Annotated in this window: 40 protein-coding genes and 1 tRNA gene; 29 read left to right on the plus strand and 12 right to left on the minus strand. The window is 68.1% G+C overall.

What is annotated here, in order from left to right:
• Positions 1-428 precede the first annotated feature (428 nt).
• The gene (locus AC1ROD_RS18695; RefSeq protein ID WP_492949764.1) at positions 429-2,489 is read left to right on the plus strand and encodes a TonB-dependent receptor; all 2,061 of its coding nucleotides are present in this window, start codon (positions 429-431) and stop codon (positions 2,487-2,489) included.
• 154 nt (positions 2,490-2,643) lie between these two features.
• On the opposite strand, the gene AC1ROD_RS18700 is transcribed toward AC1ROD_RS18695, so the two are convergent.
• Positions 2,644-3,996, minus strand: a complete 1,353-nt coding sequence (locus AC1ROD_RS18700; protein WP_492949765.1) for a GH1 family beta-glucosidase — start codon at positions 3,994-3,996, stop codon at positions 2,644-2,646.
• 255 nt (positions 3,997-4,251) lie between these two features.
• Here AC1ROD_RS18700 and AC1ROD_RS18705 point away from each other — a divergent pair, with 255 nt between their 5' ends.
• The 7 genes from AC1ROD_RS18705 to AC1ROD_RS18735 all read left to right on the plus strand — a co-directional run bounded on the left by AC1ROD_RS18705 (position 4,252) and on the right by AC1ROD_RS18735 (position 16,179).
• The gene (locus AC1ROD_RS18705) at positions 4,252-5,325 is read left to right on the plus strand and encodes a LacI family DNA-binding transcriptional regulator (protein ID WP_492949766.1); all 1,074 of its coding nucleotides are present in this window, start codon (positions 4,252-4,254) and stop codon (positions 5,323-5,325) included.
• 1 nt (position 5,326) lies between these two features.
• Positions 5,327-8,350, plus strand: coding sequence for a TonB-dependent receptor (locus AC1ROD_RS18710; protein WP_492949767.1), 3,024 nt, complete (start codon positions 5,327-5,329; stop codon positions 8,348-8,350).
• A 93-nt stretch (positions 8,351-8,443) separates the two neighbouring features.
• The gene (locus AC1ROD_RS18715) at positions 8,444-9,877 is read left to right on the plus strand and encodes a glucoamylase family protein (RefSeq protein ID WP_492949768.1); all 1,434 of its coding nucleotides are present in this window, start codon (positions 8,444-8,446) and stop codon (positions 9,875-9,877) included.
• Positions 9,874-11,148 carry an extracellular solute-binding protein gene (locus AC1ROD_RS18720; protein ID WP_492949769.1) on the plus strand — a complete coding sequence of 425 codons (1,275 nt, stop codon included), beginning with the start codon at positions 9,874-9,876 and terminating at the stop codon, positions 11,146-11,148. Before AC1ROD_RS18715 ends, AC1ROD_RS18720 begins: the two co-directional genes overlap by 4 nt.
• Positions 11,145-12,044 carry a carbohydrate ABC transporter permease gene (locus tag AC1ROD_RS18725; protein WP_492949770.1) on the plus strand — a complete coding sequence of 300 codons (900 nt, stop codon included), beginning with the start codon at positions 11,145-11,147 and terminating at the stop codon, positions 12,042-12,044. The genes AC1ROD_RS18720 and AC1ROD_RS18725 overlap by 4 nt, the downstream gene beginning before the upstream one ends.
• On the plus strand, positions 12,041-12,856 hold the full coding sequence (locus AC1ROD_RS18730) for a carbohydrate ABC transporter permease (protein ID WP_492949771.1): 816 nt from the start codon (positions 12,041-12,043) through the stop codon (positions 12,854-12,856). Before AC1ROD_RS18725 ends, AC1ROD_RS18730 begins: the two co-directional genes overlap by 4 nt.
• A gap of 11 nt (positions 12,857-12,867) precedes the next feature.
• Positions 12,868-16,179 (plus strand): discoidin domain-containing protein, encoded by a 3,312-nt coding sequence (locus tag AC1ROD_RS18735; RefSeq protein ID WP_492949772.1) that lies wholly within the window; start codon positions 12,868-12,870, stop codon positions 16,177-16,179.
• 173 nt (positions 16,180-16,352) lie between these two features.
• On the opposite strand, the gene AC1ROD_RS18740 is transcribed toward AC1ROD_RS18735, so the two are convergent.
• Positions 16,353-17,444 carry an ABC transporter ATP-binding protein gene (locus AC1ROD_RS18740; RefSeq protein WP_492949773.1) on the minus strand — a complete coding sequence of 364 codons (1,092 nt, stop codon included), beginning with the start codon at positions 17,442-17,444 and terminating at the stop codon, positions 16,353-16,355.
• A gap of 129 nt (positions 17,445-17,573) precedes the next feature.
• Positions 17,574-18,803, minus strand: a complete 1,230-nt coding sequence (locus AC1ROD_RS18745) for a TetR/AcrR family transcriptional regulator (RefSeq protein WP_492949774.1) — start codon at positions 18,801-18,803, stop codon at positions 17,574-17,576.
• 264 nt (positions 18,804-19,067) lie between these two features.
• Between AC1ROD_RS18745 and moaA the strand changes: the two genes are divergently transcribed.
• The 10 genes from moaA to AC1ROD_RS18795 are packed head-to-tail and all read left to right on the plus strand — an operon-like array spanning position 19,068 to position 25,694.
• The gene (gene moaA, locus AC1ROD_RS18750) at positions 19,068-20,111 is read left to right on the plus strand and encodes a GTP 3',8-cyclase MoaA (RefSeq protein WP_492949775.1); all 1,044 of its coding nucleotides are present in this window, start codon (positions 19,068-19,070) and stop codon (positions 20,109-20,111) included.
• 2 nt (positions 20,112-20,113) lie between these two features.
• Complete coding sequence (locus AC1ROD_RS18755) at positions 20,114-20,368, plus strand: MoaD/ThiS family protein (RefSeq protein ID WP_492949776.1); 255 nt, start codon at positions 20,114-20,116, stop codon at positions 20,366-20,368.
• Between the two features lies 1 nt (position 20,369).
• Entirely contained in the window at positions 20,370-20,813 is a 444-nt protein-coding gene (locus AC1ROD_RS18760; protein WP_492949777.1) for a molybdenum cofactor biosynthesis protein MoaE, read from the plus strand.
• Positions 20,810-21,370 carry a molybdenum cofactor biosynthesis protein B gene (gene moaB / locus AC1ROD_RS18765; protein WP_492949778.1) on the plus strand — a complete coding sequence of 187 codons (561 nt, stop codon included), beginning with the start codon at positions 20,810-20,812 and terminating at the stop codon, positions 21,368-21,370. Before AC1ROD_RS18760 ends, moaB begins: the two co-directional genes overlap by 4 nt.
• Complete coding sequence (gene moaC, locus AC1ROD_RS18770) at positions 21,370-21,858, plus strand: cyclic pyranopterin monophosphate synthase MoaC (RefSeq protein WP_492949779.1); 489 nt, start codon at positions 21,370-21,372, stop codon at positions 21,856-21,858. The genes moaB and moaC overlap by 1 nt, the downstream gene beginning before the upstream one ends.
• The gene (locus tag AC1ROD_RS18775; protein ID WP_492949780.1) at positions 21,855-23,054 is read left to right on the plus strand and encodes a molybdopterin molybdotransferase MoeA; all 1,200 of its coding nucleotides are present in this window, start codon (positions 21,855-21,857) and stop codon (positions 23,052-23,054) included. The genes moaC and AC1ROD_RS18775 overlap by 4 nt, the downstream gene beginning before the upstream one ends.
• A 10-nt stretch (positions 23,055-23,064) precedes the next feature.
• Positions 23,065-23,580, plus strand: a complete 516-nt coding sequence (locus tag AC1ROD_RS18780) for a molybdopterin-binding oxidoreductase (RefSeq protein ID WP_492949781.1) — start codon at positions 23,065-23,067, stop codon at positions 23,578-23,580.
• On the plus strand, positions 23,577-24,362 hold the full coding sequence (gene modA, locus AC1ROD_RS18785; RefSeq protein WP_492949782.1) for a molybdate ABC transporter substrate-binding protein: 786 nt from the start codon (positions 23,577-23,579) through the stop codon (positions 24,360-24,362). The genes AC1ROD_RS18780 and modA overlap by 4 nt, the downstream gene beginning before the upstream one ends.
• A 10-nt stretch (positions 24,363-24,372) precedes the next feature.
• Positions 24,373-25,068, plus strand: a complete 696-nt coding sequence (gene modB / locus AC1ROD_RS18790) for a molybdate ABC transporter permease subunit (protein WP_492949783.1) — start codon at positions 24,373-24,375, stop codon at positions 25,066-25,068.
• Positions 25,065-25,694: an ATP-binding cassette domain-containing protein gene (locus AC1ROD_RS18795; protein WP_492949784.1), complete on the plus strand. Its 630-nt coding sequence runs from the start codon at positions 25,065-25,067 to the stop codon at positions 25,692-25,694. The genes modB and AC1ROD_RS18795 overlap by 4 nt, the downstream gene beginning before the upstream one ends.
• A 70-nt stretch (positions 25,695-25,764) precedes the next feature.
• Here the strand turns inward: AC1ROD_RS18795 and AC1ROD_RS18800 are convergent.
• Positions 25,765-25,840 (minus strand) — tRNA-Ala (locus tag AC1ROD_RS18800).
• Positions 25,841-26,014: 174 nt separating this feature from the next.
• Positions 26,015-26,473, minus strand: a complete 459-nt coding sequence (locus AC1ROD_RS18805) for a TIGR02300 family protein (RefSeq protein ID WP_492949785.1) — start codon at positions 26,471-26,473, stop codon at positions 26,015-26,017.
• A gap of 158 nt (positions 26,474-26,631) precedes the next feature.
• On the opposite strand from AC1ROD_RS18805, the gene aroA reads away from it, so the two are divergent.
• From aroA to mscL, 5 genes are all read left to right on the plus strand, one after another.
• Positions 26,632-27,945, plus strand: a complete 1,314-nt coding sequence (gene aroA / locus AC1ROD_RS18810) for a 3-phosphoshikimate 1-carboxyvinyltransferase (RefSeq protein WP_492949786.1) — start codon at positions 26,632-26,634, stop codon at positions 27,943-27,945.
• Between the two features lie 2 nt (positions 27,946-27,947).
• Positions 27,948-28,592 (plus strand): (d)CMP kinase, encoded by a 645-nt coding sequence (gene cmk, locus AC1ROD_RS18815; RefSeq protein ID WP_492949787.1) that lies wholly within the window; start codon positions 27,948-27,950, stop codon positions 28,590-28,592.
• A gap of 165 nt (positions 28,593-28,757) precedes the next feature.
• Complete coding sequence (rpsA, locus tag AC1ROD_RS18820) at positions 28,758-30,461, plus strand: 30S ribosomal protein S1 (protein WP_492949788.1); 1,704 nt, start codon at positions 28,758-28,760, stop codon at positions 30,459-30,461.
• Positions 30,462-30,704: 243 nt separating this feature from the next.
• Positions 30,705-30,995 (plus strand): integration host factor subunit beta, encoded by a 291-nt coding sequence (locus AC1ROD_RS18825; protein ID WP_492034294.1) that lies wholly within the window; start codon positions 30,705-30,707, stop codon positions 30,993-30,995.
• A gap of 99 nt (positions 30,996-31,094) precedes the next feature.
• Positions 31,095-31,514 (plus strand): large-conductance mechanosensitive channel protein MscL, encoded by a 420-nt coding sequence (gene mscL / locus AC1ROD_RS18830; protein ID WP_492949789.1) that lies wholly within the window; start codon positions 31,095-31,097, stop codon positions 31,512-31,514.
• On the opposite strand, the gene AC1ROD_RS18835 is transcribed toward mscL, so the two are convergent.
• Positions 31,511-32,650: an N-acetyltransferase gene (locus AC1ROD_RS18835; RefSeq protein ID WP_492949790.1), complete on the minus strand. Its 1,140-nt coding sequence runs from the start codon at positions 32,648-32,650 to the stop codon at positions 31,511-31,513. The genes mscL and AC1ROD_RS18835 overlap by 4 nt on opposite strands.
• Before the next feature lie 190 nt (positions 32,651-32,840).
• On the opposite strand from AC1ROD_RS18835, the gene AC1ROD_RS18840 reads away from it, so the two are divergent.
• From AC1ROD_RS18840 to AC1ROD_RS18855, 4 genes are all read left to right on the plus strand, one after another.
• Positions 32,841-33,515, plus strand: coding sequence for an ImuA family protein (locus AC1ROD_RS18840; RefSeq protein ID WP_492949791.1), 675 nt, complete (start codon positions 32,841-32,843; stop codon positions 33,513-33,515).
• The gene (locus tag AC1ROD_RS18845; protein ID WP_492949792.1) at positions 33,433-35,043 is read left to right on the plus strand and encodes a Y-family DNA polymerase; all 1,611 of its coding nucleotides are present in this window, start codon (positions 33,433-33,435) and stop codon (positions 35,041-35,043) included. The genes AC1ROD_RS18840 and AC1ROD_RS18845 overlap by 83 nt, the downstream gene beginning before the upstream one ends.
• Positions 35,040-38,432, plus strand: coding sequence for an error-prone DNA polymerase (locus AC1ROD_RS18850; protein ID WP_492949793.1), 3,393 nt, complete (start codon positions 35,040-35,042; stop codon positions 38,430-38,432). Before AC1ROD_RS18845 ends, AC1ROD_RS18850 begins: the two co-directional genes overlap by 4 nt.
• 182 nt (positions 38,433-38,614) lie before the next feature.
• A complete protein-coding gene (locus AC1ROD_RS18855; protein ID WP_492949794.1) occupies positions 38,615-40,558 on the plus strand; it encodes a peptide MFS transporter in 1,944 nt (647 codons plus the stop codon).
• 123 nt (positions 40,559-40,681) lie between these two features.
• Here AC1ROD_RS18855 and AC1ROD_RS18860 read toward each other — a convergent pair whose 3' ends face one another.
• On the minus strand, positions 40,682-42,763 hold the full coding sequence (locus AC1ROD_RS18860) for a TonB-dependent receptor plug domain-containing protein (RefSeq protein WP_492949795.1): 2,082 nt from the start codon (positions 42,761-42,763) through the stop codon (positions 40,682-40,684).
• Between the two features lie 175 nt (positions 42,764-42,938).
• Between AC1ROD_RS18860 and AC1ROD_RS18865 the strand changes: the two genes are divergently transcribed.
• Positions 42,939-43,880, plus strand: a complete 942-nt coding sequence (locus AC1ROD_RS18865; protein ID WP_492949802.1) for a TraB/GumN family protein — start codon at positions 42,939-42,941, stop codon at positions 43,878-43,880.
• Here the strand turns inward: AC1ROD_RS18865 and AC1ROD_RS18870 are convergent.
• From AC1ROD_RS18870 to AC1ROD_RS18890, 5 genes are all read right to left on the minus strand, one after another.
• Complete coding sequence (locus tag AC1ROD_RS18870; RefSeq protein ID WP_492949796.1) at positions 43,877-44,335, minus strand: hypothetical protein; 459 nt, start codon at positions 44,333-44,335, stop codon at positions 43,877-43,879. The genes AC1ROD_RS18865 and AC1ROD_RS18870 overlap by 4 nt on opposite strands.
• Positions 44,336-44,428: 93 nt before the next feature.
• Positions 44,429-45,859 carry a metalloprotease TldD gene (gene tldD, locus AC1ROD_RS18875; RefSeq protein WP_492949797.1) on the minus strand — a complete coding sequence of 477 codons (1,431 nt, stop codon included), beginning with the start codon at positions 45,857-45,859 and terminating at the stop codon, positions 44,429-44,431.
• 121 nt (positions 45,860-45,980) lie between these two features.
• A complete protein-coding gene (locus AC1ROD_RS18880) occupies positions 45,981-46,766 on the minus strand; it encodes a GIN domain-containing protein (RefSeq protein ID WP_492949798.1) in 786 nt (261 codons plus the stop codon).
• The gene (locus AC1ROD_RS18885; RefSeq protein ID WP_492949799.1) at positions 46,763-47,356 is read right to left on the minus strand and encodes a DUF1700 domain-containing protein; all 594 of its coding nucleotides are present in this window, start codon (positions 47,354-47,356) and stop codon (positions 46,763-46,765) included. Before AC1ROD_RS18885 ends, AC1ROD_RS18880 begins: the two co-directional genes overlap by 4 nt.
• Complete coding sequence (locus AC1ROD_RS18890) at positions 47,353-47,724, minus strand: PadR family transcriptional regulator (protein ID WP_492949800.1); 372 nt, start codon at positions 47,722-47,724, stop codon at positions 47,353-47,355. The genes AC1ROD_RS18885 and AC1ROD_RS18890 overlap by 4 nt, the downstream gene beginning before the upstream one ends.
• 279 nt (positions 47,725-48,003) lie before the next feature.
• On the opposite strand from AC1ROD_RS18890, the gene coxB reads away from it, so the two are divergent.
• On the plus strand, positions 48,004-48,905 hold a 902-nt coding region (coxB, locus tag AC1ROD_RS18895; RefSeq protein WP_492949801.1), incomplete at its 3' end, for a cytochrome c oxidase subunit II.

Genomic DNA, 48,905 nt, shown 5'->3' on the forward strand with positions numbered 1-48,905 from the left:
GCTCCCGCACCCAAACATCAACAAAACGCCCCCTGGCCAAAAGCCCGGGGGCGTTTTGCGTTCTGGCCAACCCGACGCCGATGTCCTGGAGCGCTGCGTGGATGAACTCCGGTGCCGGCAGACCTCTGAGGTCCGACGGCATTGGGGCGATCGTTACAGGCCCGCGACGAACGTGGGGTCCGATCTGGAGGGGCCGCACGGCTTCAGCGGCAGTCTGGCTTGGCGTCTCAATCCCCGGGAGATTTACAGAAGGAAAATCAACGACTTGTGAATCTGCATGTCGGTTGTCCCGGCGGCGTACGGGTGCGTGATCGCCTGTGTTGGCACTGACGCGGAGGCCACATTTCCACCCGCCCCGGCGAGGCGCTCTTGACGGTGTGTGATGTTATCTCATAACAGTCGCGCTCTCCCCCCGACTTGAGGTCTTCATGCGTACTCCGATCTCCGCCTCCACCCGTCTGTTCCTGCTGTCAGCAGTTTCGACCGTCGCCCTCGCCTCGACGGGTTGGGCGGGCGCCGCTTACGCCCAGTCCGCGGGTCCGGACCAGGCCGACACGGTCGACGACGTGGTCGTCACCGCCTCGCCCTACGGCGTCAGCCAGCGCGCCTCGACCATCGCCACCGAGGTGCTGGACGAACAGGCCCTGGCCACGGCCCCGGCCCAGTCGCTGGGCGACATGCTGGCCGGCCAGCCGGGCCTGCGCTCGACCGGCTTCGCCCCCGGCGCCAGCCGTCCGGTGATCCGGGGTCTGTCGGGCCCGCGCGTTCAGGTCCTGACCAACGGCATCGGGATGATCGACGCCTCCTCGGTCTCGCCCGACCACGCCGTCGCCACCGACCCGGCCGAAGCCAGCCGTATCGAGGTGGTGCGCGGCCCCTCGACCCTGATGTACGGCGGCTCGGCCATCGGCGGGGTGGTCAACATCATCGACAGCCGCATCCCGACCGAGGTCCCGGAAGGCGGCCTGTCGGGCGTGATCTCGACCCAGGCCTCGACCGTCGACGACGGCAAGTCGATCTTCACCCGCCTGACCGCCGGGACCGGCCATTTCGCCTTCAACATCGACGGGGTGCGCCGCACGACCGACGACTATGACATCCCCTCGCCCGCCCGTTCGGCCCGTCTGGCGGCCGAGGACGGCGAGCCGCGCGGTCCGGGTGGCACCCAGCCCAACTCCTATACCGATCTGAAGGCCTGGGGCGTCGGCGGGGCGTACATCGCCGACAAGGGCTATTTCGGCGTCTCCTACAAGGACACCGACAGCGAATACGGCACCGTCGCCGAGCCGACCGTCTTCATCCAGCTGCACCAGACCCGCGAGGACGTCCGCGGCGAGTATAATTTCGACGCCGGCCCGTTCAAGACGATCCGCGCCAACTACGGCCACGCTGAATACACCCACACCGAGTTTGAGGACGCCGACACCCCCGGCACCATCTTCAACTCCGACGGTCAGGAAGGCCGCGTGGATCTGGTCCAGCGCCCCCGCTCGCTGGGCGGCGGCACCTGGAACGGCGCGATCGGCGCCCAGGGCCTGTCGCGCACCTTCGAGGCCATCGGCGAGGAAGCCTTCGTCCCGACCACGGACATCCAGGAGGGCGGGATCTACACCGTCCAGCGTCTGGACCTCGGCCAGTTCGGTTTCGAGGGCGGGCTGCGCTACGACCGCCACACGGTCTCGGCCGTTCCGCTGGGCGACACGACCGAGCTGGAGCGCGACTTCAACAACGTCTCGGCCTCGATCGCCGGCTTCCTGCGTCCGACCAAGGGCCTGTTCCTCGGCCTGAGCCTGGCCCACAACGAGCGGGCGCCGTCCGAGGTCGAGCTGTTTGCCGACGGCCTGCACGTCGCCACCGCCGCCTATGAGACTGGCGACCGGACCCTGGACACCGAGAAGGTCAACACCCTCGAAGGCACCGTCCACTACGACGCCGGCAAAATCTCGGGCGACCTGCACGTCTATGGTTCGAAATACGACGGCTTCATCGACGAGCGGCCGACGGGCGCGACCTATACCGCCGACGGCGAGGACTTCCCGGTCTTCCGGTTCGTCCAGACCGACGCGACCTTCTATGGCTTCGAGGCCGAGGGCTCCTACGCCCTGTGGGAGACCGGCTCGCGCAAGCTGGCTCTGGAAGGTTCGGCCGACTACGTCCACGCCGAGACGGACCTGGGGCCGGCGGCCCGCATCCCGCCGTGGTCGGTGACCGGTCGTCTGGCCTGGACCTCGACCCCGTTCGACGCCTCGGTCGAGGTGCGCCACGTCGCCGAACAGGACCGGGTCGCCGATCTGGAGCTGCCGACGGATGAGTACACCCTGCTCAACCTGGCCGCCGCCTGGCGTCCGCTAACCGACCGCAACGTCACCATCTTCGCCGAGGCGAAGAACCTGACCGACGAAGAGGCGCGCGAGCACGCCTCCTTCCTTAAGGACATCGCCCCGATGCCGGGCCGAAACTTCCGCATCGGCGTCGCCTACCGCTTCTGACACCATCCCCCCGACCCCCCGGCGCGCCTTTCCAGAGGCGTGTCGGGGAATGCCGTTGGCGAATCTGGTGACGCCCTGCGCCAAAGGGCTGGCGCCACACGGCTGCGAAAGCCTTCGGTAGCGTCAGGCTGAAGCGGCGCCCATCGGTTGGGTCTTACCCCAGCACTCCCCCGTTGGTGCGGATCACCTCGGCGTACAGCAGGCCGCTGTCCTTGATGGTGCGTTCCTGGGTCGCGTAGTTGACGTGGGTGATGCCGAAGCGCTTGGCGTAGCCCAGCGACCATTCGAGATTGTCGAGCAGGGACCAGGCCATATAGCCGCGCACGTCGACGCCCTTTGAAATGGCGTCGTGCAGGGCCTTGAGGTGGTTCTGGAGGTAGTCGACGCGCATCGGGTCGTGGATGCGGCCGTCGATGGCGTGGGGCGGGTCGTACCAGGCCGAGCCGTTCTCGGTGACCATCAGGGGCAGCTTGCCGCCGGTCTGTTCATGCAGCCACACCAGGGTGTCGGTGAAGGACGGCGGATAGACCTCCCAGCCGGTCTCGGTGTGGGCGTGCTGGACCTGTTTCACCGGGCGGGCGCGAACGGGCCAGGCGTCCGGGGCGTTTTCGGGGACGGCGCGGGTGTACCAGTTGAGGCCCATCCAGTCGGTCGGTTCGGCGATCAGGTCGAAGTCTTCGGCGGGGAAGTCGCGCATGGCATCGCCGTAGACCTCCTTCAGCTCTTCCGGATAACCGCGGCCCATCAGGGGATCGAGGAACCAGCGGTTCATCTGGGCCTCGGCGCGGCGGCGGGCGGCCTCGTCCTCGGGGCGGTCGGAGGCCGGATATTTGGGCTCGATATTGAGGATGATGCCGATGTCGTGCTGGCCGACCTGGCGGTAGCGGCGAACGGCGGCGCCGTGGGCGCGCAGGACGTTGTGGCCGGCGATCACGGCCTCATAGGCCGAGCGGTGGCCGGGGGCGAGGACGCCGTGCAGATAGCCGCCGTCGACGATGACCCAGGGCTCGTTGATCGTGCCCCAGGTCTTCACCCGGCCGTCGAACTTCTCGAACAGGACCTGGCCGTAGTCGGCGAACCAGTCGGCGATGTCGGGGTTCAGCCAGCCGCCGCGATCGTCGAGCGCGGCGGGCAGATCCCAGTGATAGAGGGTGCACAGGGGTTCGATCCCCTTCTCCAGCAGGCCGTCGATCAGGCGGTCGTAGAAGTCGAGGCCGGCGGGGTTAATCCGTCCGCGCCCCTCGGGCATGACCCGGCTCCAGGCGACGGAGAATCGGTAGGCCTGAAGGTTCAGCCGGGTCATCAGATCGATGTCCGACCGCCAGCGGTTGTAGTGGTCGCAGGCTGTGTCGCCGGTGTCGCCATTGGCCATCATTCCGGGCGTGTGGACAAAGCGGTCCCAGATGGATTCCCCGGCGCCGTCGGCCATGGAAGAGCCTTCGATCTGATAGGCGGCGGTCGCCGCGCCCCACAGAAAATTGTCTGGAAACAGGTATTTGGAGGTCATCGGGGGAGGGGCCTGCAAAGCTGGGGGACACAGTGACGCACGGTACGGAACCGAACCCTGTGGCGCCGCATTACTGCGACGGTTGGGGTTGTGACCAAACTACGGCACTTGCGGGGCCGATAGCTAGTGTGCCATGTAACCGCTTACATCGTTTTTATCGACGGACCTTCGATAAGTGGGCCGGTGCGATCGTCGCGACAGGGAAACGCAGTTGGGACAACCGGGCGTCATGCCTTCAGCCTTCGGACTCGCGGCGTGAAGCCGGCGACGATCCGCGACGTGGCGCGCCACGCGGACGTGTCCGTGGCCTCGGTGTCGCGCGTGCTGAACGGCGTGGGCGTGGTCAATGAACCGACCCGCCAGCGCGTCCTCCAGGCCATCGACGTCCTGAAATACGTGCCCCATTCCGGCGCGCGCAGCCTGTCGACCAGCCGCACCGACACGGTCGGGGTGATCCTGCCCGACCTGTTCGGGGAGTTCTTCTCGGAGCTGATCCGCGGCATGGATGTGGCGGCGCGGGCGCACGGCCTGCACCTGATCGTCTCCAGCTCGCACGACGACGCCGACGAGGTCTCGGCCGCCGTGCGCTCGATGCGCGGCCGCGTCGACGGGCTGATCGTCCTGTCGCCCTATCTGAACGCCGCCAGCCTGACAGCCAGCCTCGCCGGGCGGATGCCGGTGCTGCTGATGAACGGCGGGGCGATGGACGCGGCCCGGCCCTCGATCGTCATCGACAACCGCGCCGGCGCCATGACGGCGGTCGAGCATCTGCTGGGCCTGGGCCGGCGCCGCATCGCCCATATCTCGGGCCCTTCGGGCAACCTGGAGGCCGAGGCGCGGCTGGCGGGCTATGCCGAGGCCCTCGCCGGATCGGGCGTCGTGGCCCAGGTGCTGGACGGCGATTTCACCCAGGGCTCCGGCCACCGCGCCGTGACGCGTATGCTGGCCGCGGGCGATCGGCCCGACGCCATCTTCGCCGCCAACGACATGATGGCCGTGGGCGCGCTGCTGGCCCTGCAGGAAGCGGGCGTCCGCTGTCCCGAGGAGGTCGCCGTGGTCGGGTTCGACGACGTGCCGATCGCCGAACTGGTGCGACCCGCCCTGACCACCCTGCGCATCGACATCGCGGGTCTGGGCAAGCGCGCCGTTGAGCGGCTGGTCGGCCTGATCCAGTCGCCCGAGAGCGAAGAAGCCAACAACGAAATCCTCCGCCCGACCCTGGTCGTGCGCGGATCAAGCACGGCCGATGCGTCGGCCCAATCATCCCCGGCGGAGGCAAAACCCACCGCGCCGGGCGAAATTCTCATGGGGGAGATCCAGGATGTCTAGGATGAACACTCGCTCTCGCAACCGCGCGCTCGTCATGGGCGCCTCGGCGATGGCCTTCGCAGCCCTGCTCGGTTCCGCCGGCATGGCCTCGGCCCAGAACGCCACCTCGACCGTCCGGGGTTCGGTCACCGACGGCGCCGCCGCCGAGCCGGGCGCGACCATCGTCGCCCGGGAGGTCTCCACCGGCTTCACCAGCCGCACCACGGCCAACGCCAACGGCGGCTATACCCTGTCGGGTCTGCGGCCCGGCACCTATGAGGTGACCGCCACCACCGCCCAGGGCGAGACCGGTTCGGACACCGTCAGCATCGGCGTTGGCCAGGTCGGCAGCCTGGACCTGACCGTCGCGACGGAAACCGCCGCGGCGTCGTCGGACGCCGTCTCGGTCGGCGATGTGGTCGTCACCGGCCGCCGTCTGGTCGAGGTGCGGACGCCCGAAAGCGCCACCAACGTCACGACGCAGCAGATCCAGGTCCTGCCGCAGATCAACCGCAACTTCCTGAACTTCGCCGCCCTGGCCCCCGGGGTGCGGGTGTCCACCAACGAGTCCGAGGTCACGATTACGGCCGGCGGCCAGCGCGCGGAGGCGGTCAACGCCTTCATCGACGGCGCCAGCCTGAAGTCCAACGTCATCTCGGGCGGCATCGTCGGCCAGGACGACAGCCGCGGCAATCCGTTCCCGCAGGCGGCGATCTCGGAGTTCCGCGTCGTCAGCCAGAACTTCAAGGCCGAGTACGAACAGGCCTCTGCGGCCATCATCACCGCCGTGACCAAGTCGGGCACCAACGACTTCCACGGCGAGATCTTCGGCACCTACCGCGACCAGGATATGATCGCCCAGGACCAGTTCTCGCGCGGCCGGGGCGATCCCAAGCCCGATCTGCGTGTCGAGCAATACGGTCTCGCCCTCGGCGGTCCGATTATCCGCGACCGACTGCATTTCTTCACCAGCTATGAGCACAAGGAAGAGAACCGCGCTGCGGTCGTGAACCTGGGGCGTCAGACGCCGGCCTACCAGACGCAGTTCGCCCAGTATCTCGGCACCTTCGCTACGCCGTTCGAGGAAGACCTCGTCTTCGGCAAGTTGAGCTTCCAGCCGGTCGAGGGCCATCAGTTTGACTTCAGCGTCACCTATCGCGACGAGGGCGACACCACGGGCGTCGGCGGGGCCAATTCCTTCGATCGCGCCACCGGCCTGCAACAGACGACCAAGAGCGCCAACTTCCGCTACCAATGGCAGGGGCAGGGCTTCCTGAACGAGTTCGCGGTCGACTACCGGGACTACAACTACAACCCCACGGCGGCCAATTTCGACACGCCCGGGGCCAGCTACCGCATCTTCGAAAGCGGCTATGATCCGTTCGGCGGCGTGGCGATCATCAACCTGGGCGGCGCCAATACGCGCCAGAATATCACCGACGAAGCGATCACGGTTCGCGACGATCTGACCTTCAACGAGGTCGAGTTCCACGGCTTCCATACCATCAAGCTGGGCGCCAAATTCTCGAACCAGAACTACACCGTCGACAAGGAGTTCGGCCGCAATCCGGAGTTCTTCTTCGACCTGAACGGCACGGCCAGCGGCAACGCCGCGATTCCGTACCGGGTCCAACTGGGCAACGCCTTCCCGACCGTGGACCTGACCAACAAGGTGTACGGCCTGTATCTGCAGGACGATTGGCGTCTGACCGACAAGCTGGAGCTGAACCTCGGCATCCGCTGGGACTATGAGGACAACGCCAACAACAACAACTACGTCACGCCGGCCTCGGTCGTGGCGGGTCTGAACCAGTGGATCGCCTCCACCGACGGCGGCAAGCCCGCCGGCTATGCGCCGAGCTGGTTCAACATCAATGACTACATCTCGACCGGCAACAACCGCTCGCCGTTCAAGGACGCCTTCCAGCCGCGGATCGGCTTCTCGTACGACATCTTCGGCGACCGCTCGACGGTGATCTTCGGCGGCGCGGGCCGCTACTATGACCGCGTCAACTTCAACTTCTCGTTCGACGAGATCGCCAAGCCGTTCGACAACACCAAGAACGCCTTCTTCGCGGCCTCGGTGCCGGCCGGGGCCGTTCAGAACGGCAGCGCGGCCAACCCGTTCCTGTGGAATCCGTCCTATGCGACGGGCGCGGGCCTGGACGCGCTCCTGGCCGGTATTCCGGCCAAGGGCGAGGCCTTCCTGCTCAGGAACGACTTCGAGCCGCCGCGCACCGACCAGTTCAATCTGGGCGTTCGCCAGCGCTTCGGCGACTGGCAGGCCGAGTTCACCCTGGCCTATGGCAAGACCGAGAACGAGTTCACCTGGCAGTATCTGAACCGCTGCCGCGAGGCGACCACGGGCGCCCAGGGCAATGGCTTCGGCGACAACGGCGGCTTCTGCTCGCCGGGCGCGGCGAACCCGTACCGCACCTATCTGGTGTCGGACCACAACAAGGAGCGCACCTTCAAGGCGCTCTACGTCAAGCTGGACAAGAACTATACGCGGGACTCGGGTTGGGGCCTGAACATCGCCTACACCCTGTCCAGCTCCAAGCAGAACGGCGGCAACGACAACTTCTGCTTCGACTGCTTCAGCGTCGAGACCTCGCCGGAACGGTCGTCGGCCAATGATGAGCGTCATCGCATCGTGGCCAACGGCATCGTCGACCTGCCCTTCGACTTCCAGCTGTCGGGCATCCTGACCCTCGGTTCGGGCACGCCGTTCGACGTGTTCGACGGCACGGGTCCGGCCTTCGTCTACCGCCCGTACGGCGCCTATCCGGAGAAGGAGCAGTTCTTCATTCCGAACGCCTTCGCCTACCGCAATCTGGACCTGCGCCTGGCCAAGAACCTGCCGGTCTGGGGCGGCGGACAGGTTCAGGTCTACGTCGACGCCATCAATGTGTTCAACTTCAAGAACTACAGCGGCTTCGACGGCGGCACCGGCTCGGCGACCAGCCCGAACGCCAACTTCGGCAACCCGAGCTCGGTCCTGTTCCCGACGCGGTCGTTCCAGATCGGGGCGCGCTACAGCTTCTGATACTCCCCTGAGACTGCGCCGCCCCCTGTTCGCAGGGGGCGGTTTTTTCTTTTCCGTCCCCCGTTCGTGCCTGATTTCGCGTAGGAGTCCCCCATGGATCGTCGTCTGTTTCTGATGGGCTCCGTCGCCGCCACCGCTTCGGTCGCGGCGCTTCCCGCGTTCGCGGCCCAGCGTGTGCGACTGCCGGCCGTCAAGCGGCTGGATCCCGAGATCGACGAACTGCAACGACGGACCTTCCAGTGGTTCGTCGACGTCACCGACCGGCGCACAGGGCTGACCCCCGACCGCTGGCCGACCAAATCCTTCTGCTCCATCGCCGCGGTGGGCTTCGCCCTGAGCTGCTGGCCGACGGGCGTCGAGCGCGGCTGGATGAGCCGGGCCGAGGCGCGCGAGCGGACCCTGATCACGGTCCGCTATTTCTGGGAGCTGCCGCAGGGGCCGGGCGAGCAGGGCACGGCGGGCTACAAGGGCTTCTTCTACCACTTCCTCGACATGGAGAGCGGGCTGCGCTTCGGACGCACCGAGCTGTCGACGGTCGACACGGCCCTGCTGGTCGCCGGCATGCTGTTCGCCGCCCGCTACTTCGACCGCGACACGGCGGAGGAGCGCGAGATCCGCGACCGGGTCCAGGCCATCTATGAGCGCATCGAATGGCCCTGGGCCGTGGTGCGGCCCAACCGGATCACCATGGGCTGGCATCCGGACACCGGCTTCATCCCGTCGGACTGGTATGTCTACAACGAGGGGATGCTGATCCTGCTCATGGCCATGGGCAGCCCGACCCACCCGGTGGACGCCGGGGTCTGGTCGGAGTGGGTGACCAGCTACGACCGCAGCTTCGTCGAGCGCGAGACCGACCGTTACCTGGAATTCGCCCCGCTGTTCGGGCACCAGTACAGCCATATGTTCGTGGACTTCCGCGGCATCCGCGACGCCTGGATGCGCGGCCAGTCGGCCATGCGCGGCGACACCCTGGACTATTTCGAGAACAGCCGCCGGGCCGTCTACGCCCAGAAGCAGTATGCGACCGACAACGTCGGGAACTGGGGCTATTCGTCCGAGATCTGGGGCCTGACGGCCTGCGACGGGCCGGGCGATTTCAAACAGACGATCGACGGCGTCGAGCGCGAGTTCTTCAGCTATTCCGCGCGCGGGCCGGGCGACCGGGACGACGGCACCATCGCCCCGACGGCGGCGGCGGCCTCCATCGCCTTCGCGCCCGAGATCGTCGTGCCCTGCATCAAGGCGATGAAGGCCAAGTACGGCTCGGCGATCTATACCCAGTACGGCTTCCTCGACAGCTTCAACCCGACCCTGAATGTGCTGGAGCATCCGTTGCAGCATGGGCGGATCGAGACGGGTCTGTGCTGGGTCGACGGCGACTATCTGGGCATCGATCAGGGGCCGATCGTGATGATGATCGAGAACCATCGCTCGGAGCTGATCTGGCGGCACATGCACGGCGAGCCCAATCTGAGGCGCGGGCTGGAGAAGGCCGGGTTCACCGGCGGCTGGCTGGCGTCATGAGAGAATTCGCGCCCGACCGGCGGATGGCGCTCGGCCTGCTCGCGGGCGGGGCTGCGGCGCTGAGCGGGTGCGGGCGGAATGACGGGCGGACGGTCCTGCAGTTCTGGGCCATGGGCAATGAGGCGACCAATGTCGGCCAGATCCTGCCCGAGTTCGAGCGGCGCAACCCGGACATCAAGGTGGTGGTGCAGGCCCAGCCCTGGACCTCGGCGCACCAGAAGCTGCTCACCGCCTATGCCGGGGCGTCGCTGCCGGACATCAGTCAGGTGGGAAATACCTGGATCGGCGAGCTGACGGCCATCGGCGCCCTGTCACCGGTTCCGGCCGAGGCGGCGGACCTGCAGACCGACCAGTTCGGCGCCGTGCTGGGCACGATGATGATCGACGGCAAGGCGATGGCCACGCCCTGGTATGTCGATACGCGGCTGCTCTTCTATCGCTCCGATATTCTGGCCAAGGCCGGGTATGAGGCCGTGCCCGAGGACTGGGCCGAATGGAAAAAGTCCATGCACGCCGTCAAGCGCGCGGCGGGGGAGGGCAACTACGCCATCCTGTTGCCCGTGAACGAGTTCGAGCAGTTGCAGACCCTGGGCCTGCAGGGCGACGATCCGCTGCTGCGGGACAATGAGACGCGCGGGAATTTCGCCAGTCCGTCGTTCGTGGAGGCCCTGGCCTTCTACAAGAGCCTGTTCGACGAGGGGTTGGCGCCGCTGGCGTCCTCGACGCAGATCTCGAATGTCTGGACCGAGTTCGGACGGGGGTATTTCAGCTATTATTTCAGCGGCCCGTGGACCATCGGGGACATGAAGGCCAAGCTTCAGCCGGCGATCCAGCCGCACTGGACCACGGCGGGGGTGCCGGGGCCGCGCGGGCCGGGCGCCTCGGCGCCGGGCGGATCGTCGCTGGCGGTGTTCAAGAGCTCGGACAAGCAGGCGGCGGCGTGGAAGCTGATCCGCTATCTGTCGGAGCCCGCGGTGCAGGCGCGGTTCAACGTCATCACCGGCGATCTGCCGGCGCGGCAGTCGGGCTGGAATGCGCCCCAGGTGGCCAACGACCCCTATATCGCCGCCTTCAAGGGCCAGCTGAGTCGCGCCAAGCCCCTTCCCAAGGTGCCCGAGTGGGAGCGGATCTCGGCCGAGATGCAGATCGTCGCCGAACGGATGGTGCGCGGCGAATATACGCCCGCCGCGGCAGGCGCCGAGATCAACCGCCGCGCCGACCGGCTGCTGGAAAAGCGCCGCTGGATGATCGAACAGGGGAGGGCGGTATGAGCACGACCATCACCGCCCGCGAGCGCGCGGCCTGGGGCTTTGTGGCGCCGGCGCTGATCGCCATCGCCGTCTTCTTCGCCATTCCGGTGATCGCGGCCCTGCTGCTGAGCCTGACCGACTTCGATATCTACGCCCTGGCCGATCTGAAGAACCTGCGCTTCGTGGGGCTGCAGAACTATGAGCGGCTGCTGACCAATCCGCTGTTCTGGGGGGCGATGAAGAACACCCTGTGGTTCAGCGTGCTGGGCGTGCCCCTGGCCATCGCGGCGTCGCTGTTCGCGGCGGTGATCCTGAACGCGCGGACGGTGAGGTGGCGGCCGATCTGGCGCGTGGTGTTCTTCGCCCCCTATGTGACCACGCTCGTCGCGACGGCGGTGCTGTGGAACTACATGCTCCATACCAAGTACGGGGTGATCAACTGGATCCTGACCTCGGTCGGCCTGCCGGCCGTGGACTGGCTGGGGAGCCCGGCGACCTCGGTGCCGGCCATCCTGATGTTCGTGGTGTGGAAGATCTTCGGCTACAATATGCTGATCTTCCTGGCCGTGCTGCAGACCGTGCCCGACGACCTCTATGAGGCGGCGCGGATCGATGGGGCGGGGCCGTGGAAACAGTTCCGGCACGTGACCCTGCCGGCCATCGCGCCGACGCTTCTGCTGGTCTCGATCATCTCGGTGGCGGGCTTCTTCCAACTGTTCGCCGAGCCCTATGTGATGACGCAGGGCGGACCGGCCCAGTCGACCGTGACGGTGCTCTACTTCATGTACGAAGAGGGCTTCAAATGGTGGAACCTGGGGTCCGCCTCGGCCGTGGCCTTCATCCTGTTCCTGTGCATCTTCGCGGTGACGATGGTGCAGCTGTGGGCGTCGCGGAAGCTGGGGGGAGACCACACGTGAAGCTGCGGGTTCTTCTTCTCAATGTCGCCGTCGCCCTGATCGGGCTGGTGGTCCTGTTCCCGCTCGCCTGGATGGTCTCGGTCAGCTTCATGTCGACCGGGGAGGCGGCGACCTTCCCGCCGCCGCTGCTGCCCAGGGTCTGGACCCTGTCGCATTACCGCGAGCTGTTCGTCGATCAGGGCATGGGCCGATACATGGGAAACAGCCTGGCGCTGGCGACGCTGGCGACCCTGCTGGCTCTGGGGTTCACGGTGCCGGCGGGCTACGCCTTCGCCAAGCTGAGGTTCCGGGGGCGGGACCGGATCTTCCAGATGCTGATCGGGGCGCTGGTCATCCCGGCGCAGATCGGCACCCTGCCGCTGTTCCTGATGCTGAAGTCGGTGGGGCTGGTGAACACCTATGCCGGGGCGCTGGTGCCGTGGCTGGCCTCGATCTTCGGCATCTTCCTGGTGCGTCAGTATGCGCTGTCGATCCCGGAGGAGATGCTGGAGGCGGCGAGGATCGACGGGGCGTCGGAGGGGCGGATCTTCCGCTCGGTGGTGCTGCCGACCCTGACGCCCATTCTGGTGACCCTGGCGCTGTTCGTCTTCCTCGGCAGCTGGAACGACTTCCTGTGGCCGCTGATCATCCTGACGGACCAGTCGAACTACACCCTGCCGGTGGCGCTGGCGGCCCTGTCGCGCGAGCATGTGCAGGACGCCGAGATGATGATGGCCGGGGCGGTGATCACGGTGGCGCCGGTGCTGGTGCTCTTCCTGGCGCTGCAACGCTACTACATCCGCGGCATGCTGGCGGGGAGCGTGAAGGGTTGAGCGGAGTGGGTATGCGTAAGACGGCGATGGTCCTTGGAGTTCTGGCGCTGCTGGCCGGGCCGTCGCTCGCGCAAAGCCCTGAAACCCAGACGCCGATCGTGTCGGTGCAGGACATTCCGGCCGCGGTCGAGGCGCCGCCGACCACGCCCGCGCCCGTGGTGCTGGACGATTTCGAGGATCTGACGCCGTGGAAGGCCGACGCCTCGACGGATGTGTCGTCGGCGATCTCGTCCGTCGAGGGCCATGGCGGCGGCAAGGCCATGCGGCTGGACTACGACTTCAACGGCAAGTCGGGTTACGCCTTCGCGGCGCGCCCCTTAAGTTTCACCGCGCCCGCCAACTATGAGATCCGTTTCCGGGTGCGGGGCGCCGGGCCGTCGAACACCTTCGAGGTCAAGTTCACCGACGCGAGCGCCGAGAACGTCCACTGGCGCCAGACGACGCGCTACACCTTCCCCGACGGCTGGACCGAGTTCGTGATCAAGAAGCGGCAGGTGTCGTGGGCCTGGGGGCCGAACCCGGACCATGCCTTCAGGGGCGCCGAGCGGATCGAGTTCGTGGTCACGGCGGGCGAGGGGGGCAAGGGCTTCATCGAGGTCGACGATCTGACACTGCGTGAGCTGCCGCCCGAGCCGGCGGTCCCGCCGCGGCCTCTGGCGACGGCGACGAGTGAAGATGGAAACTCAATTGCGTCCGGCAGTGTGGATGGTGACCCACAGACCGTGTGGCGTTCGACCGCCGAGGGCGAGCAGAGCCTGACGCTGGACCTCGGCTATGAGCGCGAGTTCGGCGGGCTGACGCTGAAGTGGGCCGAGCGGTCGTCGGCGGCGAAATACCGGGTCATGGCGTCTTCGGATGGCGAGGTCTGGACGGCCCTGGCCCAGGTCGATCAGGGCGACGGCGGGACGGATTGGTTGCGCACGCCCGAGGCCTCGGCGCGTTTCCTGCGGTTCGACCTTCTGGCGCCGCCCGCCATTCAGGCGCGGACCGGTGCCCAGATGGGGGCCGGGCAGGGGCGTGATGCGGCGCAGACGTCGTATGCCTTGTCGGAAGTGACCGTTGACCCGCTGGCGTTCGGCAAGGACGAGACGGCGTTCCTGAGTGCGGTGGCGCGGCAGAGCCGGCGCGGCCTCTATCCGCGCGGCTTCGTCGGGGAACAGCCCTACTGGACGCTGGTCGGCGTCGACGGGGGCGGCGAGAGCGGGCTGATCTCGGAAGACGGCGCCATCGAGCTGAGGCGCGGCGGGCCGTCGGTCGAGCCCTTTGTGCTGGACAACGGCCGTCTGGTCACCTGGGCCGACGTGCGGATCGAACAGGGGCTTGTGGACGGCTATCTGCCGATCCCGACGGTGACCTGGACCCATGAGGGCTGGACGCTGAAGGTGACGGCGATCGCCCAAGGCGACCCGGGCCACAGCGCGCTGATCGGGCGATACGACCTGACCAACACCTCGGGCCGGGAACAGGTGCTGCAGTTCGCCCTGATGGCGCGGCCGACGCAGGTCAATGGCCCGAGCCAGTTCCTGACCACGCCGGGCGGGGCCAGCCCGGTCCACGAGATTTTGTATTCCGGCGTCTCGGCGCTTCTGGACCAGACCCCCGGCGTGCCCGAAGGCAGTAGCGAGGTCGTTTTCGCGGCTCAGCCGGATCGGGTGGCGATGGCGCCGTTCGAGGCCGGGTCCGATCCCCAGAGCCTGCTGACCCGGGCCCCGACCTCGACCCGGACGGTGACGGATCCGTCGGGCCTGGCGGCGGTGGCCGCGATCTATGACGTTCGCCTGAAGCCGGGCGAGACGCGGACCCTGTCTTTCTACACCAACCTCGACCCGATGGGCGGCGTTCCGTCCGTGCCGATTTCGAACCCCGATCCGACCGCCTCAGTCGACTATTTCCAGGCGTCAGTGGCGGCCAGCTGGCGCGAGAAGCTGAACCGGTTCGATCTGATCACCCCGCCCGAGGGGCAGCGGATCGCGGAGACGATGAAGACCTCGCTGGCCCATATGCTGATGTCGCGGCAGGGGCCGAGGCTGCAGCCGGGGACGCGGTCGTATAACCGCAGCTGGATCCGCGACGGGGCCATGATGGCCGAGGGGCTGGACCGGCTGGGCCATGCCGATCTGTCGGCCGACTATCTGCGCTTCTATGCGCCCTATGTGTTCAGTGACGGCAAGGTGCCGTGCTGCGTCGATCAGCGCGGCGCCGATCCGGTGCCGGAGAACGACAGCCATGGGGAGTTCATCTTCCTGGCCGCCGAGACCTATCGCTACACCCATGACGAGGCCCTGCTGCGTTCGGTCTGGCCGCAGGTGCAGGCGGCGATCGCCTATATGGACGGGCTGCGCGCCTCGACCCGGGTTCCGGCCAACCGGACGCGGGAGACGCGGCATCTGTACGGCCTGCTGCCGCCGACGATCAGCCATGAGGGCTATTCGGACAAGGCGGCCTTCAGCTTCTGGGACGATTTCTGGGGTCTGCTGGGCTACAAGGACGCGGTCTTCATCGCCGAGACGCTCGGTGACACGGCGGCCGCCCAGCGCTTCGCGGCGGCGCGCGACGAGTTCCAGACCGATATCCGCAACGCCATCACCGGCACGGCCATCCGCCACCACATCGACTTCATCGCCGGGGCGGCCGACCGGGGCGACTTCGACGCCACCTCGACCAGTATCGCCCTGTCGCCGGCGGGCGCGCAGGCGGACCTGCCGCAGGGGCTGATGAAGCGGACGTTCGAGAAATACTGGGAGAATTTCACGGCGCGGCAGGAGAACCGCAACGCCTGGAAGGACTACACCCCCTATGAGCTGAGGAACGTCGGGGTCTTCGTGCGGCTGGGTCAGAGGGACCGGGCCATGCGGGCGCTGGACTTCTTCTTCGCCGACCGCAGGCCCCAGGCCTGGAACGGCTGGGCCGAGGTGGTGGGGCGCGATCTGCGCGAGCCGCGCTTCATCGGCGACATGCCGCACGCCTGGATCAGCTCGGACTACATCCGCTCGGCGCTCGATCTGTTCGTCTATGAGCGGGACGCCGACCACGCCCTGGTGCTGGCGGCGGGCCTGCCGCTGGACTGGGTGGATGCGCCGACGGGGGTGGGGGTGCGTGAGGTGCGCACGGCCTATGGATCGCTGACCTACGACTTCAAAAAGGAAGGGACCGTCAGGGTGCTGACGATCGCGCCGGGCGTGACGCCGCCGGGCGGCTTCGTGGTGCAGTGGCCGGACGGGGTGGACCTGCCGCCGCGTCCACGCATCGACGGTCGACGCGGCGAGTGGAAGGGCCGCGAGGTGGTGATCCCGGCCGGGGCGAGACGGGTGGAGTTTCGGTAGCGTCTCTCCTCACCACGCGTAGCGTGGGGAGGGGGACCGCCCGCCGCTTGGCGGGTGGTGGAGGGGGTTCTCCATCTGACTCAGTCGCGGGGGTCGAGAGGCCTGAAAGAACCCCCTCCGTCTCTTCGCTTCGCTACGAGCCACCTCCCCATCGCAAAGCGATGGTGAGGAGATTAGCCGAGCCGCTGAAACGCCTTGCCGTCCCCATCGAACAGGTGGGCCTGATCGGCGGCGACATGCAGTTTGATCGCGTCGCCCATGGCCGGGCGGATGTCGCCGGGGAGCTGGACGGTCAACGTTTCCGAGGCGCCGGCCAGGTTCACATAGGCATAGGTGGCGTGGCCCAGGGTCTCGACGAAGGCGGCCTTCGTGGAAAGGACGTTGGCCTTGCCGGACAGGGTCAGATGTTCGGGGCGAACGCCGAGGGTGACCGTGTCGCCCGCCCGGGCGCGTGAGGCGTCGACGTCGACACGGACAGTCTCGCCGCCGGGCAGGGTGACCGAGGCGCCGCCCTTGCCGACGATGGCGATCTCGGCCGGGATCAGGTTCATCTTCGGACTGCCGATGAAGCCGGCGACGAAAAGGTTGGTCGGATGCTCATAGAGCTCCATCGGCGAGCCGACCTGTTCGATGACGCCGCCGTTCAGGACCACGATCCGGTCGGCCAGGGTCATGGCCTCGATCTGGTCGTGGGTGACGTAGATCATCGTCGTCTTGAGCCGCTCGTGCAGGCCGGCGAACTCATAGCGCATGCGCACGCGCAAGGCTGCGTCGAGGTTGGACAGGGGCTCGTCGAACAGGAAGACCTCGGGCTCGCGCACGATGGCGCGGCCGATGGCGACGCGCTGGCGCTGGCCGCCGGACAGGGCCTTGGGCTTGCGGTCGAGGTAGTCGGTGATGTTCAGGGTCTCGGCGGCCGCGCGGACCTTGGCGTCGATCTCGGCCTTGTCGGTCTTGGCCAGTTTCAGGCCGAAGGCCATGTTCTCGTAGACCGACATATGCGGATAGAGGGCGTAGGACTGGAAGACCATGGCGATGCCGCGGTCGGACGGCGAGAGGTCGTTTACCCGCTTGTCGCCGATGGCGATGTCGCCGGCGGAGGCGTCCTCGAGGCCCGCGATGGTGCGCAACAGGGTCGACTTGCCGCAGCCCGACGGGCCGACGAAGACGACGAACTCCCCGTCCTGGATGTCGAGATCGATGCCGCGCAGGACCTCGGTCGCGCCGAAATTCTTGCGGATGCCGCTGAGCCGGACGTCGGCCATGTGTTCCTGCCTGTCGTTCTTGTTTTACAGGCTTTGTAAGCGGTTACGCGGAGGGGGAGAAGACCGAATGCCTCCGTAGAACCACACCAGCAGTTCGGGAGCCGGTCCGAGCGCGCGGCGCCCACGCGCTCAGGCGCGCGGAAACAGGATGGCCGCGAAGGTCGGAATGGCTTGGTGCACCTCGGGCGCGCCCTCCGCATCGCAAAGGACCCGGCGCGCCGCACCGGTGATCCAGTGCGACAGCAGAAGGGCGTCCATACGGGTCAGTTGCGGCGCGACCGGCCCAAGGTAGCTGAGTGTCGTGGAGCCCCGGCTGTAGCGCACCCGGGCGGCGAAGTCGGCCAGGGCCGGATCCCGGGTGGCGGCGAAGAAGAAAGTCTCGAAGGCGCGCACCCGCGGCGCCGCGCGACCCATCTCCAGAAAGGCCAGTATGTGCCGCCCGAGGTCGTCGTGCTGGGCCGTCATGGCGCCCCAGCGCTCGGCGCTGCTGACGATGCCCTCATAGACCGAGGCGTAGCCTGCCGTCATAAGCGCGGCGCGGGTAGGGAAGTGGTGGGTCACCGCCCCCAGGCTGAGGCCGGCCTCAAGCGCGGCCGCACGGTGAGTCAGGGCGCCTTCTCCGGCCTCATCGACCGCCGACACCACGGCCCCGGCGATGCGCGCCGCCGCGCCCGTCAGCGGCGGAAAGATGGTTGTGCGTTGCGACAGGGCCTCGGCGGCTTCGCGCCAGGGCGCCGGCCGGGCCAGCAGTTCGGGATCGCCGGAGAGGCGGGCGGTCAGCCGGGTGCAGACCTCCTCGAGGCCGGCCCGGTCATGCAGCGGTCGCCAACGAACCAGATGTCCAAAGCGCTCGGACTGCAGGACGGCCGCGGCGACCGGCGCCAGATCGGCGGACAGGGAAAAGCGCGCCAGGGCGGCGGCCCAGAAGGTCTCCCACAAACCCATCCATTGGTCGGCCGTCGCCGAGACCCACCAGGTCGCAGCGACGGTGTCGCAGGCCTCGGCCTGGGCCAGGACGCGTTTTCGAGCGCACCAGTCATCGATGACGGCTGTCGCGAAGGCCGGAAATCCCGCCGGCGTCCAGGGCGCGCCCGCGGCCGCCTCGGCCAGGCGCTCACGCAGCCAGACCCGGGTCTCGGCGACGGCGCGTTGCTGAGCGACGCCGTACAAGCGTTCGAGGGACTGAAAGTGATAATTGATCGCCGACGCGGAGGTCCCGGCACGCGCGGCGACGGCCCGCGCCGTGGCTCCCGCCACCCCCGACACGGCCATCTGCTCCAGAAACGCCTGGATCAGGTCGTCGGCCCGCGTGGATCGCCTGTCCAATGAGGCGGGGTCGACGGAAGTCAGTTTCGGCATGTTTTCTCTCTGCCGGGTCCCGGGCCGGTGGGCAACCCCGGGACAATGGCCGGACCCGTCTTCCGGGCGCCAGCACGCGGGAGGGAACAACCGTTCTGAAAAGGCTCGTACACCGATGAAACCCCGGATCGCTTTTCGGCGTACCCGATCCATGGCGCCGGTCGATATCCGTAACGCCCGAGGTTTCATGCGGGGGGCGGAAGTGCGATGTCAGGCATGCAAGGGCGAAAGGAGCGGATCATGAGGCGGGGGAGGGCGAGTGAGGTGACGGTCCTGTTCCAGTCCATCCCCTCCGGCGCGCCGGCCAGACAGGCCTTGATCGACCCGTTTGGGCGGCGGATCGACTATCTGCGGGTCTCGGTGACCGATCGTTGCGATCTGCGCTGCGTCTATTGCATGGCCGAGCGCCAGACCTTCCTGCCGCGCCGGGATTTGTTGAGCCTTGAGGAACTGGACCGGCTCTGCACCGGCTTCGTCGATCTGGGGACGCGGCGGCTGCGGCTGACGGGCGGCGAGCCTCTGGTGCGCAAGGGCTTCATGGATCTGGTCCGGTCCCTGTCGCGGCACCTGGCGAGCGGGCGGCTGGAGGAGCTGACCCTGACCACCAATGGAACGCGGCTGGAGGCCCATGCCGAGGCTCTGGCGGCCTGTGGCGTGCGGCGGATCAATGTGTCTCTCGATACGCTGGACCCGGCCCTCTATCGCCGGATCACCCGGGGCGGGGATCTGGGGCCGGTCATGGCCGGGCTGGACGCGGCCCAGGCTGCGGGTCTGGAGGTCAAGATCAACACCGTGGCCCTGAAAGGCGACAATGCCGGCGAACTGGCCGGGATGGTGCGGTGGGCGCACGGACGCGGCATGGGGCTGACCCTGATCGAGACCATGCCCCTGGGCGAGATCGAGGCCGACCGGACGGATCAGTATCTGCCTCTGTCGGCGGTGCGCGCGGACTTCGAGGCGCGCTGGACCCTTACGCCCACGGTCCGGCGCACGGCGGGCCCTGCCCGCTATGTCCGGGTCGAGGAGACGGGCGGGACGCTCGGTTTCATCACCCCGATGAGCCATCAGTTCTGTGAGGCCTGCAACCGGGTGCGGGTGACCTGCACCGGCGATCTGGTCCTCTGTCTGGGGCGCGAGGACGGCGTGGCCTTGCGGCCGGTGTTGCGGGCGAGCCCGGACGAAGATGCGCCCCTGCATGAGGCGATCCGCGTGGCCATTCTCGGCAAGCCGAAGGGGCATGATTTCCAGATCGACCGGCCCGGGGCGGCGCCCGCCGTGGCGCGGCCCATGTCGATGACGGGGGGCTGACGATGGCGACGGTGAAACTGTTCGGGGTCTTCCGCGATCTGGCCGGCTGGAGCGAGAGCGTCATCGACGTCCCGACCCTGGGCGCGCTGAAGGCGAGGCTGGTCGCGGACCATCCGGGTCTGGCCGAGCGGCTGGATCACACGACGACGCTTGTCATCAAGAACGCCCTGATGCTGCACCGGAGCGAGCGCGGCGACGAACTGCCGCTGGAGGCCACGGACGAGATCGCCTTCGGGCCGCCGGTCAGCGGGGGGTGAGATGATCCGCATCCAGACCGCGCCCCTGTCGCCCGGAGAGCTGCTGGACGCGTTTTCGCACGGGCGTCAGGCCACCGGGGCCGTGGCCAGCTTCACCGGCCTGACCCGCGCGGACGTCGGGGTCGAGCGGCTGGTGCTGGACGCCTATCCCGGCTTCACCGAGCCGGTCATGGAAGGGATCGAGGCCGAGGCGCGTGAGCGGTTCGAGGTCCAGGATGTGCTGGCCGTGCATCGCTGGGGCCCGATCGCGGTGGGGGAGCCGATCGTCTTCGTCGCCGTCGCCGCCGCCCACAGGCGGGCGGCCTTCGAGGCCTGCGACTTTCTGATGGACCAATTCAAGACCCGCGCGCCCTTCTGGAAGAAGGAAGAGGGCCCGAGCGGCGCCCGCTGGATCGAGCCGCGCGATCAGGACCACGCCGACCTCGCCCGCTGGGAGACCCAATGACCGACCCCCTTCCCGATCTTCCCGCGCCCGCCGGCAAGCTGATCGACGGCCCGCTGACACGGGTGCGGATCGCGGTCCTGACGGTGTCGGACACCCGCGACGAAGACAGCGACACCTCCGGCGGCATTCTCGCCGACCGGATCGTCGCGGCGGGCCATGTCTGCGCGGCGCGGGGCCTTGTCCCGGACGACATCGGCGCCATCCGGACGCAGGTGAAGGCGTGGATCTCGGCCGGGGCGGCGGACGTCGTCATTACCACCGGCGGCACCGGCCTGACCGGCCGCGACGTGACGCCCGAGGCGCTGGAGCCCCTGTTCGACAAGCGGATCGACGGCTTTTCGGTGATCTTCCATCAGGTCAGCTACCAGACGGTCGGTCTGTCCACCCTGCAGTCGCGGGCGACGGCGGGGATCATCGACGGGGTCTTCGTCTTCTGCCTGCCGGGCTCGAACGGGGCGGTGCGCGACGGCTGGGACAAGGTCATCCGCTGGCAACTCGACAGCCGCCACTGGCCCTGCAACATGGTCGAGCTGATGCCCCGGCTGCTGGAGCGATGATGCCGGACGACCCCTCCCGCCTGACCCATATCGACGCCGACGGGCGGGCCCGGATGGTCGACGTCTCCGGCAAGGCCGAGACGACGCGCGAGGCGACGGCGCACGGCCGCATCGTCATGGCGCCGGAGACCCTCGCCCTGGCTCTGTCCGGAGAGGGCAGGAAGGGCGATGTGCGAGCCGTGGCGGAGATCGCCGGGGTCATGGCGGCCAAGCGGACCAGTGACCTGATCCCGATGTGCCATCCGCTGATGCTGACCTCGGTCAAGGTTTCGGTGGAGCCGACCGCGGACGAGGCGGGTCTGGAGGTCACAGCCACCGTGCGGACCCGGGGGCAGACCGGGGTGGAGATGGAGGCCCTGACGGCGGCGAGCGTCGCTCTGCTGACCCTCTATGACATGCTCAAGGCGGCGGACCGGGGCATGGTGATCGAACAGGTGGCGCTGGTCGCCAAATCCGGCGGCGCGTCCGGCGACTGGACCCGCGCATGACGCTGCCGACCGTGGAAGAGGCGAGGGCCGCGATGCTGGCGGCGGTCGCGCCGCTGGGGTCCACCTCCGTGCCGCTCGGCGAGGCGGACGGGCGTCGGCTGGCCGAACCCGTCCGGGCGTTGCGACACCAGCCGCCGTTCGACGCCTCGGCCATGGACGGCTGGGCGGTGCGGGCGACCGATGTCGCGCGGGGCGCCCGGCTGCGCATCGTCGGCGAGAGCGCGGCGGGAGGCGAGGCCGAGCTGGCCATCGAACCGGGCGAGGCGGCGCGGATCTTCACCGGGGCGGCCCTGCCGGCAGGCGCGGACTATGTCGTGGTTCAGGAACAGGCCCGGCGCGACGGCGACGAGGTGGTGCTGGAGGCCGGGCGCGGTCCCGCGAGCTATGTGCGGCCGTGCGGCGGCGACTTCCGCGAGGGGCAGGTCCTGCTGGAGGCCGGGCTGAAGCTCAATCCGTGGCGGCTGGCGCTGGCGGCGTCGGCCGGGTGGGCCAGGGTGGTGTGCGGCGGGCGGCCTCGGGTCGCCATCCTGCCCAACGGCGACGAGCTGGTGGAGCCCGGCCGGGCGGCGGGGGCGCACCAGATCTATAATGCAGGGGCGCCCGCGCTCGCCGCCTTCGTGGCGCGACAGGGCGGCGTGCCCAAGGCCCTGCGGCCCGCGCGGGACGAGGAGGCGGACATCCTGTCCCTGATCCGCAGTGTGACCTTCGACCTTCTGGTCACCATCGGCGGCGCCTCGGTCGGCGACCATGACCGGGTCAAGCCGGCGCTGCGCTCGATGGGGGCCGAGCTTCACGTCGAGGGTTGCGCCATGCGGCCGGGCAAGCCGGTCTGGTTCGCCCTGTTGCCCGACGGGCGGCCGGTGCTGGGCCTGCCGGGCAATCCGGCCTCGGCCCTGGTCTGCGCCGAACTGTTTCTCGGGCCGGTGCTGGCGGCGCTGCAGGGGGGAGCGGATGAGACGGGGTTCGAAACCGCGATCCTCGCCGAGCCCCTGCCGTCCAACGGGCCGCGCGACCACTATATGCGCGCCCGGATCGAGACGGGGCGGGACGGGGCGCGGCGCGTGACGCCCTTCCCCAATCAGGATTCCTCGCTGGTCTCGGTCATGGCCCAGGCCGATGTTCTGGTTCGCCGCCCCCCGTTCGCCCCCGCGGCGCCGCTGGGCGCGGTCGTCGAAATCCTGCGTCCGGTAGGTTAGAGTCAGCGCCATGTTCAATCGCGGTTCTCTGCTCGCCGGTCTCGCCTTCTGCGCCGCCCTTGCCGGGTCGGCGGCGGCTCAATCTGCAGACCAGCCTGTCTGGTTGACAGGGGTCGATGGCGCGACCCGGATGCTGGAGGCGTCGGATATTGCGGCCCTGCCCCGGGTCTCGGTCCCGCTGACGATCCATGGCGAAGCCCATGTCTTCCAAGGGCCCTTGCTCATCGACGTGCTCAAGCCGGCGGGGGTGGAGACAGGTCCGGCCTTGCGCGGCCCGGCCCTGGCCCAGGCGGTCGTGGTGCGGGCCGCCGACGGCTATGCGGTCGTCTTCGGCCTGGCCGAGCTGGACCCGGGGACGCGGGCGAACCGGATCATTCTCGCCGACACCGTCGACGGCGCGCCCCTGACCGTCGAGGACGGACCGTTCCGGCTGGTGGCCGAGGGCGACCTGCGTCCCGCCCGATCGGTGCGTCAGGTGACCGCGATGCAGATCCTGCGTTTCCCTGTCCCCCCGGCTCATCCATGACCGGAGTTTCGCGCCGTTCGGCCCTGACCGGCCTGCTGCTGGCGGCCCAGCTTTGTCTGGGGATCGCCGCCTGTTCGCCGCCGCCCGCCTCCAGGCCGTCGCCTCCTGTCACGGTCTTCGCCGCCGCCTCCCTGACCGATGCGCTCGGCGAGTTGGCCGAGGCCTATGAGAGGCAAACGGCGCAAGCCGTGCGCCTGTCCTTCGCCGCCAGCGGGCAGGTGGCGCGTCAGGTCGAGGCCGGGGCGCCCGCCGATGTCGTCATTCTGGCCGACCGTCCGTGGATGGACCGGCTGGCGGCCGCGCACCGGATCGCCGCGCCGAGCCGCCTGGACCTTCTGGGCAACCGTCTGGTTCTGGTCGCGTCTCCTGATGCGCGGATCGAGGGCGAACCGCTCGACTGGCTGAAGCGGACTGGCGGCAAACTGGTCATCGGCGACCCGGACAGTGTTCCGGCCGGCGCCTATGCGCGCGACTGGCTGAAAGCGAAGGGCCAGTGGGACGGACTGCAGGCGTCTCTGGTCACCGCCGCCGACGTCCGGGCCGTGCGCGGCTTCGTGGCGCGGGGCGAGGCGCAGCTGGGCGTCGTCTATCGCAGCGACGCGACGGGCTTTGACGCGGTCCGGGTGGTCGAGGAGCCGCCCGCCGCCGAACAGCCGCAGATCGTCTATCCGGCCGCCCTGACCCCGAACGCCCCGCCGGCCGCGGCCGCCTTCCTGCGCTGGCTGAAGACTCCGGAGGCGGGGGCGGTGTTCCGTCGCCACGGCTTCGAGCCCCTGTCCTGAGGCGCCTGACGTGTTCTCGCCCCTGACCCCGTTCGAGGCCGAGGCCCTGTGGCTGTCGCTGAAGGTGGCGGCTGCGTCACTCGTGGGCGTGGTCCCCGTGTCCCTCGGGCTGGCCCTGTTGCTGGCGCGGGGACGGTTTCCGGGGAAATGGCTGGTCGAGGCCCTGGTCAACCTGCCTCTGGTCCTGCCGCCGGTGGTGACGGGTCTGGCCCTGCTGATCGTCTTCGGGGTGCGCGGGCCGGTCGGAGGCTGGCTGCATGACGTCTTCGGGGTGACCCTGGCCTTCCACTGGACCGGCGCGGCGCTGGCCGCCGGGGTCATGGCCCTGCCACTGGTGGTAAGGCCTCTCAGGCTGTCGCTGGAGGCGGTCGATCCCCGGCTGGAACAGGCGGCAGCCACCCTCGGCGCCCCGCCCCTGCAGGTCCTCTGGCGCGTCACCCTGCCCCTGGCCCTGCCGGGGCTGGTCGCGGGCGCCCTGCTGGGCTTCGCCCGGGCCTTCGGGGAGTTCGGCGCGACCGTGACCTTCGCCGGCGCCATTCCCGGCGAGACCCAGACCCTGCCGGTGGCCATCTATACGGTACTGCAGCGCGCTGACGGGGAACAGGCGGCCCTGCGGCTGGCCCTGTTGTCGGTTCTGGTCTCCGTGGGGGCTCTGGTGGTCGCCGAATGGATCAACCGCCGCGCCCTGGCCCGGAGGGGCGCATGAGCCTGTCCTTCTGGGTTCGCACCCGGCGCGGCGACTTCGACCTCGACGCGGCCTTCGAAACCTCGAGCAAGGCGGTCGCCCTGATCGGTCCTTCCGGGGCGGGCAAGACCACCCTTCTACAGGGGCTGGCCGGGCTCATCCCGGCCGAGGAAGTCAGGCTGACCGTCGACGACCGGACGCTGGTGGATACGGCCATGGGTCTGGCCCCGCCGGCGCATAAGCGCGGCCTCGGCTATGTGTTTCAGGACGGGCGGCTGTTCCCGCATCTGTCGGTCGGGGGCAATGTCGCCTTCGGGACGCGTTGGGCGGCCAACCCGATGTCGGTCGCCGAGGCCCTGAAACTGGTCGATCTGGAAGGATTCGAGCATCGCCGCCCCGCCGGACTGTCGGGCGGGGAGATGCGCCGCGTCGCCATCGCCCGCGCCTTCCTGCCCCGTCCGCGCCTGCTGCTGCTCGACGAGCCTTTCGCGGGTCTGGACGACGCCCGGCGTCAGGCCTTGATCCCCTATTTGGTGAAGCTGCGCGATACGGTGAAGACGCCGATGATTGTGGTGTCTCACGACGACCGCGACGTCGCCGCCCTGGCGGAGACCGTGCTGACGCTGGATCGCGGCCGGTCTGTCTAGAGGGGGCGGTCTGAGGCTGGTGCGGAAAAGCAAAGGGGGCCGACAGCGATGCTGTCGGCCCCCAGGAATTTGGTGGAGCTTAGCGGAGTCGAACCGCTGACCTCTTGCATGCCATGCAAGCGCTCTACCAGCTGAGCTAAAGCCCCGTTCCGAAGGTTTGATCCCCCGGTGGGTGTCGTCCGGTTCCCTGTGGTCCCCGGCGAGGCGGCGTTAGTATGTCAGGGCGATTTTCCGATCAACCCCGATTTTGATTTTATTTTCACCGCCTCCGGATGTTCCGGAAGCCCGCCGTTCGGCGGCTTCCGGAGTCCGTTGTTCGATCAGAGATCGTCGTCGTCACCGCCCTTGGCGATGTCTTCGTCAAAGGCGTCGTCGTCTTCGTCCTCGATGAAGGGGACGGAGTCGTCGTCATCGTCCGCCAGGACATCGTCGTCGCCGTCGGTGGCGCCCATGCCGGCTTCTTCCGACGGGTCGGTGACCACATCGTCCTCGTCGTCCGGCGTCAGGATCGGCTCGTGGCCTTCCTCGTCGATTTCCGGGGTTGCGGTGTCTTCTTCCTCATCCTCGTCGTCCGAGACCTTCTTCTCGTCGACCTGATCCTCGGCGTCGTCAGCGGCGTAGCCGCCCGGACGGCCGCGACGGCTGCGCAGCTTGATCGCTTCTTCCGGATCGAATTCGGTGTCGCACTTCGGGCAGTGAGCGGGGCGACGGTTCAGGTCGTAGAATTTGGCCTGGCAGTTCGGACAGACCTGCTTGGCGCCAAGTTGGGGATCGGCCACGTGAGGGGAGCCTTTGATTGGGTGTGGGGATTTCGGTCGCGTCCCTTGCCACTGTGGGGGCTCGCTGTCAAAAGCCCTCTTTGGTCCCGGCGGCTGCGGTGCGGTCGCGATCATGGGGCCCACCCCCTCCATCCTTCCTGTTTCCGGAGCCCAAGCGGGTGTCTTCCGCCTCTCATCTGACCTCGAAGCCCGGCTCGGCCCTGACCGGAACGGTCCGCGCGCCCGGCGACAAGTCCATGTCCCACCGGTCGATGATCCTGGGCGCGATGGCGACCGGCGTCACCGAGGTCGAGGGTCTGCTGGAAGGCGACGACGTCCTGGCCACCGCCCGCGCGGCCGAGGCCTTCGGCGCGACGGTGGAACAGCTGGGCGGCGGCAAGTGGCGCGTCACCGGCAAGGGTGGCTTCGAGACGCCCGCCTCGGTCATCGACTGCGGCAACGCCGGCACCGGCGTGCGCCTGCTGATGGGCGCCGCGGCCGGCTATCCGATCACCGCCACCTTCGACGGCGACGCCTCCCTGCGCGGCCGTCCCATGGGCCGGGTCACCGATCACCTGAGCCGCATGGGCGCGACCTTCGACTGGAGCGGCAAGGCCGGCCTTCTGCCCGCCACCCTGACGGGCGGGACCCTGACCGCCATCGACCATGTCCAGACCGTCGCCTCGGCCCAGGTCAAGTCGGCCATCCTTCTGGCCGGGCTGAACGCCGAGGGGGTCACCTCGGTCACCGAGCCGGAAAAGAGCCGCGACCACACCGAGCGGATGCTGCGCGCCTTCGGGGCGGTGGTGGACATCGAGGAGGTCGGCGAGGGCTGGATCATTCGCCTCAAGGGCGGCCAGCCCCTGACCGGCACCGCCGTCGCCGTGCCGGGCGATCCGTCCTCGGCGGCCTTCCCCCTGGCGGCGGGGCTGATCGTTCCGGGATCGTCGGTGACGGTCGAGGGCGTCATGCTCAACCCTCTGCGCACCGGCCTGTTCGACACCTGGATCGAGATGGGCGCGGACCTGACCATCGCCAACCGTCGTGAGAGCGGTGGTGAAGAGGTCGGTGACATCACCGCCCGTCATTCGGCGCTCAAGGGCGTGGTTGTGCCGGAAGAGCGCGCCGCCTCCATGATCGACGAATATCCGATCCTGGCCGCCACCGCCGCCTTCGCCGAGGGCGTGACGGTCATGCGCGGCGTGGGCGAGATGCGGGTCAAGGAGAGCGACCGCATCAAGCTGATGGTCGACGGCCTGCGCGCCTGCGGCGTCGCGGTCGAGGAGGAGGCGGAAGGCTTCCTCGTGACCGGTGGTCCCGTGCCCGGGGCCGCGACGGTCCATACCGCCCACGATCACCGCATCGCCATGAGCCATCTGGTCCTCGGCCTCGCCGCCGCCGCGCCCGTGACCGTGGACGAGCCCGACATGATCGCCACCAGCTTCCCCGGCTTCGTCGATTTGATGAACGGCCTTGGCGGGTCTATCGGTTAACGGTGACTACGCCCTCCCTCATCATCGCCGTCGACGGACCCGCCGCCTCGGGCAAGGGAACCGTCGCCGCCCGTCTGGCCGCCGAATACGGCCTGCCGCATCTGGATACGGGCCTGCTGTACCGCGCCGTCGGGCTGAAGGTGCTGGACGCCGGCGGCTCGCTGGACGACGCGGCCGCGGCCGAGGTCGCCGCCCGGTCGCTGGAGGTCGCGGGCCTGTCGGACAACCCTCGCCTGACCACGGGCGAGGCCGGAGAGGCCGCCAGCCGCGTCGCCGGCCATCCGGGTGTGCGCGCCGCGCTTCTGGACCTGCAGCAGACCTTCGCGCGCCAGCCGGGCGGAGCCGTGCTGGACGGCCGCGATATCGGCACGGTCATCGCCCCGGACGCCACGGCCAAGCTCTTCATCACCGCGACGCCGCACACCCGCGCCACCCGCCGCTGGAAACAGCTGACCGCGCGGGGCGACGCCATCGGTTTCGACGAGATGCTGGCCGATATCGTCAAACGCGACGAACGTGACGCCGGCCGGGGCGCCGCCCCCATGGTCCAGGCCGGGGACGCGGTCTTGCTGGACACGACCGAAATGGATATAGAGGCCGCCTTCGATGCGGCCCGCCGTATCGTCGAGGCGGCGCGCGCCCGTTAGGCCATCGGTCCTGACGGACAAATCCAACGCTCCATCCTCGGCTTCCGCGGGCGCTCTGGTCTTCCCTGAAGGCCTCGTATCCCAGACGACTTCCCAACTTCTGTTCCACCTCGCGCGGGGCCGTCCGGTCACGCGCCATAACCCATTCGGAAATATCAGAGCTTCATGGCTGACACCCACAACCCCTCGCGCGACGATTTCGCCGCGCTGCTCGACGAACAACTGCAGGGCCGCGACCTCGGCGAAGGCCAGGTCGTTCACGGCCGCGTCGTCGGCGTCGAAAAGGACATCATCATCATCGACGTCGGTCTGAAGACCGAAGGTCGTATCCCGGCCCGTGAATTCGGCATCGGCGAAGGCGCCGTGATCCCGAAGGTCGGCGACGACGTCGAAGTCTACCTCGAGCGCGTCGAGAACGCCCTGGGTGAAGCCGTCATCAGCCGCGACAAGGCTCGCCGCGAAGAAGCCTGGACTCGTCTGGAAGTCGTCTTCGCCGAAGGCGTGCCGGTCAACGGCGCCATCGTCGGCCGCGTCAAGGGCGGCTTCACCGTCGACCTGGGCGGCGCCTCGGCCTTCCTGCCGGGCTCGCAAGTCGACATCCGTCCGGTCCGCGACGTCGGCCCGCTGATGGGCAAGGAACAGCCGTTCCAGATCCTGAAGATGGACCGTCCGCGCGGCAACATCGTCGTCTCGCGTCGCGCCATCCTGGAAGAAGCCCGCGCCGAACAGCGCACCGAGCTGGTCGGCCAGCTGCAAGAGGGTGAAGTCCGCGACGGCGTCGTCAAGAACATCACCGACTACGGCGCGTTCGTGGACCTGGGCGGCATCGACGGCCTGCTGCACGTCACCGACATGTCGTGGAAGCGCGTCTCGCACCCCTCGCAGGTCCTCGCCGTCGGCGACACCGTCAAGGTCCAGATCGTCAAGATCAACCCGGACACCCAGCGCATCTCGCTGGGCATGAAGCAACTGCAGTCGGACCCCTGGGACGGCGTGGAAGCCAAGTACCCGGTCGGCGCCAAGTACACGGGCCGCATCACCAACATCACTGACTACGGCGCCTTCGTGGAGCTGGAAGCCGGCGTTGAAGGCCTGGTGCACGTCTCGGAAATGTCCTGGACCAAGAAGAACGTCCACCCCGGCAAGATCGTCTCGACCTCGCAGGAAGTCGACGTGGTCGTCCTGGACGTCGACGCCTCCAAGCGCCGCATCTCGCTGGGCCTGAAGCAGGCCCAGGACAACCCGTGGGACGCCTTCGTCGCCGCTCACCCGATCGGTTCGACCGTCGAGGGCGAAGTCAAGAACGCCACCGAGTTCGGCCTGTTCATCGGCCTGGACAACGACATCGACGGCATGGTGCACCTGTCCGACCTCGACTGGTCGGTCTCGGGTGAAGAAGCCATCCAGCGCTACCGCAAGGGCGAGATGGTCAAGGCCAAGGTCCTGGACGTCGACGTCGAGAAGGAACGCGTTTCGCTGGGCATCAAGCAGCTCGGCGGCGATCCGGTCGGCGAAGGCGACGCCTACAAGAAGGGCCAAACCGTCACCGTCACCGTCACGGCGATCGAGTCGGGCGGCATCGAGGTCAAGTTCGGTGAAGACGACGCTCCGGTCACCAGCTTCGTGCGCAAGTCGGACCTGAGCCGCGACCGCAACGAGCAACGTCCGGAACGCTTCGCCGTCGGCGACCGCGTCGACGCCCAGATCACCGCCGTCGACAAGGCCTCGCGCCGCGTCTCGGTCTCGATCAAGGCGCTGGAAATGGCCGACGAGAAGGAAGCCATCGAGCAGTTCGGGTCTTCGGACTCGGGCGCCTCGCTCGGCGACATCCTCGGCGCGGCCCTGCGCGAGAAGGCCGGCAAGGACTGAGTTTAGTCCTTTCGGAAAAGAATGGAGGCGGCCGGAGCGATCCGGCCGCCTTTTTCTTTGCCGATCAAGCATCAATGCCCCGTGTCTGATTGCGTACAATTAATGATCTTTGCGGACCCCTTTTGCTCATGAGGGCTTTTTCACCAGCCGCACGAGAGTTAGGGTGGAACTCGCTGTCGCGTATCTGACGGCTCAAACGCCTCTGGAAGGGCAAAACAAGACAGGGCGGGGGCCTTGAAACGGATGATCAAGTCAGAGTTGATCGAGAAGCTGGCGGCCGAGAACACTCACCTCACTCACGCTGAGGTCGAACGAGTGGTCAATGTCGTTTTGGGCCGTATGACCGAGGCCATGGCAGAAGGCGGTCGCGTGGAGCTGCGCGGTTTCGGCGCATTTTCCGTGCGTTCGCGTCCGGCCCGCGCCGGCCGTAATCCGCGCACCGGCGAGACCGTCGATGTGCCGGCCAAGTCGGTGCCCTTCTTCAAGAGCGGCAAGGAGCTGCGCGAGCGGCTCAACGCGTCGGGCGACGCCTGATCCTGCTGCCTGCGGCTTGAAAACGCAGGCAAAACGGTTTCCATTGTCTTCAGCAACCGCTCCGGCGGCTGATTTCTGCTGACTGACAAGGACAGACCGATGAGCCTGGTTTCCGAATTTCGCGAGTTCGCCATCAAGGGCAATGTCGTCGACCTCGCGGTCGGGGTGATCATCGGCGCGGCCTTCAACTCCATCGTCAAGAGTCTGGTCGATCAGGTGGTCATGCCGCCGATCGGCCTGATCACCGGCGGCATCGACTTCTCCAAGCTGGAATGGGTTCTGCGGCCCGAGAACCCGGCGACCGTGGAAATCGAAAAGGTCTCGATCCAGTACGGCGCCTTCCTGAACACGGTGATCCAGTTCGCCATCGTGGCCTTCGTGGTCTTTATGCTGGTCAAGGGCATCAACCAGCTGCGTCGCCAGAACGCCGCCGATCCCGCTCCCGAGGCGCCGTCGGCCCCGACCCCTACCGAACTGCTGCTGACCGAGATCCGCGACGAACTGAAGGCGCGTCCCTAGAGCCTGATATCCGCATCCGCCGCCCATCGTCTGTGGCGGGTTGGGGCCGGGCGCTGACAGAAGCCATGGTCGCCGTCGAAGGGGGTCGGCGACCATGTGGCCAGATCTCCGGACCCGGCCTCGCCCCGAAAGCGCACATGGCCGTGACCCCAGCCGCCTTCATGGCGTGCGCCGAGGGCCCAGGCGCCGAGACGACGCTTCAGCTCCTCGTTGACGACCTGCAGCCGCACCTTGGCCGCGCCGCGCGCCCGGGCCTGATCCACCAGGGCGCGCATCAGGGCCGGGATGGCGTGGGGTTCATCCTCGAGGGCGACGAGGTCGAGGATTTCCAGAAACATCGGCTCGATCGGCGTCGCCTTGGCCAGGACGGCCATCGCATAGCCGGTCAAGGCGCCGTCGCGGGTATAGGCCAGCAGCACGGGCGGCTCGGTCTGGTCGGGATCGGCGATGCGCCAGCGCAGGATTTCCGGACTGCGATCCGCGACCGCTCGCCCCTCGGCCTTCAACGCCCGCCAGAAGTCGTCATAGGGCGAACCGTTCGAGAGGTCGGTCAGGGTCGAGACCAGTGACGGAAACCGGGGTGGCCGCGCCCGGCCCAGGGCGCGGTCGGAGCGCAGGAAGCGCTCGCGGTACGGGTCGGTCAGATGCGGCGCCCGCTTGACGGCTTCGCGCATCAGCCGCCCGCGCAGACAGTCGATCGGATCGACGATCCAGGACAGTTTCAGGCTGCTGGTCCTCTGTGGCCAGGCGCGCATGCCGTGGCGGGCGTAGAGGGGCGCCGATTTGGGATTGGCGTTCAGAGTATAGCCGGCGGCGATGCCGGGCTGATCCAGAACGGCGCGGATCAGGGCGCGGCTCTGGCCCCGAACGGCCCGGGGCACGATGACGGAGAATCCTGTGGCGACATGGTGCAGCCGGTCGTCCTTCCACACCCGCTGGACCAGATTGCCCATGAAGGCGGCGGCTTGACTGTCTCTTCCGGGGACGACCCAGCCCGAGGGCGCCCCGATGTCCAGCCGGGCAGGATTGGATGCCAGCCAGTTCCAGCCGGCCGCCGAACGCTCCGGCCACCAGACGTCGTGGTGCAGGGCGTTGACGGCGGAATAGTCGTCGGGTTCGAAAGGGCGCAGGCTCATCGGACAGATCCTTCCCGATGCGGGACGGCGGGGGTGTCGGCGTTTCCACACTGCATGGGGCGGGCCACCACAGGGGGCCGATCTGTAACAACCAAGGATTGTACGACCGTTTCCCTCTCACGCGAAACGATTCAGGATTTGACTCTGTATCGACCGGAACAAATAATGAACATTCAGGTTCGATCATCTCATGTCCACATCATCTCCCCTGCAGACCCTTCCGGGCTTTTCCGCCTGGCCCGCCCTCGCCGAAGGGCTGGAAGAGGTGTGCGCGGTCGGGACCCGGGACATGGCGGGGGCCTTCGCCTTCGCTCTGTCGCGACTGCCGCAGACCGATACACGGCCGGTGCTGCTGGCGTCGGGCCGACGGTGGTCGGGCGAGCAGGGACGGCCTTACGGCCCCGGTTTCCGCGGCGCGGGGCTGGACGGGCGAGGAGCGGGCCTGATCCTGACGGAGGGCCGGACCGAGGGGGAGCTTCTGTGGATCATGGAGCAGGCCCTGAGGTCCGGGGCGGTCTCGGCGGCTTTGGCCACGGTCGAGGCGGCGTCGCTCGCCCAGACCCGGCGGCTGGAGTTCGCGGCCCGCGACGGGGCGGCGGTCGGGGTGCTTCTCAGACAGACCGAGGGCGGGCTCAGCGCCGCGCGCCGCCGGTGGCGGATCACAACCCTGAAGAGTGCGGCCAATCCCGACGACTCCCGGTCGCCGGGCGGCTTTTCCCTCGCCGCCGAACTGACCCGCAGTCGGTCCGAACGGCCGGGTGTCTGGAAACTGGAGCAGGATGATGAGACGCATCGTCTCCGTCTGGCTGATCGACTGGCCGGTGACGGTCTGGGCGAACGGGGCCGGACGGGTCTCGCCGCCTGAGCAGCCTGTCGGAACCCACGACGGGCCGCCTTTCGCCCTGATCGCGCGCACCGCTCGGGGCGCGGTTCTACACGCCCTGAACGCAGCGGCGCGGGCCGCGGGTCTGTCGGCGGGCCAGACCCAGGCCGACGCCCGCGCCGTCCTGCCCACCCTGATCTGCCGCCCCGCCGACCTCGCCGCCGATCGCGCGGCGCTGGAGCGGCTGGCCGTCTGGGCCGAGCGTTGGTCCCCGGCGGTGGTCGTCGATATCGGGCAGGAGGGGATGGAGGGGCTGTTCCTCGACGTCACCGGAGCCGGTCATCTGTTCGGCGGCGAGCTGGCGCTTCTGGCCGGGATGGAGGCGCGGCTGGCCCAGGCCGGGGTCCGCGCCCGCGTCGCCCTGGCCCCCACGCCCGGCGCCGCCTGGGGCCTGGCGAGATGGGGACGAGAGCATCAGGTGGTTCCGGAAGGCCGGACGCGGGACGCTCTCGCCGCCCTTCCGGTCGAGGCCCTGCGCATCGAGGCGGCGGCGCTCAGGCAGGCGCGGCGGTTCGGGCTGAAGCGGATCGGCGACCTCTATGACATGCCGCGCGCCGGCCTCGCCCGCCGTTTCCGCGACGGGGCCGGCGTCGGTCTGGTCCAGAGGCTGGATCAGGCCCTGGGTCTGGCCGCCGAGGGCCTGATCCCGACGCGCCCCTCTCCGAAATATCGGGCCTGGGAGGCCCATGCCGAACCCCTGTGCGACATCGCCGGGGTCGAGGGGCGACTGCCGGAGCTGGCCGCCGACCTCACCGCCGCCCTCGAGAAGGACGGACAGGGTGCGCGCATCCTGACCCTGACGGGGTTTCGCACTGACGGCCGGACGACCTCGCTGACGATCAAGTCGGGCCTGCCGGGGCGTGAGGTCTCCGTCTGGATGCGCCTGTTCCGCGAGCGCGGGGTGGAGCGGCTCGACCTCGGCTTCGGCATCGACGCCCTGATGCTGTCGGCCGATCTGACCGAACCGATGAAGCCGCATCAGGTCTCGCTGGAGGACGAGGCGGCCGCGCGCCACGCCGAAAGCCTGACCGCCCTGATCGACCGGCTCTCGGCCCGGCTGGGCGAGAGGGCGGTGCGGGTCGCCGAGCCGCAGGGGTCGTGGTTGCCCGAACGCGCCGAGCGCTGGCGACCCGCCCTGGGATTGAAGAAGACGGTGCGGCCGGACGCCGACGTCGCTGACGCCGATCCGCGTCATCGCCCCCTCCTGCTGCTGGATCCGCCCGAGCCGGTCGAGGCCATCGCCGAACTGCCCGACGGCGCGCCGGCCCTGTTCACCTGGCGGCGTCTGGCGCGCCGCGTCTCCCGCGCCGACGGCCCCGAACGTCTGTCGCCCGAATGGTGGCGCCCGCCTGCGCCAGACCGGGAGGCGCGCACCCGCGACTATTACCGCGTCGAGGACGATCAGGGCCTGCGCTACTGGCTGTTCCGCGAAGGGCTTTACGGCCGGGAGTATTCGGGCGCGGACGACGAGCGCGCGCCGTCCTGGTGGATGCACGGGATGTTCCCGTGAGCGGCGCTTCCGGCTGGTCGGGCCAGTATGCCGAGCTTGGTGTCATGACCAATTTCAGCTTTCTGGAGGGGGCGTCCCATCCGGGCGAACAGATGTGGCAGGCGAAGGCTCTTGGCCTCGCCGCCGTCGGCGTCGCCGACCGCAACACCCTGGCCGGAATGGTGCGGGCCCTGATGGGGGCGGAAGAGTATGACGTGCCGTTGGTCGTCGGCTGCCGACTGGGTTTTCTCGACGGGACCGACCTGATCGTCTTCCCACGCGACCGCGCCGCCTATGGCCGGCTGTGCCGCCTGCTGACGCTCGGCAAGAGCGAGATCCTCGACGAACCGGTCGTCGCCCCGCCTTCCAACGTCATCGGCTTTCCCGGCGGCGAGGCCCATGAGGCGGCTGACCCGGAGGAACCGCTCGAGCGCACCACCAAGGGCGAAACCCGGCTGACCTTCGATCAGGCCCTGGCCTTCGGGGAAGGGATGATCGCCCTGGCCGTGGCGCCCATCGTCCCGGACGCCGCCTTCGAGGCGCGGCTGAAGGACTGGCGCACGCGCTGGCCAGACACCCTCTATCTGGCGGCCCAGCCCCTGTGGCGCGGCGACGACCGGGCGCGACTGAACCGGCTGGCGGCCATGGCCGAACGCACCGGCGCGCCCCTGATCGCCACCAACGCCGTCCTCTATCACAAGCCGGATCGCCGACCGCTTCAGGACGTCCTGACCTGTATTCGCGAGGGGACCACCATCGACGCCGCAGGCGTCCGGCTCCAGTCCAACGCCGAACGTCACCTGCGCGGTCCGGCCGCCATGGCCCGCCTGTTCCGGGGTTATGAGTTCGCGCTGGAGCGGACGATGGAGGTGGTCAGGGCCTGTAAATTCTCACTCAAGGTTTTGCGTGAGGAGTACCGCTATCCGAACGAACCCGTGCCGCCGGGATGGACGGCCCAGCGCCGTCTGATCCGGCTGACCTTCAAGGGGGCGCGGGAACGCCTGAGCAGGGACGGGCGGGTGCCGCTGGACATGCGGAAAAAGATCGTCGCCGAACTGAAGCTGATCAAGGTGCTGAAATACCCGAACTACTTTCTGACGGTGCACGACATTGTCGACTGGGCGCGCCGGGAGCCTCGGAAAATCCTGTGTCAGGGGCGTGGATCGGCAGCGAACTCGATCGTCTGTTTCTGCCTGGGCGTGACTAATGTGAATCCGTCCGAACAGGACGTCCTGATCGAGCGCTTCATGTCCGCTGACCGGACAGAACCTCCGGACATCGACGTCGACTTCGAGCACGAGCGGCGCGAGGAGGTGATGCAGTATGTCTACAAGCGCTACGGCCGCGACCGGGCGGGCATCGTGGCGACCATCATCCACTATCGCCCCCGGTCAGCGATCCGCGACGTGGGCAAGGCGCTCGGTCTCACCGAGGACGTCACGGCCCGGATGGCCGACACTGTTTGGGGGTCATACGGCGATGCGGTGAAGGACGATCATGTCGACCGGACGGGTCTCAGCCGCGACGACGCCCGCATGGCGTTGGCGCTGCAACTGACGGCCGAACTGATCAAGTTTCCCCGCCACCTGTCCCAGCATGTCGGAGGTTATGTACTCAGCGAGATGCCGCTCGTGGAGATCGTCCCTATCGGAAACGCGGCCATGCCGGACCGGACCTTCATCGAATGGGACAAGGACGACATCGACTATTTGAACTTGATGAAGGTCGATGTGCTGGCGCTGGGGATGCTCACGGCGCTGAAGAGGGCTTTCCGGATGATCGAGGACAGCTACGGGAAGGTCTTCGAGCTTCATACGGTCCCGGCAGAGCAGAAGCCGGTTTATGACATGCTCCAGACCGGGGATTCGCTCGGCGTCTTCCAGGTCGAGAGCCGGGCCCAGATGGCCATGCTGCCCCGACTGAAGCCGAGGGAGTTCTACGATCTGGTCGTGGAGGTGGCGATCGTTCGGCCGGGCCCCATTCAGGGCAATATGGTTCATCCCTATCTGAAGCGTCGGGCGGAGCGGCGTGCCGCCGAGGCGGCGGGGTTGCCCTATCAGATTGACTATCCCCATCCCGCGCCGGAGCACGGCGACCCGAACGAATTGAAGCTTGTGCTGGACAAGACGCTGGGGGTCCCCCTGTTTCAGGAACAGGCCATGCGGATCGCCATGGATGCCGCGAAGTTCACGCCCAAGGAGGCGAACGGTTTGCGGCGCGCCATGGCCACCTTCCGGCACATGGGCACCATCGGGACCTATGAGGAGATTTTCGTCGGACGGCTAAAGGCGCGGGGTTATGACCCCGAGTTCGCCCAGAAGTGTTTCGACCAGATCAAGGGCTTTGGGGAGTACGGCTTTCCGGAAAGCCACGCCTGCTCCTTTGCCCTGCTCGTCTATGTCTCGGCCTGGGTGAAGTGCGTCTATCCCGAGGTATTCACCGCCAGCCTGCTGAACAGCCAGCCGATGGGCTTCTATGCCCCGGCGCAGCTGGTTCGTGACGCCCGGGAGCACGGAGTCGAGGTGCGGCATCCCGACGTCAACGCCAGCGACTGGGACGCGACGTTGGAGGCGCGGGACGGTCAGACGCGTCGCGCCCTCCGCCTCGGCCTTCGCGCCATCGACGGATTCAAGAAGGCCTGGGCCCTGCAAATCGCTGAGGAGCGTGCCCTGGCTCCCTTCGCCGACCTTGAAGATCTGCGCCTCCGCGCGAAGCTGCCGCCGTCGGCGCTGGACAAGCTGGCCGAGGCGGACGCCTTCGGGTCGCTGAAGCTGTCGCGGCGACAGGGGTTGTGGGCGGCGCGCGGCGCCCCGCCCGCTACAGGCGCGCCCCTGTTCGCGGCCATGGGGCTGAACGAGGCCGACGGCCGTCCGCCCGAGGCCTTGCCGGAACTGAGCCCGGGCGAGGAGGTGGTCGGCGACTACCAGACCATCCGCCTGTCGCTGAAGGGCCATCCCGTGTCCTTCCTGCGCGAGCGGCTGAGGCAGGCCGGCGCCCTGACGGCGCTCGACTATCAGTCGGCCCCGGCGGGTCGGCGGGTCGCGGTCGGCGGGGTGGTCCTGGTCCGCCAGAGGCCGGGGTCGGCCAAGGGGGTGGTCTTCCTGACGCTGGAGGACGAGACCGGGGTGGCCAATCTGGTCGTCTGGCCCGACGTCTTCGAGCGGCTGAGGCCCGTCGCCATGGGCGCGCGGATGATCCTGGCGAAGGGCCGCATCCAGCGCGCCGAGGGCGTCAGCCATCTGGTGGTCGAGGACCTGATCGACTGGACCCCGATGCTGGGCCACATCAGCGAGGACGACCAGATCACGCCCGATCCGGCCCCCGGATCGGGCCATTCGCCCAGCAACCCCAACCGCCGCCGCCACCCCCGCGACGTGCGCATCCTGCCCGGATCGCGGGACTTTCACTGACGCTGTCAGGCTGCCGTCCGGCCTCAGCGTCCGAAGGTCACACGGGGTTACGACTTGTAAAGCCTCTTTCCCGGTGGTCCTATCCGCCCTTCGCAAGGGGGCGGGGCGATGCGACGCAGACGCGCGCGCTCTTCACATGACGTCATGCGGGCGCCCCGGCGCCCGGAGTACAAAGGGTTGGCATGACCAATATCGTAATTCTGGCGGGGTTGATCATCACCCTGCTCACGGGGATTCCCGTGCTCTACCAGATCCTCAAAAACCATCCGAAGGGACTGATCGTCCTGTTCTTCGCCGAGGGCTGGGAGCGGTTTTCCTACTACGGCATGCGCGGCCTGCTGGTCTTCTATCTGACGCAGCATTTCTTCTTCGAGGACGGCAAGGCGACGGCGCTGTACGGCTCCTACACCTCGCTGGTCTATCTGCTGCCCCTGCTGGGCGGCATCCTGGCCGACCGGTTCCTGGGCACGCGCAAGGCCGTGGCCTTCGGCGCCCTGCTGCTGGTCGCAGGTCACGGGATGATGGCCTATGAGGGCCGGGATTCGACCCAGACCCTGACCTACAAGCCCACCAGCGCGGTCTATTCGATCATGTCCGAGGGACGTGGCGACGCGCGCGAGGTCGGCATCCGGATCGACGGCAAGACCTACAAGTTCGGCGGCGCCGAGGGCGGCGGCATCGCCATCAAGGATCTGCCGGCGACGGCGTCCCTGCCCGCGGTCCTTCCGGCCGGAACCTATGAGACCAGGACCAACACCGATCCCCTGGGCGTCAACGTCTTCTATCTGGCGGTGTCCCTGATCATCATGGGCGTCGGCTTCCTGAAGCCCAACATCTCCACGATCGTCGGCCAGCTGTACGAGCAGGGCGACCCGCGCCGGGATTCCGGCTTCACCCTCTACTACTACGGCATCAACCTGGGCTCGTTCTGGGCCGCCATCCTGTGCGGCTATCTGGGCCAGAACTTCGGCTGGGAATACGGCTTCGGCCTCGCCGGCGTCGGTATGGCGGCGGGCTTCGTGGTCTTCGTCCTCGGCAAGAAACTGCTGCTGGGCCGGGCCGAACCGCCGAAACCCGAGTTGCTGGCCAAGCCGGTTCTGGGTCCGATCAACCGCGAATGGATCATCTACATCGGCGGCATCCTGGGCGTGATCCCGATCTTCTTCCTGATCCAGCACCGCGCCATCGTCGGCACGGCGCTGAGCGTCTCGATCCTCGCCTCCCTGGCCTTCATCGGCTATATCCTCGTCGCCGTCTGCAAGACTTGGGCGCAGCGGCAGCGGATGATGCTGGCGGTGGTGCTGATCACCGGGGCGGTCATCTTCTGGACCCTGTTCGAACAGGCCGGCAGCTCGCTCAGCCTGTTCGCCGACCGCAACGTCAACCTGCTGCTCTTCCCGCAGGCGACCCAGTTCCTCGGCTTCGTCTTCGGCACCCCGGCCCAGCTGGCCGCCGCCGGAATCACCCCCGGGGCCAACTGGATCGACACGACGATGACCTCGTCCCAGACCCAGTCGTTCAACGCCGGCTTCATTCTGATCTTCGCGCCGGTCTTCGCCGCGATGTGGGCCTTCCTCGGCAAGCGCAATATGGATCCGAATCCGACGCTGAAGTTCGGCCTGGCGCTGATCCAGGTCGGCCTCGGCTTCATGGTGGTGGTCTGGGGCGCTGGCATGGCCAACTCGGCCTTCCAGGTGCCGATCGTCATGCTGGGCCTGCTCTATATGCTGCACACGACGGGCGAGCTCTTCCTGTCGCCGGTCGGCCTGTCGGAGATCACCAAGCTGTCGATGCCGGCGGTGGTCAGCTTCATGATGGCCGTCTGGTTCCTGGCCTCGTCCATCGCCCAGTTCGTCGGCGGCATCATCGCCGGCTTCGCCTCGACCGAGACGGTCGGCGGCGAGGTGCTGGACCCGGGGGCGGCGCTTGCGACCTCGCTTCACGTCTTCGGCCTGCTGGGCCTGTGGGGCATGGGTCTGGGCGTCTTCTTCATCGTGCTCAGCTTCTTCATCAAGGGCTGGTCCAATGGGGCCAATGACGCGTCCAACCACCCGGGGCCGACCCTGACCGACCGTGGTCAGGAGGACGGCAACATCGCTGACCCGGCCAACTCAACCCCGGCCTGATCGGGGTCATCGACCAAATGAAAGGGGCGGCGTCCTTGCGGACGCCGCCCCTTTTGTCTTTTGCGCTCAAGCAGCGAGCGACCGTGTCGCGAGCGTTAGCGCGGCGGCGAAGGCGCTCCCCCTCTAGAAAGTCTTCCTGACGCGGAAGGACCAGAAGGTGCGCGGGTCGATCTGGCGATCCTCGGTGAACAGGACCGTTCCGGCGGCGCGGTCGGAATAGACGGTGCGATAGGGTTCGAAGTCGTCCCAGATGTTCAGCTGGCCACGGATCGAGAGGGTCGTGGTCGGCTTGTACTCGATGAAGGCCTCATAGTAGCCCGAACCGCGCCAGCCCGAGACCTGGTCCGGATAGAACGACTTCTGGCCGAGGCGCGGCAGGATGTTGATGCCCCACTGGGTCTTCCAGGAGTGGATGTCCTGCGAGAAGCCGATATTGGCCTGGCTCGCGCGCACGCCGGAGATCGGCCGCGACTCCTGGGTCGTCGGGTCGGTGACCTCGGTCTTGTTCCAGTCGTTGCGGAAGGTGAAGCGACCGCCGGGGATGTGCAGCTTGTCCATCGGGACGACGATGTTCACGGACAACTGGTCCAGGGTCCCGTCGCCGATATTGCCGGTCGCCGACAGGCCGCCGGGCAGGGGCAGGCTGTCGATCACGTCGATGATCCTGTCGTGGCGATAGCCGATGGAGACGATGCCCTCGCCCCAGAAGCGGCGCTCATAGGTCAGTTCCGAGATCCAGCGCTGCTCCGGTTCGAGATCGACGTTGCCGCCGTATACATTGCCGTCGTTCAGGTCGGCCGAGGCGGCGAAGTCGCCGAAGTCCAGCTGGCCCAGCTCGCGCTCGAAGCGGAAGCGCAACTGGTTGTTGGGCCGGGGCGTCCAGGTCGCCAGGAAGCGCGGCTTGGCGAAGAAGAAGCTCTTCTCCTGATTGGCGTCGCCCGACTGGCTGATGGTCGACGCCTCCATACGCAGGCCGCCTTCCAGGGTCAGGTCGGGATGGATGCGCCAGGTCGCCTTGCCGAAGGCCTCGCCGCGCGTCTCCTCGACCTTCACCGAGGCCGAGGGCAGCGGGATGTTGGTCCCGCCGACGGTGAAGGCCTGTTCGACCTCCAGCATGTTGTAGGCGATCTCGGCGCCGGCCTCGAAGGTCAGGGCCGGCGAGCGCTCGTTGCGGACCAGGCCGCGCAGGATGCTCTCCGACGAGTTTCCGCTGGCGGTGAAGGCCTGTTCCGGATCGGGAACGCCGTTGAACGTGGCGTTGCTGGTCGAGGTGTTGTCGAAGTCCTCGTACTGGTGGATCAGCCGGGCCTCGGCCGTCCAGCGGGCGTTCAGCGGCCGGGTGTAGACCAGACCGAGTTCGCCCGAGGTGCTGTCCTGATCGTCGCGGCTGTCGCGCAGGACGGTCGCCGAGGTCTGGGTCTGGACGCCGTGCCAGTCGTTGATGCCGAGGCGGGCCGTCAGGTCGATCTTGCCGCCGGCGAAGGGCCCCGCATAGTTGCCGCGAATGCTGTTGCCGCCGCCGTAGCCGTCGGTGAAGACGTGTTCGTCGCGGGTCACATTGCCGTTGGCGTCACGACGAACGACGCGGCCGACGCCGTTGGAATCGCTGTTGCCGATGCCGTCGCTGAGGGTCACGCCCCAGCTGCGGTCGCCGTTGGTGGCGGTGAACTGATAGCTGCCGCCGTGGACGTCGTGGCCGCCCTCGAACAGATAGTTGTTGTAGGTCAGGATCGACTGGTGGCTGGTCCCGCTCTTCAGGATCACGTTCACGACGACCGAATAGCCCTGCATGTCGATGCCGGCGGCGCCGCCGCGGACCAGTTCGATGCGCTCGACCCGGTTGGCCGGGGTGCGCGACAGGACGTTGGAGCCGGTGTCGTTCTTGGACGCCGGGCGGGCGTTGTTGATCAGGACGTTGCCGACCGCGCCCTCGAAGCCCCGGCTGCCGGAGCCGTCATCGACCGAGAAGCCCGGCACGCGGTTGACCATGTCGAGCGCCGTGTTCGGACGCTGCTCGGCGAAAAAGTCCGGAGTGAAGACCAGGACCCCGCGCTGGGTCGCATCGGCCAGGGGGGCGACGCCGGGGCCGGCCTGGGTCGGGCCGGTCGGAACCGGGGCCTGGGCGACCTGGGGATCGGTTCCGGCGAAAGCGCCGCCGGCGCTCAGGATAAGGGCCGTAGTGGCCAGCAGGATTGTCTTGGTCATCGCCTGGGGTTCCCCTCTTTCGTGATGAGGGTTTTGGAGGGACAGGCTGTCTGTCTCCAGTTACAAGGCTGAAAGGTGGATTAAATCGTCTCCATCATTACAGGAAAGTCATGTGGATGTTCTGTAATCATCAGGCCATTATTCGAACATGATGACATTCCCTCGCTTGATTTCAGTGTTCGCGCTTTGCGCAGGCCTCGCCGCCGCGCCCATGGCGATGGCCCAGACGACGCCCGCCCAGGACGAGCAGGTCGACACCGTCGACGAGGTCGTGGTGGTCGCCCGCCGGGCCGGGGCGCCGATGTGGGAAATCACCAGCGGCGACAGCACCGTCATCCTGGTGGGCCATCTCAGCGGCGTGCCGCGCGACTTCGAATGGCGACCCGAGGCGCTGGAGGCGGCGACGGCCCGGTCGCAGCGCATCCTCTATCCGCAAGAGGGGCGGGTCTCCCTCGGCGACATCTTCCGCCTTATCTGGCGCATCCGGACCATCGGCAACCTGCCGAAGGGCAAGACCACGGCCGATTATCTGTCCCCCGAAATGCAGGCGCGGCTGACGGCGCTCAGGGCCGGCGACCGGGATCAAAGCTGGCGCAGCCAGAGCCTGGTCCTCCTCAGCTTCGACCTTCTGGAACAGGCCGGGTTTGACCGGCGCGGTCGCGGGGCCGCCGACGCGGTCCGCCGGGCCGCGCGTCAGGCGCACATCGACGGCGAGCCGGTCGGGATCGTCCGCGGCGACGAACTGATCGACAATCTGATCACCCAGCCGCCCGAAACCTATGTCCCCTGCGTCGAGGCCTCGATCCGGGCGGCGGAGGCGGGGCCCGCAGGCACACGGGCGCGGATGGAGGCCTGGCGCGGCCTGAAGGTCCCCGAAGTGCTGGCCACGCCTCTGGATACGGCCCTGAACCTGTGCTGGCCCACGGGCGATCCGGAGATCGCTCCGGTCCTGCGAGGCCAGTGGGCCGATGCGACCAAGCTGGCGCTGACACAGAGCGGGGTGACCATGGGGGTGGCCCCCTTACGCATCCTGGCCGAGCCCGGCGGGGTGCTGGACCAGCTGGAGGCCCAGGGGCTGGAAATCCACGGCCCGATCTGGCGCGAGGATCAGCGCTAGTAGAACAGGCCCGAGTTCGGATTCGTCGGCGCGGGCTTCTTCACCGGCGGCGGGACGGCGTCGCGGTCCAGATAGGGATGGACCTCTTCGCCCGGTCTCGGAGAGGGCTGGGGTGGCGGCATGGGGGCCGGGCCGGTCTCGACATAGGCGGGCTGTTCGGCGTGGAAGTCGTCGATCGGGGCGCCGTCCGTGGACGCCGGCTGCGCCTCGGGCATCTTGCCGTCGAAGCCGTTGTTCAGCTGGCCCACGTCCATGACGCCGCCGGGGGCGACGTCGGGCTCGACGGGAGCGACCACCGAGATGTTCAGGCCGGGACCGCCGGCGGCGCGGGCTTCGTCATCACCCCCCGCCAGCATCAGGCCGCCGAGGCCGAGCGCGGCGACGACCACGACGCCAGCGATGATCCACCGGGCCTTGGGCTGGCTGAGATAGTCGAGCACTTCCTTGCCGGTCATCGGCCTCTTCCCTTCACGCCTTCACGGCGCCGTCACGGGGCGTCTCGATTGCGAAACCCGGCCGCCCCCGACCGGTTCCGGAACAGTGATGCGTCAGACGGCCGTGCCGCCGACGGTCAGGCCGCCGATCTTGAGCGAGGGCTGGCCGATGCCGACGGGCACACCCTGTCCGGCCTTGCCGCAGACGCCGACGCCGGGATCGAAGGCGAAGTCGTCGCCGATCATGGTGACATTGGTCAGGGCCGTGGCGCCGTCGCCGATCAGGGTCGCGCCACGCACCGGGGCGGTGATCTTGCCGTCCTCGATCAGATAGGCCTCGGTGCACTGGAACACGAACTTGCCGTTGGTGATGTCCACCTGGCCGCCGCCGAAATTGGCGGCGTAGAGGCCGCGCTTCGTCGAGGCGATCATGTCGGCCTGTTTGTCCTTGCCGCCTTCCATGAAGGTGTTGGTCATGCGCGGCATGGGCATGTGGGCGAAGGACTGGCGGCGGCCGTTGCCGGTGGCGCGCTGGCCCAGCTGTCGCGCCGAGAGGCGGTCGTTCATCAACCCGACCATGATGCCGTCCTCGATCAGGACGGTGCGCGAGGTCGGGGTGCCCTCGTCGTCGACGCTGAGCGAACCCCGGCGACCGGCGATGGAGCCGTCGTCGACGACGGTTACGCCGGGAGCGGCGACCCGCTTGCCCATCATGCCGGTGAAGACCGAGGAGCCCTTGCGGTGGAAGTCACCCTCGAAGCCGTGGCCGATGGCCTCGTGCAGGAGGACGCCGGGCCAGCCCGCGCCGAGGACCACGTCCATCTCGCCCGCCGGGCAATCGACCGCCTCGAGATTGACCAGGGCCTGACGAAGGGCCTCGTCGACCTGGGCCTGCCAGCGCTCAGGCGCCACCCAGGCCTCGAAGCCGGTGCGGCCGCCAGCGCCGGCGGAGGCGCTTTCGCGGCGACCGTCCTTCTCGACCGTGACCGAGACGTTCAACCGGACCAGCGGGCGGATGTCGCGCACCGTCATGGCGTCGGCGCGCAGAATCTCGATGGCGCGACGCTCGCCGATCAGGGAGGCCGAGACCTGGACCACGCGCGGATCGCGGGCCCGGGCCCAGGCGTCGATCTCGGCCAGCAGGGCGATCTTGTCGGAGAAGGCGGGCGAGGCGAGGGGATCGACCTCGTCATAGAGCTTCTGATTGGTGGCGCGCGGTCCTTCGGCGGTCACCCCGGCATGACCCGTTTTGGCCAGAGCGGCGCTGTCGGCGGCGCGGCGCAGGGAAGCGGCGGAAATCTCGTTGGCGTGGGCGTAGCCGGCCGTCTCTCCGGCGACGACGCGCAGGCCGAAGCCCTCGGAGGCGTCATAGGCGGCGGACTTCAACCGGCCGTCGTCGAACACCAGGGATTCCGATTCCGACCGCTCGAGGAACAGTTCGCCGTCGTCGGCGCCGACCAGGGCGCCCTCAAGGATCGACAGGGCCTCGGCCGGATCGACTCCGGCGGTTTCGAGGATCGGGGGCGGAGAGGTGTGGACGGTCATGGCCGATAGATAGGACGCCCGGGCCGGTTCGTCACGGGCGGTTCAGCGAGACAGGCGGCGCGCAAAAGAAAATCCCCCTCCCGGCGGGCGGAAGGGGGATCGGAAGGCTGGACCGGGCGGTTTAGTCCTGGATGACGTCGCCGGAACCGGTGATCGACTGGCGCAGGGTCGCCGGGGAGGTGACGAGGTCAAGGTCGCCGGAGCCGGAGAGATTGGCCACCACCGCACCGGTCGGGGCGATGTGGGCGCCGCCGCTGCCGGAGATATCGACCGTGGCGTCGGTGGTCAGCAGGTCCGTCAGATCGCCGACGCCCGAACCTGTCACGGTCAGCTCCAGGGCCTTGGTGGCGCCGGAGAAGCGGAAGTCTCCGCTGCCCGAGGAATCGATGGTCAGGGTCGGCTGGTCATAGGCCTTGACCGTGAGGTCCGAGGAACCACGCAGGTCGAAGATCTTTACGGCCGGAGCGGTGACCACAATGTGGACCTCGCCGCTGTCGACCCAGATGCCGCGGCCGTTGGCGCGGCGCCCGAAGACGATGCGTTCGTCCTCGTTGCGCTCGTCGCCGACCCAGACCAGCCGGTCGCCCTGGATGCGGACCTTGTCGACGCGGTCGGCCGGGCCCCTGACGGTGATGCCGGGGGTATCGCCCTGGACGTATTCGACGTCGGCCGAGAGGTCGACCACCAGCTTGTCGCCGCCGGCCCAGGCCAGGGTGCGGGTGACCTCCTGGGCCTCGGTTCCGTCCTGACGGCTGATGATCAGGTCGCCGCCGTCGCCGTGACCCGGGAAGGTCCAGTTCCAGCCGTGGGCGGCCATGTCGCGGCCGCCGATGGCGACGCCGCCGGCCATGGAGGCCAGGGCCAGCACGAAGGCGGCCCCGGCGATGACGAGAAGGGTGCGGATCATGCCGGTTCTCCCGAGGTCGAGTTGACAGCGTGGGGTTCAAGGGCCGGCTTGAGCAGCCGGTAGTGCAGGCGGGCGAACCAGATCAGGCCGTTCACCAGCAGGATCGTGGCGATCGACAGCAGGGCGCCGACGGTGACGGCGCAGGCCATCAGGCCCAGGCCGATGAAGAAGGCCGCGAGGCCGCCGCCGGGGAAGCCTGCGAAGGGACCGGCGACCATCACCCCGAGACCCGAGCCGAACAGGGCGATGACCGCGACGAAGCAGCCGAACAGGGTTCCGATGACGCCCATGAGGATCGGCAGCAGGATGATGATGTCGATCGCGCCCAGACCCAGGACCGCGAAGACGGCGCCGGCCGCGGCCGACGGGGTCTGTTCCTGGGTCCAGCGTTTGACCCCGGCCTCGGCCTTGAGTTCGCGCGACAGACGGTCGGGGTCGCCCAGCGCCTCGGCGACCTCGGCCTCGGAGCGGCCGGCGGCCTTGCCGTCGTCGAAATGGGCCTCGTAGTCGTTAAGGATGTCGGCGGCGGTCGAGGTCGGCAGTCCGACCAGGCCCCGCTTCAATCGGGCGAGAAAGTCGGCGCGCGTCATTGGACGTCTCCAGTCGTGGGGTGGGTTTCAGGCACGGGGGTCAGCGGGGCCTCGTTGAGCACTGCGTCGACCGCGTCGGTGAAGGTCTTCCAGTCGGCGGTCTGGACGGCGAGCGCCTCGCGACCGGCGTCGGACAGGCGATAGTATTTGCGCGAGGGGCCGGCGCTGGATTCGACGAGGTAGGTCTCGACCAGGCCGTCGGACTGCATCCGCCGCATCAGCGGGTAGATGGTGCCCTCGCCCATGTCGATCGCGTCCGACAGGCGGCTGGCGATCTCATAGGCGTAGCTGTCGCCTCGCTTGAGGAGGGCCAGGACGCACAGTCCCAGCACCCCCTTCTTCAACTGGATCTCTATGGTTTCGGGCACGTCGTGTCCTCCTTCGATGAGGAGAGACTATGACAAGGTATCGTGCGTCGCAAGGTAGCTGTCTAAACATGACTGCGATTTAATCATCCACCCTGATGACTGTGTGGCTTCTTCGCGGCGCCGACCGCTTGGCAAGCGCCAAACGAGCCGATAAGGACCGGCAGAGCGCCGTGTTCAGAGAGCGCGGCGGGCGTTGCGAATCGCTCGCAAATGCCTGTTGCGAATAGGTTTATTGGGGGTCCAGGGATGGGATTGGGGCTGCGGCAAAATACGGCGCGTATGCGCAGGACCGTCGGCGGGCTGATGGCCTCGGCGGCCTTCGCCGTCCTGTCGGCGCCGGCCTGGGCGCAAGACCGTCTGGGTCAGCCCACGCCGAACGGCATCGACCTGCAGCCGGCGGCGTCCCAGCTGAAGCATGACGCCATCTGGTTCCACAACGTCATCCTGCTGCCGATCATCGTGGCGATCTGTCTGTTCGTGCTGGCGCTGATCGTGTGGATCGTCATCCGCTACAACAAGAAGGCCAATCCGGTTCCGGCGCGCTGGAGCCACAACACCGCCATCGAGATCGTCTGGACCGTGGTTCCGGTGCTGATCCTGGTCGGTATCTCGCTGTTCTCGTTCCGCCTTCTGTTCGCCTACCACGACACCCCGCCCGTCGACCTGACCATCAAGGCGACCGGCAACCAGTGGAACTGGGCCTATGAATATCCGGACCAGGGCATCGCGGAATACGTCTCCAACGTCCTGCCCGAGGCTGAACTGGCCAAGCGCGGCATGCCGCATGACCTCTATCGCCTGGCCGCCGACGAGCCGCTGGTCGTGCCGGTCGGCAAGGTGGTCAAGGTGCTGGTCACCGGCGCCGACGTGATCCACGCCTTCGCCCTGCCGGCCTTCGGCCTGAAGACCGACGCCGTCCCGGGGCGGGTCAACGAGACCTGGTTCCGCGCCGAGCGCGAAGGCGTCTTCTACGGCCAGTGCTCCGAACTGTGCGGCGACGACCACGCCTTCATGCCCATCGAGATCCGCGTGGTCTCGCAAGCCGAGTTCGAGCGCTGGGTGGTTTCCAAGGGCGGTTCGATGACGGCGAAGGCTGACGCCGCCGCAGCCGCGGCCGTCGCCGCCGCTCCGGCCGCCGCCCCTGCCGCGACCGACGCCGCCGTCCCCGCGGCCGCCGCCGG

It is taken from the genome of Brevundimonas sp. GW821-FHT12E07, assembly GCF_058807035.1.

Bases quoted from the DNA above. Each gene is read 5' to 3' on its own strand.
- AC1ROD_RS18695 (WP_492949764.1), top strand. From the start codon at position 429: ATGCGTACTCCGATCTCCGCCTCCACCCGTCTGTTCCTGCTGTCAGCA.
- AC1ROD_RS18700 (WP_492949765.1), bottom strand. From the start codon at position 3,996: ATGACCTCCAAATACCTGTTTCCAGACAATTTTCTGTGGGGCGCGGCG.
- AC1ROD_RS18710 (WP_492949767.1), top strand. From the start codon at position 5,327: ATGAACACTCGCTCTCGCAACCGCGCGCTCGTCATGGGCGCCTCGGCG.
- AC1ROD_RS18715 (WP_492949768.1), top strand. From the start codon at position 8,444: ATGGATCGTCGTCTGTTTCTGATGGGCTCCGTCGCCGCCACCGCTTCG.
- AC1ROD_RS18720 (WP_492949769.1), top strand. From the start codon at position 9,874: ATGAGAGAATTCGCGCCCGACCGGCGGATGGCGCTCGGCCTGCTCGCG.
- AC1ROD_RS18725 (WP_492949770.1), top strand. From the start codon at position 11,145: ATGAGCACGACCATCACCGCCCGCGAGCGCGCGGCCTGGGGCTTTGTG.
- AC1ROD_RS18735 (WP_492949772.1), top strand. From the start codon at position 12,868: ATGCGTAAGACGGCGATGGTCCTTGGAGTTCTGGCGCTGCTGGCCGGG.
- AC1ROD_RS18740 (WP_492949773.1), bottom strand. From the start codon at position 17,444: ATGGCCGACGTCCGGCTCAGCGGCATCCGCAAGAATTTCGGCGCGACC.
- AC1ROD_RS18745 (WP_492949774.1), bottom strand. From the start codon at position 18,803: ATGCCGAAACTGACTTCCGTCGACCCCGCCTCATTGGACAGGCGATCC.
- AC1ROD_RS18755 (WP_492949776.1), top strand. From the start codon at position 20,114: ATGGCGACGGTGAAACTGTTCGGGGTCTTCCGCGATCTGGCCGGCTGG.
- AC1ROD_RS18760 (WP_492949777.1), top strand. From the start codon at position 20,370: ATGATCCGCATCCAGACCGCGCCCCTGTCGCCCGGAGAGCTGCTGGAC.
- moaB (WP_492949778.1), top strand. From the start codon at position 20,810: ATGACCGACCCCCTTCCCGATCTTCCCGCGCCCGCCGGCAAGCTGATC.
- moaC (WP_492949779.1), top strand. From the start codon at position 21,370: ATGCCGGACGACCCCTCCCGCCTGACCCATATCGACGCCGACGGGCGG.
- AC1ROD_RS18775 (WP_492949780.1), top strand. From the start codon at position 21,855: ATGACGCTGCCGACCGTGGAAGAGGCGAGGGCCGCGATGCTGGCGGCG.
- AC1ROD_RS18780 (WP_492949781.1), top strand. From the start codon at position 23,065: ATGTTCAATCGCGGTTCTCTGCTCGCCGGTCTCGCCTTCTGCGCCGCC.
- modA (WP_492949782.1), top strand. From the start codon at position 23,577: ATGACCGGAGTTTCGCGCCGTTCGGCCCTGACCGGCCTGCTGCTGGCG.
- AC1ROD_RS18795 (WP_492949784.1), top strand. From the start codon at position 25,065: ATGAGCCTGTCCTTCTGGGTTCGCACCCGGCGCGGCGACTTCGACCTC.
- rpsA (WP_492949788.1), top strand. From the start codon at position 28,758: ATGGCTGACACCCACAACCCCTCGCGCGACGATTTCGCCGCGCTGCTC.
- AC1ROD_RS18825 (WP_492034294.1), top strand. From the start codon at position 30,705: ATGATCAAGTCAGAGTTGATCGAGAAGCTGGCGGCCGAGAACACTCAC.
- mscL (WP_492949789.1), top strand. From the start codon at position 31,095: ATGAGCCTGGTTTCCGAATTTCGCGAGTTCGCCATCAAGGGCAATGTC.
- AC1ROD_RS18835 (WP_492949790.1), bottom strand. From the start codon at position 32,650: ATGAGCCTGCGCCCTTTCGAACCCGACGACTATTCCGCCGTCAACGCC.
- AC1ROD_RS18840 (WP_492949791.1), top strand. From the start codon at position 32,841: ATGTCCACATCATCTCCCCTGCAGACCCTTCCGGGCTTTTCCGCCTGG.
- AC1ROD_RS18845 (WP_492949792.1), top strand. From the start codon at position 33,433: ATGAGACGCATCGTCTCCGTCTGGCTGATCGACTGGCCGGTGACGGTC.
- AC1ROD_RS18855 (WP_492949794.1), top strand. From the start codon at position 38,615: ATGACCAATATCGTAATTCTGGCGGGGTTGATCATCACCCTGCTCACG.
- AC1ROD_RS18860 (WP_492949795.1), bottom strand. From the start codon at position 42,763: ATGACCAAGACAATCCTGCTGGCCACTACGGCCCTTATCCTGAGCGCC.
- AC1ROD_RS18870 (WP_492949796.1), bottom strand. From the start codon at position 44,335: ATGACCGGCAAGGAAGTGCTCGACTATCTCAGCCAGCCCAAGGCCCGG.
- tldD (WP_492949797.1), bottom strand. From the start codon at position 45,859: ATGACCGTCCACACCTCTCCGCCCCCGATCCTCGAAACCGCCGGAGTC.
- AC1ROD_RS18880 (WP_492949798.1), bottom strand. From the start codon at position 46,766: ATGATCCGCACCCTTCTCGTCATCGCCGGGGCCGCCTTCGTGCTGGCC.
- AC1ROD_RS18885 (WP_492949799.1), bottom strand. From the start codon at position 47,356: ATGACGCGCGCCGACTTTCTCGCCCGATTGAAGCGGGGCCTGGTCGGA.